Origin of the sequence: Shinella sp. BE166, assembly GCF_051201095.1 — a bacterium.
Lineage (GTDB): Bacteria > Pseudomonadota > Alphaproteobacteria > Rhizobiales > Rhizobiaceae > Shinella > Shinella lacus.
In genome coordinates, this window is record NZ_JBPEHL010000021.1 from 1 (window position 1) to 57,671 (window position 57,671).

The following is a 57,671-nucleotide window of genomic DNA, read 5'->3' on the forward strand; positions in this document are numbered from 1 at the left end:
AGGAAACCTTGGAGCGAGTTCGTCGGCCGCCAGAAGCGCCGCCGCTCTCGTTCGATGAGCGGGTTATAAGCCCACCTATACGAACACGTCAACAGGGCATGTGACATTTTTTTGAAAATTTCTTCGGAAAAGCATCTGGCCCTCTCACTTCCCCCGGATTTTCAGGGCTTTTGCGCCCACCGAACCGCAAACGGCAGCGCCTGCCCTCAGATTTTCACAATCCGCACGTCTTAAGGATTGTTAAGAACCCGCGTGATTTGACTCGCATGCCCTCCCGCGTGCATGGTCGCGCGCTGAAAACCATAACAAACGACACAGGGCGAAGCGCAATCGGCATGACCACTGACCGGAACATGATCCGATCCCTCGGCAACGAACCGCCGATCCTCGCCGACGGGCGCAAGGCGCCCGACCGTCGCGAAATTTCCCTGCGCTGGCTCTCCGGCACCTTTCTCACCGGCATCACCTCTTCCATCCTTATGGGTGTGGCTCTCTTTGCAGCCCTGGACGGCCGCCAGCAGCTTGCCATTCCGGCCGAAGCCTTCGCGGCTCTCGGCACGCCCAACCAGACGAGCAAGACCGGCGAAACGGCAAAACGCGGCGAACGCGTCATAGAGACGGCGATCGTCGCCAAACCCGCCGACAAGAAAATCATGGAAATCTCCACCATGATCCATGACGGCGAAAAGGAAGTCGTACGCCGCCAGCCCTTCGCGCATGTGAAGATGGCGCTCGCGGCAAACCACGCGACGAGCGAGGACTATCCGCGCTTCGATCCGCTGGCGATCTTCTCCACCAACGGTCGGGATGCCGCACCCGCCTCGCGCATGGGCACGATCTATGGTTCGGACGTCGAATCCGAAGTGGCATTGCAGACCGACGCCTTCCCGACCGGCGGCTCGGCGCTCGACTATGCCGACCAGATGTCGATAGAGGAAGTCGAGGAGAATGTTCGCACCAACGGTTCTGTGCTGACGGACGGCAGCTCGCAGGTCGCCTCGCTCTCCTATGTCGACCCGCAGCGCTTCGCCTCGGAAAGCACCGACCTCGACCTGTTGCAGGGGCTGACCGCCCGCGTCGTCGAGGAGAACATGAGCGTTTCGAACTTCGACACGCTGACACCCGACGATACAGAATATGCCGACGACGTCATCCCCGTGCGCCGCACGGCCGAGATCGACCAGATCATGACGGCGGCCGGTTACACCAAGGCGCAGGGCGACGACCTTTCCGCCTATCTCGAAAGCCAGCTCGGCAGCCGCGAGCTTGCCGAGGGCGACGTGCTGCGCATCTGCATTTCGCAGAAGGGCAAGGAAGCCAGCATCGTGCGCGCCAGCGTCTATTCGCGCGGCCGCCATGTAACGACCGCCGCACTCGATGACAGCGGCCGCTTCGTCAGCGGCGCCGAACCGCCGGTGCTCGATGCGGTGGCGACCGCCTTCGACGACGACGGCCGGCCGGCGATCATTGCCGGGCGCGATCTGCCGCGGGTCTATGACGGCATCTACCGCGCCGCCCTCTCCTACGGCATGGGCAAGGACATGACGACGGAAGTCATTCGCATCCTCGCCAGCAATGTCGATTTCCAGGCGCAGCTTCGTCCGACGGACTCGCTTGAAGCCTTCTTCTCCGTCACCGACGAGAAGGGCACGGCGACGGAAGAGTCGGAAATCCTCTTCCTCGACGCCAAGTTCGGCGACACGGAAACCCGCGTCTACCGCTTCCAGAACCCGGACGACGAATCCGTCGACTACTATGACGAGGCCGGCAAGAGCATCCGGCAGTTCCTGCTGCGCAATCCCGTTCCGAACGGCGTCTTCCGCTCCGGCTTCGGCATGCGGCGTCACCCGATCCTCGGTTTCTCGCGCATGCATACCGGCGTCGACTGGGCGGCACCGCGCGGCACGCCGATCATCGCGGCCGGCAACGGCGTGGTCGAAAAGGCCGGCTGGGATTCCGGCGGCTACGGCAACCAGACGCTGATCCGCCATGCCAACGGTTACGTTTCTTCCTACAATCACCAGAGCGCGATCGCCAAGGGCATCAAGCCGGGCGTGAAAGTGCGCCAGGGCCAGGTGATCGGCTTCGTCGGCACGACCGGCCTATCGACCGGCCCGCACCTGCACTACGAGCTGATCGTCAACGGCAACAAGGTGGATGCGCTGAAAATCCGCCTGCCCGGCGGCAAATCGCTGGAAGGCAAGGCGCTCGCGCAGTTCGAATTGGAGCGCAAGCGCATCGACGACCTGCTCGGCCGCGGCGACGACCCGACGGAAGTCGCCGAAACCCACTAAAACAGAAAGCGCGGGCCGAGACCCGCGCTTCGTTTTTTCCGAGATCGCTGATGCGCCTCAGGCGGCTTTGCTCACCGTCGCAACGCGCGGCGAGAAGAGCAGCCGGTCGGAACCGGCGGTCACCTTGACGGTCACACCGTCCGGGATATCGCCGGAGAGGATCTTCTCCGCCAGCGGATCCTGCAGGTGCTTCTGGATGGCCCGCTTCAGCGGACGCGCACCATAGACCGGATCGTAACCCTTCTCCGCCAGCCAGTGCACGGCCTCCTCGTCGAGGTCGAGCACGATCTTGCGGTCGACGAGCAGCTTGCGCAGACGCTCGAGCTGAATGGCGACGATCGCGCCCATTTCCGTCCGCCGCAGGCGGTGGAACAGGATGATCTCGTCGACGCGGTTCAGGAATTCCGGCCGGAATGCCATCTTCACGACATCCATCACCTGGTCGCGCACCGTGTCGCTATCCTCGTTCTCGCCGAGCGCCGTGAGATATTCGGCGCCGAGGTTCGAGGTCATGATGATCATCGTGTTGCGGAAGTCGACGGTGCGGCCCTGGCCATCGGTCAGGCGGCCGTCGTCGAGGACCTGCAGGAGCACGTTGAAGACATCCGGATGCGCCTTCTCGATTTCGTCGAACAGCACGACCTGGTAGGGCCGGCGGCGGACGGCTTCGGTCAAGGCACCGCCTTCCTCATAACCGACATAGCCGGGAGGCGCACCGATCAGCCGGGCCACGGAGTGTTTCTCCATATATTCCGACATGTCCATGCGCTGGATCGCCGTCTCGTCGTCGAAGAGGAAGCGGGCGAGCGCCTTGGTGAGCTCCGTCTTGCCCACGCCGGTCGGGCCTAAGAAGATGAACGAGCCGATCGGCCGGTTCGGATCCTGAAGCCCGGCGCGCGCACGGCGCACCGCGCGGGAAACCGCCTGCACGGCATCACCCTGGCCGACAACCCACTTGGCGAGATCGTCTTCCATGCGCAGCAGCTTGTCGCGCTCACCTTCCAGCATCTTGTCGACCGGAATGCCGGTCCAGCGGGAGACGATATGGGCGATGTTGTCGGCGGTCACGACCTCCTGCACCATCGGATCGACATCGCCGGCATCGCGGCCCTCGGCGTCTTCCAGCTCCTTTTCGAGCTTCGGAATGATGCCATAGGCAAGCTCGCCGGCGCGCTGGAACTCGCCCTTGCGCTGGGCAATGGCCAGTTCGTTGCGCAGCTCGTCAAGCTGGCCCTTCAGGTCGGCCGCGCGGCCGAGCTTCGACTTTTCCGCCTGCCAGCGCGCGGTCAGCGCGTCGGCCTGCTCTTCCAGAGCGGTGAGGTCGAGTTCGAGCTTTTCAAGCCGGTCCTGCGACGAGCGGTCGGTTTCCTTCTTCAAGGCCTCGCGCTCGATCTTGAGCTGGATGATGCGGCGGTCGAGTTCGTCGAGCTCTTCGGGCTTCGAATCGACCTGCATGCGCAGCCGCGAGGCGGCTTCGTCCATCAGGTCGATCGCCTTGTCCGGCAGGAAGCGATCCGAGATGTAGCGATTGGAGAGCGTCGCGGCGGCAACAAGGGCGGCATCGGCGATGCGGACCTTGTGGTGCTGCTCGTACTTCTCCTTCAGGCCGCGCAGGATCGAGATCGTGTCCTCGACGGTCGGCTCATCCACCATGACCGGCTGGAACCGGCGGGCAAGGGCAGCGTCCTTCTCGACATGCTTTCGGTATTCATCAAGCGTGGTGGCGCCGACGCAGTGCAATTCGCCACGGGCGAGCGCGGGCTTCAGCAGGTTGGAGGCGTCCATCGCCCCTTCCGCCTTGCCGGCACCGACCAGCGTGTGCATTTCGTCGATGAACAGGATGATCTCGCCATCTTCCGCCTGCACTTCGGCAAGCACGGCCTTCAGGCGCTCCTCGAATTCACCGCGATATTTCGCACCGGCGATCAGCGCGCCCATATCGAGCGCCATCAGCTTCTTCTCTTTCAGGCTCTCCGGCACGTCGCCGTTGACGATGCGCAAAGCCAGGCCTTCGGCGATCGCCGTCTTGCCGACGCCGGGTTCGCCGATGAGGACCGGATTGTTTTTCGTGCGGCGCGAGAGCACCTGAATCGTGCGGCGGATTTCGTCGTCGCGGCCGATCACCGGGTCGAGGCGGCCTTCGCGCGCATCGGCCGTCAGGTCACGGGCGAACTTCTTCAGCGAATCGAAACCCTGCTCGGCGCTTGCCGTATCGGCAGTGCGGCCCTTGCGGATGTCGTTGATCACCTGGTTGAGCTTGGTCGGCGTCACGCCGGCCTTCGCCAGGATTTCGGACGTCGCCGCGGATTTTTCGATGGCGAGCGCCAGCAAAAGGCGTTCGACGGTGACGAAGCTGTCGCCGGCCTTCTTGGCGGCGTCTTCGGCGGTCGAGAAGACCTTGGCGAGCGGCTGCGAAAGGTAGACCTGACCGTTGCCACCGGTGGTTTTCGGCTGCTTGGCGAGGGCGGCATCGTTGGCGGTCCGCGCATCGCGCGCGCTGCCGCCGGCCCGTTCGATGAGCGAGGCGGCCATGCCCTGCTCGTCGTCGAGCAGCACTTTCAGGACATGTTCTGCGGTAAACTGCGGATGGCCGTCCGCAAGCGCCTTCGTCTGGGCGGATTGCAGGAACCCGCGGACGCGTTCGGAGTATTTTTCAATATTCATCATCTGCCTCCAGTACTCGGCCGGCCCTTCAAGGCACCGGTCGACGATTAGGATAAGGCTCCCATCAAGGCGAACCTTTCATGCGTGCGGTGCTCCGGCCTTGCGCCGGGTCAACCGCCTGAGGGGAATATGGTGGAGGCATTTTGTGAATTAAAGGGAGCGCCGCAGCCCCGGGCCGAGATTTTTCCCAGGCGACCTTCCAAAACGCAAGAACCCGGCGCGAGGCCGGGTTCTTCGATGCTGGGCAGATGCCGTTATTCCGAAGCTTCGAGCGCCGGAGCGTCTTCGCCGGCAGGCTGTGCTTCGTCGCCGGCGGCTCCGGCTTCGCCACGACGCGGACGGCGCGGGCGCGGTGCGCTGCGGCGGCGTGCCGGAGCACGACCGGCGGGGGCAGCGGCTTCCTCTTCGAGCGAGACTTCAGCCGGCGTGCCTTCGATCACCGGCTGCGGGCCGGAACCGTCGATGACGGGCTGTTCGACCGGAACCACCACCACGGGGGCTGGGGCCGGTGCTGCGGCAACATGTGCCGGCTCGTCGACGGCCGTCGAATCGACTTCGTCCTGATCACGGTCGTAGCCGTCCCGGTCGTTGAAATCGTTCCGATCGGCATTGTCCGGGCGCTCGTCCCGCGGGAAGCGGTCCTGCATCTGCGCCTGAGCGGCGGCAATGATGCGATTGTAGTGCTCGGCATGCTGAAGATAGTTTTCCGCCATGACGCGGTCACCGGAGCTATGGGCGTCGCGGGCCAGCGCCGAGTATTTTTCAGCGATATGCTGGGCCGTGCCCCTGATCTTCACGTCCGGACCCGAACTGTCGTAGGTCCTCGTCAGGGGATTGCCACCCTTGCGGTGGTTGTTGTTGTTATTGTTGTTATTGCTGTTGTTATTATTGTTATTGTTGTTGTTACGCCCGCGGCCGCGCTTGTTTTGCTGTCCTGGCCTCATATGTCACTCACCTAACGTATCGTGTCTTGATGATCATGTGTCTGACGCCTGATCGGGACACGCCAGATCAAGCATCCTTACCCGCGGGCAAACCACGCCGGTCGGTGGTCCTGTCGCTGTAAGACGTCAAATTAACAGGTACCCGCACGGGGCAGTCTTCAACCCTAGCAACTCTTCGGAGAGAGCAACCCTCGCGATCGGATCATGCAGGAACGAATCTCTGTGCCATGACCTCTTGCCCAGTGCGTGCCCGCAACCTAGCCCGCTTCCTCTACGATTCCAAGCCTTTTCTTTGCGGTTGCGGAAATTGCTGCGCTTGCGCAACAAGATTTAAACAACCGCCGCTTTCGTGAAGAGGAGAACGCGGTCGTTGCCGCCGAAATCCCTGACCGCCTCGGTCCGCGCAAAACCGTTTTCGCGCATGATCGCGGTGACCTGATCCTTCTGGTCGTAACCGATTTCGTAAGCCACCAGGCCATTGTCCCGAAGATGATCGCCCGCCCCGGCTGCAATCGTGCGGTAGGCATCAAGCCCGTCGTCTCCGCCATCCAGCGCCAGGATCGGATCGTAGAGCCGGACTTCGTCGTCCAGCGTTCCGATCACGGAGCGGACGATATAGGGCGGATTTGACACAATGATGTCGAACGCCCCGGCCACGGCTGCAAACCAGTCGCTCTGGACCGCCTCGAAGCGGTCTGCGACCCCATTGATGTCGGCATTGCGCCGCGCCGTTTCAAGGGCGCCGGGCGAAAGATCGGTTCCGACACCCGTGGCGCCCGAAACGAGATCGAGCAGCGCAAGGCAGATCGCCCCCGTTCCCGTGCCGAGATCCAGGATGCGACAGCCGCCGGTCTCGGCAACCATGCGCGTCGCATGGGGCACCAGCGCGTCGACGAGCACTTCGGTATCCGGCCGCGGCTCCAGCGTTTCCGGCGAAAGCGTGAGATCGAGCCGCGAAAAGGCCCGGCGGCCGAGGATGCGGTGCACCGGCTCGCGCGCCACACGCCGCGCCAGCGCACGATCGATGGCCTCCTGCTGTGCGTCATCGAGCACCCTTGCGCCATCGGTGACGAAGGCGGTGGGCGACAGGTCGAACAGTCCGGCGATCAGCAGCCGCGCATCGAGCGCGCCATCCGCAAGACCCGCCTCCGAAAGCCGGCGCCGCGCCGTGGCCAGCGCCTCGGCGAGCGTGGCGCCGCTCATCGGCCCTGTTCGCCGAGCTGTGCCAGCTGGCCGGCCTGGTAATCGGCGACCAGCGCATCGACCACTTCGTCGATTTCGCCGATCATCATGCGGTCGAGCTTGTAGAGCGTTAGGTTGATGCGGTGGTCCGTCACGCGGCCTTGCGGGAAATTGTAGGTGCGGATGCGCTCGGACCGGTCGCCCGACCCGACCTGGCTCCTGCGGTCGGCGGAGCGTTCGCTGTCGGCGCGCTGGCGCTCCATGTCGTAGAGCCGCGAGCGCAGCACCTGCATGGCCTTGGCGCGGTTCTGGTGCTGCGACTTTTCCGAACTCGTCACGACGAGGCCGGTCGGAAGATGCGTGATGCGCACCGCCGAGTCCGTCGTGTTGACGTGCTGGCCGCCGGCACCCGACGAACGCATCGTGTCGATGCGGATGTCTTCCGGGCGCACCTCGATGTCGATCTCCTCCGCCTCCGGCAGCACTGCGACGGTCGCCGCCGAGGTGTGGATGCGCCCGCTCGCCTCCGTTTCCGGAACGCGCTGCACGCGGTGCACGCCCGATTCGAACTTCAGCTTGGCGAACACGCCGCGCCCGGTGATGGTGGCGATGATTTCCTTGAAGCCGCCCGCCTCGCCCTCGCTGGAGGAGAGCACCTCGACCTTCCAGCCATTGGCGGCGGCGTAACGCTCGTACATGCGAAACAGGTCGCCGGCGAAAAGCGCCGCCTCGGACCCGCCCGTACCGGCGCGGATTTCGAGGATCGCGCTCTTCTCGTCGGCCGCGTCCTTGGGGAGAAGCAGGATCTGCATCTCCTTTTCGAGGCCTTCGAGCCGCTCCTTCTGCTCCGGCAGCTCCATCTCCGCCAGATCGCGCATCTCGCGGTCAGTCGCCTTGTCGTTGAGCAGCACTTCAAGGTCGGCGATCTCGCCATTGACCTTCTGGTATTCGCGGATTTTCGTCACCACAGGCTGAAGCTCGGAATATTCCGAGGCGAGACGCACATAGGTCTCCGAATCCGGGCCCGCCGACATGCGCGCCTCGATCTCGCCGAAACGGCGTTCAAGGTCACGCATCTTTTCAACGGGAAGCTTCGCCACCGTTTAAACTCCAGTCAATTTCAAAGCGGAACGCCGTTTTCGGCCGCAAAGTCGGTGAGGATCTGGCGGATCGAGGCCGTCGGCTTCGTGTCGTCGAGTGCCGGCATCAGCACCGCCTCGAGTTTTGCCGCATCGAGCGAAAGCAGCATCGACTTCACCGGGCCAATCGCCGCCGGCGACATCGAGACGGAGCGGAAACCGATGCCGAGCAGCGCCATGGCGGAAATCGGCTTGCTCGCCATCTCGCCGCAGAGTGTCACCGAGGTCTCGTTGCGCTCGCCGGCCCGCACGATATCGCGCAGGATGCGCAGGAACGGACGCCCGAGCGTGTCGAAGCGATCGGAGACGCGGGCATTGCCGCGGTCGACCGCCATGGCGAACTGGAACAGGTCGTTCGAGCCGACCGAGACGAAATCGACCTCGGCCATCAGCTCGTCGAGCTGCCAGAGCAGTGCCGGTACTTCCAGCATCGCGCCGAATTGCAGCTTCTTCGGCAACTGCTCGCCGATCTTCGATTGGCGCTGGATCTCCTTCTGGAGAAGGTCGCGGACCTCCTTCAGCTCGGAGACTTCGGTGACCATCGGCAGCATCATGCGCAGGTCCGCACCCGCCGCCGCCCGCAACATGGCGCGAAGCTGCGTGCGCAGCAGGCCAGGCCGGTCGAGCGACAGGCGGATCGCCCGCCAGCCGAGCGCCGGATTTTCCTCTTCCGCCGCGCGGAAATAGGGCACGACCTTGTCGCCGCCGATATCGAGCGTGCGGAACGTCACCGGGCGCCCGCCAGCCTGCTTCAGCACGTTGCGATAGAACGCCTCCTGCTCCTCCGCCTTCGGCATGGTCGAGGCGATCATGAACTGGAGTTCGGTGCGGAACAGGCCGATGCCGGAGGCACCGGATTCGTTGAGATGCGGCAGATCGACCAGCAGGCCGGCATTCATCTGGAGATTGATGTGGCGGCCGTCCTTCGTCACCGGCTCGACGGCACGCAGCGCCCGGTACTGTTCCTGCCGGCGAGCCCGGAAGCGGACCTTCTCCTCGTAGGAACGCTGGAGATCCGCCAGCGGCCGCAGATGCACCCGTGCATCTTCGCCATCGACGATGATGGAATCGCCGTTTTCCGCAAGCGCCACCGCACCTGCCGCCTGGCCGACCACCGGAATGCCCATGGCGCGCGCGACGATCACCACATGGCTCGTCACCGCGCCTTCTTCGAGCACGAGGCCGCGCACGTTCTGGCGAGGATAATCGAGCAGTTCGGCGGCACCCATGGCACGCGCCACGACGATCGCATCGTTCGGGAAGCTGCTGGCCGACAGTTTCGCGCCGTAGCCCGTCAACTGCCGCAGCAGGCGGTTCGCCAGATCGTCGAAATCGTGCATGCGCTCGCGCAGATACGGGTCCGTCAGGCGGATCATGCGCGCCTTGGTCTCGCTCTGCACCCGCTCGACCGCCGCTTCCGCCGTCAGGCCATTGCGGATCGCCTCTTCGAGCTTTCTCACCCAGCCGCGGTCATGCGCGAACATGCGGTAGGTTTCCAGCACCTCACGGTGCTCGCCCTCCATCGACACTTCGCGGCGCGACAGCATGTCGTCGATCGAGATGCGCAGCGAGCCGAGCGCCTCGGCCAGACGGCCGAGTTCGTGCTCGGAATCTTCGTTCAACAGGTTGGTGACGACGATGCGCGGCTCGTGCAGCACGACATAGCCGAGGCCGATGCCTTCGCCGAAGCTCGAACCCTCGATCGCGACGGGGCGGGAGAGGTCGAGTTCGAGGCCGGGCTTGGTGAGCTTCTTCAGCTCCCCGGTCGCCACCATTTCCGCAATCACCATCGCCGTCGTTTCGAGCGCCTCCACCTCGTCCTCGCGGTAGGTGCGGCTCGCCTTGTTCTGCACGACAAGCACGCCGAGCGCCCTGCCGGTTCGCAAGATAGGAACGCCGAGGAAGGAGTGGTAGATCTCCTCGCCTGTTTCCGGCAGGTATGTGAAGGCGGGATGGGATTGCGCGTCGGAGAGGTTCAGGGGCCGCGCGGACGCAGCAATCGTGCCGACGAGGCCCTGGCCCATCTTGAGCTGGGCCAGGTGCACGGCACCGGGATTGAGACCTTCGGTCGCATAGAGTTCGAGCACGCCGTCGGAGCGCAGCACGTAAACGGAACACACCTCCGCGACCATGTTCTGCGCGATCTGGCGCACGATCTGGTCTAGGCGCTCCTGCGGCTCGAGCGGCTCCGCCATCAATTCGCGCAGCCGCTTGAGAAGAACGCGCGGACCCGCGGAGAGATCTCTCATCGCGTGGCGTCTCCTGAAAATGACGTTACCTCACCGACGCTTGGCTACGCCGGCGATCAGAAGATCGGCGCCGAGTCAGCCGGTCCTTACTTCTTATCGAGACCGTAAACGGAATGCAAAGTCCGAACAGCGAGTTCCGCATATGCACCGTCGATAAGAATGGAAATCTTGATCTCGGAGGTGGTGATCGCCTTGATGTTGATGCCCTTGTCGGCCAGCGCCCGGAAGGCGGAGGCGGCAACACCTGCGTGGCTGCGCATGCCGATGCCGATGACGGAGACCTTCACGAGGCCCGTTTCGTGCTGGATCACGTCGAAACCGACCTGTTCCTTGGCGCCTTCGAGCACCCGCAGCGCCTTCTCCATGTCGCCCGAGGGCACGGTGAAGGTCATGTCGGTCTTCGAGCCGTCCTCGGAAATGTTCTGGACGATCATGTCGACATTGATATGCGATTCGGCGAGCGGGCCGAAGATCGCGGCGGAAACGCCCGGCCGGTCGGCGACGCGGCGGAGCGAAATCTGCGCTTCATCCTTGGCATAGGCGATGCCGGTTACGACTTCCTGTTCCACGATCTCTTCCTCATCACAAATCAGCGTACCGGGTGGGTTCAGAAGATCGCCCATGCCCGGCGCATCGGGATCCTCGAAAGAGGAACGAACGAAGGTGCGCACCTTGTGCACCATGGCAAGCTCGACGGAGCGCACCTGCAGGACCTTGGCGCCGAGCGACGCCATTTCGAGCATTTCCTCGAAGGCGATCTTCTTCAGGCGCCGCGCCTTCGGCTCGATGCGCGGGTCGGTCGTGTAGACGCCATCGACGTCGGTATAGATATCGCAACGGTCCGCCTTGACGGCCGCGGCAATGGCGACGGCGGAGGTATCCGAGCCGCCGCGGCCGAGCGTGGCCACGCGGTTGTCCGGACCGAGGCCCTGGAAGCCGGCAACGACGGCCACCTGGCCCTCGCCCATGCGGCGGATCATTTCCGAACCCTCGATATCGAGGATGCGAGCGGCGCCATGCGCGTTGTCGGTCTTGATCGGGATCTGCCAGCCCTGCCAGGAGCGGGCGTCGATGCCCATCGACTGGAGCGCGATGGCGAGAAGGCCGGCGGTCACCAGTTCGCCGGAAGCGACGATCGCGTCATATTCGCGCGCGTCGTAGAAGGGCGAGTTGGCGCCCGTCACCTTCGGCATGCCCTGAACCCAGGCAACCAGCTCGTTGGTCTTGCCGGACATGGCGGAAACGACGACGGCGACCTCGTGGCCGGCATCGACCTCGCGTTTCACATGGCGGGCCACATTGTGGATACGGTCGAGGTCAGCGACGGACGTTCCGCCGAATTTCATCACGATGCGTGCCATGAGTGTGTACCGCTATTCCATATGTACGCGCGAGCGCGCGGGAGAAACCGCGGGGTCTCTTAGCGGAAGACCCCGCGGTGTGCAATGCATGGAATCCGGCAAACGGTACGCTCAGCCCTTGCGGCTGATGCGGTAGACGAAGGCGGGCGGCACATTGCGCAGCGTGCCGCCGACGCGGACGGCCGCAAGCCCGAGCCCGTCGAGCACGGCGCGCGGCACCGGGCAGCGCAGGCCATAGGTGAACTGGTAGAGCGCCGCCCCCTCGCCAAGCCGTTCAAACGTCCCGGCAAGGATCGCCCGCACCGTCTCCGACCGCATCGAGAGCAAGGGCAGGCCGCTGATGGCAGCGCCCGCAGTCTCCGGGCAGGACCGGGCGACATCCGTCGCATCGATGCAGGCGATCTTTGCCTTCGGGAAACGCTGCTGGAGCAGTGCGGCGAACTCGGCCCCCTTCTCGACGAGCAGGATGTCCTCTTCCGCGACCCCACGCCGCAGCAGGGCGCGTGTGAAAACGCCGGTGCCCGGCCCGAGTTCAATGACGCGGCCGGTCTCAGGCCCGATCTCGCGCACGATGAGATCCGCCAGCGCCTCGCCGGAGGGCGTGATCGACGCCACCCGCAGCGGATCGCGGATCCACTCGCGGAAGAAGTGGCAGCCGTCCATTGTCGTTGTGGTCATTGCATGCGCTCCGCGATCGTGGGGAATTTCAGGAGGGTCAGGTCTTCGGACAGTCGCCAGAATTTTGCGGCAAGAGTTGGGTCGGTCGCAGCGGCCAGCGGCTGAACCAGCGTCGGCGATCCACGCATTTCGCGAAAACCGTCCGGGCCGATGAACGCGCCGCCGTTCAGGCCCTCTGCGGTAGCCGCATAGAGCTGGTTGAGCGCGCCCTGCTCCGCAGTCTGCGCCATGAAGCGGTTGCCGATGCGCATGAACAGCCGCAGCACACCGGAGGTGGCGCTGGTCTGGAGATTGGTGTCGGCATAACCGGGATGGGCAAGCACGCTGATCACCGGCAGGCCGCCAGCCTTCAGCCGGCGGTCGAGCTCCAGCGCGAAGAGCACGTTGGCGAACTTCGATTGGGCATAGAAACCCATGCGGCTGTAGCTCTTCTCGCCCTTCAGGTCCTCGAAATGAATGCGGCCCCGGCGATGCAGATCGGAGCTCACGGTGACGACGCGGCTTCCCACCGCGGCGGAGAGAAGTGGCAGCAGGCGTAGCGTCAGCGCGAAATGGGCGAGATGATTGACGCCGAACTGGGTCTCGTGCCCCTGCCGCGTCACTCCGCGCGGCGGCATCATGACGCCGGCATTGTTGATCAGGAGATCGAGCGGCCGCCCTTCGGCAAGCAGCGCATCGGAAAAGGCCGCGACGTCGTCAAGGTCGGCGAGATCGAGACGCCGAAGCTCGATTGCAGCATCGGGAAGCTCGGCACGGAGGCGCGCCAGCGCCATCTGGCCCCTGCCCGCGTCGCGCGCCGTCATGATGACCTGCGCGCCCCTGCGGGCAAGCTCCCGTGCCGTCTGGAAGCCGAGGCCGCTATTCGCACCCGTGACGACGGCCAGGCGGCCCGTCTGGTCCGGCATCTGCGAAAGCGTCCACGCGTCCCCACTTGTCCCGCCCGCGGCGGTTGCCACACCGTCTGCACGCATTATGATACCTCGCATCGAATCTGAACAGTGTTTATATTGCACTACAGCATGATCTTTACACTGTAAAGATCACATTCGCGTGAGACCTGCAATGAACGAAAAGAACAACACCACCGAACGCGGCTATCACCACGGCCACCTGCGCGACGCGCTGATCCGCGCCGCCGACGAACTGCTCGCCGAACGCGGCCTCGAAGGCTTCACGTTGCGCGAAACGGCGCGCCGTGCCGGCGTCTCGCCCGCCGCCCCCTCGCATCATTTCGGCGGCACCGCCGGCCTGCTGACGGAAGTCGCAGCCCTCGGCTACCAGGAACTCGCCCGCCGCCTGATGGTCGCCGGTGAAAGCGGCACGGCCGCTGAACGCCTCAAGGCGCAGGGCGTCGCCTATGTCCGCTTCGCGCTCGATTTCCCGGGGCGCTTCCACCTGATGTTCCGCCACGACATGCTGCAGAAGGACCAGCCCTCGCTGGAGCAGGCGACGGGACAGGCCTGGGATGCGCTCGAAAGCACCGTGCTCGCCATCCGCGGACAGCCGGAGGGCGCCGAACTCGACGCGGAGGGCGAGGCCATGCTGATCGGCATCTGGTCGACGGCGCACGGTTTTGCCCATCTGACGCTCGACAAGAAACTCGCCCGCATCGACGACTGCGGCGGCAACGAAGCCGACATGCTGGAAAGCCTTTTCCCGGCGATCATCGATACGCTCTGGGTGAAAAAACTCGGCTGAAAGAGAAAAGGCCCGCGCGCCTTACGGCACGCGGGCAAAGGGATCGGATGATGAGTGCGGGCGGAAAAACCGCCCGCTACCGTTTTGTCTTATTTCTGCCAGCTCTTGACGAGTTCGTCATAGTTGACGGTCAGCGGCTTTTCCTTCTCGTTCTCGATCTTGAGCTGCGGAGCAATGTTGCCCTTTTCGACGGCATCCTTGTTCCAGTAGGCAAGATCGTGCTCTTCGGCGAGCTTCGGGCCGATATCGCCTTGGACGCCGGCGCGCTCGAGGCGTTCCAGCACCTTTTCCTGCTCGGCGCACAGCGAATCCATCGCTTCCTGCGCGGTCTTGGCACCCGACGACGCATCGCCGATCGCCTGCCACCACAACTGGGCCAGCTTCGGATAGTCCGGGATGTTCGTACCGGTCGGCGACCACTGCACGCGGGCCGGCGAACGGTAGAACTCGATCAGACCACCGAGCTTCGGTGCGCGTTCCGTAAACGACTTGTGGGCGATCGAGGATTCGCGGATGAGCGTCAGGCCGGTATGGCTCTTCTTGACGTCAACCGTCTTGGAGACGACGAACTGCGCATAGAGCCATGCGGCCTTGGCGCGGTCGTCCGGCGTGGACTTCAGAAGCGTCCAGGAGCCCACGTCCTGGTAACCGAGCTTCATGCCGTCCTTCCAGTAGACGCCGTGCGGGCTCGGAGCAAAACGCCACTTCGGCGTACCGTCCGCGTTCACGACCGGCAGGCCGTCCTTCACGAAGTCGGCGGTGAACGCCGTATAGGTGAACATCTGCTGGGCGACTTCGCCCTGCGACGGGACGGGGCCGGATTCCGAGAAGGTCATGCCCTGGGCGGAGGCCGGTGCATAGGCCTTCAGCCAGTCGAGATACTTCTGGATGGCGTAGACGGAAGCCGGGCCGTTGGTGTCGCCGCCGCGCGCAACGCACGAGCCGACCGGACGCGAGTTCTCGTCGACCTTGATGCCCCATTCGTCGACCGGAAGACCGTTCGGCAGGCCCTTGTCGCCGTTGCCGGCCATCGAGAGCCAGGCGTCGGTGAAGCGCCAGCCGAGCGACGGGTCCTTCTTGCCGTAGTCCATGTGGCCATAGACCTTCTTGCCGTCGATCTCGCGGCCGGTGAAGAACTCGGCAATGTCTTCGTAAGCCGACCAGTTGACCGGAACGCCGAGGTCGTAGCCGTACTTCGCCTTGAAGTCCGCCTGGTTCTTCGCGTCGTTGAACCAGTCGTAGCGGAACCAGTAGAGGTTCGCGAACTGCTGGTCGGGCAGCTGGTAGAGGTCGCCGTCCGGAGCCGTCGTGAACTTCAGGCCGATGAAGTCGTTAAGGTCGAGGTTCGGGTTGGTGACGTCCTTGCCTTCGTTGGCCATCCACTTGGTGAGCGAACGGGCCTGCTGGTAGCGCCAGTGCGTGCCGATCAGGTCGGAGTCGTTGACATAGGCGTCATAGACGTTTTCGCCCGACTGCATCTGGGTCTGCAGCTTTTCGACGACGTCGCCCTCGCCGATCAGGTCGTGGGTGATCTTGATGCCGGTGATCGCGGTGAAGGCCGGTGCAAGAACCTTCGATTCGTATTCATGCGTGGTGATCGTTTCGGAGACGACCTTGATTTCCATGCCGGCGAACGGCTTAGCGGCGTCGATGAACCACTGCATTTCCGCTTCCTGGCCAGCGCGGTCGAGCGAGGACAAATCGCCGATTTCCGCGTCCAGGAACTTCTTGGCAGCATCCATGTCCGCGAATGCGGAGCCGGTGAACGCCAGCAGCATGACTGCCGTCGTCGTCAGAAGTTGCTTTCGCATATTGATCCTCCCTTAGGGTTTTGCGATTGCATGCGTTGAAGGCCCCATAATTCTCCCCGGGGCCTCCCTTCCCGATTGCCTAGACGAAGCGGAACACGCCGATGGCGTAGACCACGGACAAGGCAAGAGCCCACCACAGGTTGGCGCCGACGAGGCCCAACCATGCGAGATGAATGAACGCGGAGCCGAGCAGCGACACGAACAGCCGGTCGCCGCGCGTCGTCTCGAAGCGCAGGATGCCGACCCGCGGATTGCCGCCGGGGCGGGCATATTCCCAGACGGCCATCAGCGCGATCAGCGTGAAGATCGTCAGGAAGAACATGGCGGTCGGAAACGACCAGGCCATCCAGCCGCCGGTGATCAGCGGCGCGAAGAAGTCGCGCTCGCCGTCCTTGACCGGAAGCCCCATGAACAGTGCTCCGGCGATAACGACGTAGAGGACGAGCACGGCGACGAGCGCCACGGGCCAGCGATTGTTGCGGTTTACGACAGCGGCCATCAGCCCCTCCCCCTCAGACCCGGCCAAGGGCAAAGCCCTTGGCGATGTAATTGCGGACGAAATAGATCACGAGCGCGCCGGGGATGATGGTGAGCACGCCCGCCGCCGCCAGCACGCCCCAGTCCATGCCGGACGCCGAGACCGTGCGCGTCATCGTTGCGGCGATCGGCTTGGCGTCCGTCGTCGTCAGCGTGCGGGCGATCAGAAGCTCGACCCAGGAGAACATAAAGCAGAAGAAGGCGGCGACACCGATGCCGGAGGCGATCAGCGGCACGAAGATCTTGGCGAAGAATTTCGGGAACGAGTAACCGTCGATATAGGCCGTCTCGTCGATTTCCTTCGGCACGCCCGACATGAAGCCTTCGAGGATCCAGACGGCGAGCGGCACGTTGAACAGGCAGTGCGCGATGGCGACGGCGATATGCGTGTCGATCAGGCCGAAGGCCGAATAGAGCTGGAAGAACGGCAGCGCGAAAACGGCCGGCGGCGCCATGCGATTGGTGAGCAGCCAGAAGAACAGGTGCTTGTCGCCGAGGAACCGGTAGCGCGAGAAGGCATAGGCCGCCGGCAGCGCCACGGACACCGAGATCAGCGTGTTCAGCACCACGTAGATGATCGAGTTGATATAGCCGGAATACCAGGCCGGATCGGTGAAGATCACGGTGTAGTTGCGAAGCGTCGGATTGACAGGCCAGAGCGAGAAGGCGCCGGTGATCTCCGCATTCGTCTTGAAGCTCATGTTGACGAGCCAGTAGATCGGCAGCATCAGGAAGACGATATAGAGCGTCGGCACGAGCCAGGAGAGGCTGCGCTTGCTGTTCGCGCCGGCCTTCACGCCGGTACGGGCCGCCGCGCTGGTCTGGATCGGGTTTGCAGTGGTTGCCTGTGAGGTCATGGTTTCCTCCCTCACGCCTGTTCGTCGCTGCTGGTCATGACCGTGTAGAAGATCCATGACAGCAGGAGGATGATCAGGAAGTAGATGATGGACATTGCCGCGGCCGGGCCGAGGTCGAACTGGCCGATCGCCATCTTGACGAGGTCGATCGACAGGAAGGTCGTCGAGTTGCCGGGGCCGCCGCCGGTGACGACGAAGGGCTCCGTATAGATCATGAAACTATCCATGAAGCGCAGCAGGAAGGCGATCAAAAGAACGCGCTTCATCTTCGGCAGCTGGATGTAGCGGAACACCGCCCAGCGCGAGGCGCCGTCGATCTTGGCCGCCTGGTAATAGGCCTCCGGGATCGACACGAGACCGGCATAGCAGAGCAGCACGACAAGGCTCGTCCAGTGCCAGACGTCCATGACGATCAGCGTCAGCCAGGCATCGAAGACGTTGTTGACGTAGTTGTAGCTGATGCCGAGCGCATCCAGCGTGCGGCCGAGGAGGCCGATATCGACGCGGCCGAAGACCTGCCAGATCGTGCCGACCACGTTCCACGGAATGAGCAGCGGCAGCGCCATCAGCACGAGGCAGACCGGCACGCCGAGCCCCTTCTTCGGCATGTTGAGCGCGATCAGGATGCCAAGCGGGATTTCGATCGCCAGGATAATGCCGGAAAACAGCAGGTTGCGCCCGAGCGCCTGCCAGAAACGATCGGATTCCAGCACGTCGGAGAACCAGCCGACGCCGTTCCAGAAGAACTGGTTGTTGCCGAACGTGTCCTGGACCGAATAGTTCACCACCGTCATCAGCGGGATCACCGCCGAGAAGGCGACGAGCAGCAGGACGGGCAGGACCATGAACCAGGCCTTGTTGTTCCAGGTCTTGTTCATCGTCAGCCCTCCCTGCCGATACGCCAGGAATCGGCGTAGATGTTGATGGCGGCCGGATCGAAGGTCACCCGCGGATCGGCGGGGATTTCCCCATCTTCCGGCACGACGATGGCGATCGGCTTGCCGGCGAATTCGGCGCGCACGATCTTCTGCCGGCCGATATCCTCGACCTTGCTGATCGAGACCGGCATGCCGTCGCGCGAAAGCGAGATGAATTCCGGGCGGATGCCGAGTTCGGTCTTCGCACCGACAGCGATCTGCGGCTTGTAGTCAAGCGTAAGCGTTTGCTCACCAATCTTGATGCTGCTGCCGTCGATGGAGGCCGGCAGCACATTCATGCCCGGCGAACCGATGAAATAGCCGACAAAGGTATGGCTCGGCTTCTCGAAAAGCTCGGCCGGCGTGCCGATCTGCACGATCTGGCCGTCATACATGACGACGACCTTGTCGGCGAAGGTCAGCGCCTCGGTCTGGTCGTGCGTGACATAGACCATGGTGAAACCGAACTGGCGGTGCAGCTTCTTCAACTGCGAGCGCAGCACCCATTTCATGTGCGGGTCGATGACGGTCAGCGGCTCGTCGAACAGGATGGCGTTGACGTCGTTGCGCACGAGGCCGCGGCCGAGCGAAATCTTCTGCTTCTGGTCTGCGGTCAAACCGCGCGCCGTCTTCTTCGCCCAATCCGAGAGATCGATCATTTCCAGGATTTCGCGCACGCGGCGGTCGACTTCCGGCTCGGCCACGCCGCGGTTGCGCAGCGGGAAGGCGAGATTGTCGTAGACCGTCATCGTGTCGTAGATCACCGGGAACTGGAAGACCTGCGCGATGTTGCGCTGCTGGGTCGACAGGTTCGTCACATCGTTGCCGTCGAACAGGATGCGGCCTTCGGACGGCTGCAGCAGGCCGGAAATGATGTTGAGCAGCGTGGTCTTGCCGCAGCCGGAGGGGCCCAGCAGCGCATAGGCGCCGCCGTCGTTCCACTCGTGGTGGACTTCCTTCAGCGAATAATCCGCTTCCGACTTCGGCTTTTCGCCGTAGGCGTGGCGGATGTGATCGAGGGTGATGCGTGCCATGGTTTCCTCCTCAGGCCGCCGCGGCCGCGGGCTCCGCGATCGCCCTGCCGTCCGTGCCGAAGGCCATCAGGTGGCGCGTGTCGACATGGACGGTGATGATCGCGTCCGGCTCGATGTCGTGGATGCCCGGCGAGAGCATGACCCAATGGCTGCCCTCGAACTGGATGTAGATGAAGCTCTCCGACCCGGCGATTTCCGAGATCGCGGTGCGCGCCTGGAGGCTCGCCGAGGCCGCATTCTGGCTGGAAAGCGAGAGGTGATGCGGATGGAAGGCGATCGTGCAGGGGCCGTCCGGCAACCCGGCAAGATGCGCCGGAACCGGCAGCACCGGCTTGCCGCCGACCTCGAAACTGCCGCCGTTCTTCAGCACCTGCATCGTGTTGAGCGGCGGATCGGCGAAGGTGCGGGCGGTGACGAGGTCGCGCGGCCGGCGATAGACATCGATCGTGCGACCGAACTGGGTGATGCTGCCTTGGGACAGCGTCGCCGTGTTGCCGCCGAGCAGCAGCGCTTCGGACGGTTCCGTCGTCGCATAGACGAAGATCGCGCCGGAGGCGGCAAAGATCTTCGGCAGTTCGAGGCGCAGTTCCTCGCGCAGCTTGTAGTCGAGGTTGGCGAGCGGCTCGTCGAGCAGCACGAGGCGGGCATTCTTGACGATGGCGCGGGCGAGCGCCGTGCGCTGCTGCTGGCCGCCGGAGAGATTGAGCGGCGTGCGGTCGAGATAGGGCGTCAGCTTCAGGAGCTCGGCGGCCTTCCTCACTTCGCGGTCGATCGTCGCCTTGTCCGCGCCCTTGATGCGCATCGGCGAGGCGATATTCTCGTAGACGGTCAGCGCGGGGTAATTGATGAACTGCTGGTAGACCATGGCGACGCCGCGATCCTGCACGCGCACGCCCGTCACGTCCTTGCCGTCGAACCAGACGGAACCGGCGGTCGGCTTGTCGAGGCCGGCCATCAGCCGCATCAGCGAGGTCTTGCCGGACAAAGTCGGGCCGAGCAGCACATTGAGCGAGCCGCGCTCGAGCACGAGGTTCGTCGGGTGGATATGCGTCTCCGCCCCCGACACCTTCGCGATGTTTCTGAGTTCAAGCATTCCTATCTCCGTCGTTCCTCCCAGCCACCGGATCAGGCGCTAGTGCGGGGCCGCCTCCGCGGCCGTCATATAGTCTTCCAGCGCAGCCGTTTCGTCGACTGTCAGATGCAATCCTCGTTTGGTCCGCCGCCACAGCACGTCCTCGGCATGCCGGGCCCATTCTTCCTTCATCAGCCAGCGCACTTCGCGTTCGTAGAGGTCGCTGCCGAAATGCCGTCCAAGATCGTCGATCGTCTTCACGCCCTCCAGCATGGCCGCGGCGCGCGTGCCGTAAAGCCGGACCAGACGCCGCGCGTGCACGCTGGCAAGAAAGGGAAAGCGCGATGAAAGCGCCTTCACCTCGGCATCGAAACCATCGACCTTGAAGTCTCCGCCCGGCAGCCGCGATTGGGCCGTCCAGCGGTCGCCCTTCACGCCGATCGCTTCCCCGATCTTCTCCAGCGCCGATTCGGCAAGACGCCGGTAGGTAGTGAGCTTGCCGCCAAAGATGTTGAGCAGCGGCGCCACGCCCTCGCCGCCCTCGACCTTCAGGACATAGTCGCGCGTCGCTTCCTGTGCCTTGCTGGCGCCGTCGTCGAAAAGCGGGCGCACGCCGGAATAGGTCCAGACGATGTCGTCACGCGTCACCGGCTCGGAAAAATATTCGCTTGCCGATTGGCAAAGATAGCCGATTTCCGCGTCGCTGATGCGAACATCTCGGGGATCGCCCTGATAGTCCCGGTCGGTCGTCCCGATCAGCGTGAACTCTTCCTGGTAGGGAATGGCGAAAATGATACGCCCGTCCGGGTTCTGGAAGAAGTATGCGCGCGGATCGGCGAATTTCTTCCTCACGACGATGTGACTGCCCTGGACGAGGCGGACATTGTGCACGTCGTTGCGGCCGAAGGACGAGGCGAGCACCTTGTCAACCCACGGCCCCGCCGCGTTGACCAGCATGCGGGCGCGAAAAATCTCGCGCGCACCGGTGTCGACATTCTCGGTCTCGACGTTCCAGTGGCCGTTTTCGCGGCGCGCGGTGACGACCTTGGTGCCGGTGCGGATATCGGCGCCGCGATTGGCGGCGTCGCGGGCGTTGAGCACGACGAGGCGCGCATCGTCCACCCAACCGTCGGAATATTCGAAAGCCTTGCGAAACAGCTTCTTGAGCGGGCCGCCGGCTGGATCCTTCGCAAGGTCCAGCGTGCGGGTCGCCGGCAGCAGCTTGCGGCCGCCGATATAGTCATAGAGAAACAGGCCGAGACGGATGAGCCAGGCCGGGCGCGGTCCGCCCGTCTGGAACGGCAGCACGAAGCGCATCGGCCAGATGACGTGTGGCGCCATGGCCCAGAGCACTTCGCGCTCCATCAGCGCTTCCCGCACCAGGCGAAATTCGTAATGTTCGAGATAGCGCAGGCCGCCATGGATGAGCTTGGTGGAAGCCGAGGAGGTGCCGGAGGCAAAATCCTTCATCTCGGCCAGCACCACCGAATAACCACGGCCCGCCGCATCACGCGCAATGCCGCAGCCGTTGATGCCGCCACCGATGACAAAAATATCGCGGATCACGTCGCCGTCCAAAGTCCCCTCCCATTTCGCATCGCACAAATTTTGCGCAGTTGCGAAAGCCAGTGGAGTTAAAACGAAAACATTCCGAATGTCAAACGAATGCAACACAAATGCGTTCGGGCAGCATCAACCCGGCGCGGACGTCTCGATCAGCCGCACGTCATGCTCCTGGCAAATGCCGCGAATGCCCTCGAAAGGACAGCTGTCGGTGATGAACGTATGGACCTGCGAGAGGTGGCCGATGCGCACCGGCGCGGTCCTTTCGAATTTCGTCGAATCCGAAACCAGGATGACATGGCGGGAATTGGCCATGATCGCCTGCGCCACCTTCACCTCGCGATAATCGAAGTCGAGCAGCGCGCCGTCCTCGTCGATCGCCGAGACGCCGATCACCGCATAGTCCACCTTGAACTGCCGGATGAAATCGACCGCTGCCTCGCCGACGATGCCGCCATCCGCACCCCGCACCACGCCGCCGGCAATCACCACCTCGATCGAGGGGTACACCCGCAAGCGATTGGCAACATTGATGTTATTGGTGATAACCATCAGCTCTTTGTGTTCGAGCAGCGCCTCGCCGACGGCTTCCGTCGTCGTGCCGATATTGATGAAGAGCGAGGAATTGTCGGGGATCATCGCGGCGGCGGCGCGGCCGATCGCCTGCTTTTCCGGGGCGGCAATCGAACGCCGCGCCTCGTATCTCACATTCTCGTTGCCGCTCGGAAACAGCGCGCCGCCATGGATGCGCGTCAAGGCCTTGCTGTCGCACAGATCGTTCAGGTCCTTGCGGATGGTCTGCGGCGTGACGGAGAATCGCGCCGCGAGATCCTCCACCAGCACCCGGCCCTGGGTTTTTGCGAGATCCAGAATCTCCGTCTGGCGCCCCGTCAGAAACATGAGCCCCTCCCTTGCTTTCGTTTGTTTTCATAATATGCAAAAACGAAAGCACATCAATTGATCCGTTCCGCCTTCTTGGAGCATGCCCTTATTTTTGTGATACTGGCAAACGGTTGAGCGGCGATAAGCGGAGGAGAACCCATGTTTCATCCAGCCTTGTTCAAGGGCGCAAATGTCGTCGTGACCGGCGCGGGGCGCGGCATCGGGTTGGAGATCGCCCGGCAGTTCCTCGATTGCGGCGCCCATGTGCTGCTGCATGGCGGACGCGCCGCGTCTGGCCCGCTGCCCGATTTCCTGGAGGCCGCGGTCGGTGAAGCCCGCGCCCATATCGTCTATGGCGACTTTCTGGAGGAAGGCGGCATCGGCGCGATCCTGCAGCGGGTGGACAGCCTGTTCCCGCATGTCGACGTGCTCATCAACAATGCCGGCACCATGGTCGGCCGTTTCCCGGCCGCGGACCTGACCGACGAGCAATATGAAACCGTCGTGCGCCTCAACCAGACGTCCGTCGTCGAGGTGACGCGCGCGCTGCTACGGGCGTTGCGCCGTGCGCCGCATGCCGCGATCGTCAACACGGTGTCGATCTCGGCGCTGACCGGCGGCAGTCCCGGCTCGGCGATCTATTCGGCGACCAAGGCCTTCGTCTCGACCTATTCCAAGGGCCTCGCGCGGGAACTGGCGCCCGACGGCATCCGCGTCAATTGCGTCTCGCCCGGCACGATCACCACGGATTTCCATTCCCGCTATTCATCCGCAGACAAGCTGGAGGCGACGCGCAAGACCATCCCCTTGCAGCGCCTCGGCACGGCGGAGGACTGCGCCCCCGCCTATCTCTTCCTCGCCTCGAATGCACTCTCCGGCTATATTACCGGCCAGGTGCTGGAGGTGAACGGCGGCCAGCTTATCTGCTAGGCATTAACGTCGACGACGACACGGCCCTTCACCTTGCCTTCCAGAATCTGATTGGCGAGGTCCGGCAGGTCGGAGAGCCGATGCTCGACGATCATGGCCTCCAGCTTGTCCATCGGCAGGTCGCTGGCGATGCGGTTCCAGGCGTCGACGCGCTGGTCGTAGGGCCGCATGACCGAATCGATGCCGAGCAGGCTGACGCCACGCAGCAGGAACGGGATGACGGTAAAGGACGGCACGGCAGCGCCGGCGGCAAGGCCGACCGAGGCGACGGCGCCGTCATATTTCATCTGCTTGAGCACGCGCCCCAGCATGTCGCCGCCGACCGCATCGATGGCGCCGGCCCAGCGCTCCGATTCGAGCGGCTTGCTGTTCGCCTCCGCAAGCTCGGCCCGGTCGACGATGGTTTCCGCGCCGAGGCTCTTCAGATAATCGGCGGTTTTCGGCCGGCCCGTCACGGCCGCGACCGAATAGCCGAGCCTGGCCAGCAGCGCGACGGCAACCGAGCCGACGCCGCCGGCAGCACCGGTCACCAGCACTTCCCCCTTCAGCGGCGAAAGCCCGGCCTCTTCCAGCGCGATAACGGACAGCATGGAGGTGAGCCCGGCCGTGCCGATCGCCATGGCCTGCCGCGTCGAGAGCTCTTCCGGCAGCGGCACCAGCCAGTCGGCCTTCACCTTGGCGCGTGTCGCATAACCGCCCCACCACATCTCGCCGACGCGCCAGCCGGTCAGCACCACCCGGTCGCCCGGCCGATAGCGCGGATCATCCGAGGCCTCGACCGTGCCGGCGAAATCGACGCCCGGCACATGCGGGAAGGTGCGCACCAGCCCGCCCTTGCCGTTGATGCACAGCCCGTCCTTGTAGTTGAGCGTCGAATATTCGACGGCGACCGTGACGTCGCCATCCGGAAGCCGCGAATCGTCCAGCTCCTGGATCGACGCGGAAACCGCGCCGTCGCCGGCCTTCTCGACTAACAGTGCTTGGAACGTCATGGCTTTCTCCTCGTGATCGCTTGCCTCGTCCCAGATATAGGGCGCGGGGCATTGGTGCCGCCACTGTTCTTTTGTATCAAGGGGAAGGAGGCCGGTTGCCGATGATAGACAAGCTCGAATATTTCATCGCGCTCGCCCGCGAAAAACATTTTGCGCGGGCGGCGGAAGAGCTCGGCATTTCGCAGCCGACGCTTTCGGCAGCGGTGCGCCAGCTGGAAGACCAGCTCGGCGTGATGCTCGTCGTGCGCGGCTCGCGCTTCCAGGGCCTGACACCGGAGGGCCAGCGGGTGCTCGAATGGGCGCGCCGCATCGTCGGCGACACCCGCACGATGCGCGAGGAAATGCGCGCCGCGCGAAAAGGCCTTTCCGGCCATATCCGCCTTGCCGCCATCCCCACCACGCTCGCCATGGTGCCGCGCATCACAGCGCCCTTCCAGGAAAAGCACCCGGACGTCACCTTCTCGATCCTGTCAACGACCTCGATCAAGATCCTCGGCCTGCTGGAGAACCTAGAGATCGACGCCGGCCTGACCTATCTCGAAAACGAGCCGCTCGGCCGCGTCACCAGCGTGCCGCTGCTGCACGAACATTACTGCCTCGTCACCGCCAAGGGCACCGCCTTCGCCGATCGCGAAACCGTGACCTGGCAGGACGCCGGCAGCGTTAGGCTTTGTCTATTGACCGCAGACATGCAGAACCGCCGCATCATCAACCGGCACTTCGCCGAAGCCGGCGTGACGGTCGAGCCCTCGCTGGAGGCCAACTCGATGATCGTGCTGTTCTCCCATGTGCGCACGGGACGCTGGGCCAGCATCATGCCAAGAAATGTTGCAAAATCATTTGGATTTCCTGAGGAAATAAGTATAGTTTCGCTTGTGGATCCCGAGCCGCACCATACGGTCGGCCTGGTCGCCACCCATCGCGAGCCCTTTACGCCGCTCGTCTCCGCCCTGCTGCACGAAGCGCGCGTGCTTGCCGAAAAAGGGATCGATTGATAGGAATTTTCTATCGATCAACGGCTTTGCTTTATTGACCCGCCGTCTCCCGACTGAGAAGCTGTAGGGATTATGCCGCGCAGATCGACAGGGTTCCGGTCTTCGCCGAACAGTTTCAATGGTATCGGCGCGCTGGAACCCCTGATTTCGTAGCGGTTCATTCGTGTCGGTTGGGAGGCCTGACCATGAATGTGCACGTGACCGGCAACGATGTAGGCGCGAGAACGCTGGCGATCGTCCGCGAATTGAAGGGGCTCGAAGGGCCGCTTCTGCCCATCCTGCACGAAATCCAGGCCGAGTTCGGCTATGTGCCGCAGGAAAGCCTGCCGGTTATCGCCGAGCAGTTGAACCTGTCGCGCGCCGAGGTGCACGGCGTCGTCACCTTCTACCACGACTACCGAGACCACCCGACGGGGCGCCATGTGCTGAAGCTCTGTCGCGCCGAGGCGTGTCAGTCGATGGGCGGGGACGAGATCGCCGAGCGCGTGAAATCGCTGCTCGGCATCGATTTTCACCAGACGACGCTGGACGGCGCGGTGACGCTGGAGCCCGTCTACTGTCTCGGGCTCTGTTCCTGCGCACCGGCCGCGATGTTCGACGGCGCGGTGCATGGACGGGTCGACGCCGAACTTGCAAAAGAACTCGTCGCGGAGGCACGCCGATGACCGTTCGCATCTACGTTCCCCGCGATGCCGCAGCCCTTGCGCTTGGCGCCGACCGCGTCGCCAAGGCACTTTCCCGCGAGGCGGAGACCCGCAAGCTCGACATCACGATCGTGCGCAACGGCTCGCGCGGCATGCATTGGCTGGAGCCGCTGGTCGAGGTCGAGACGGCGCAAGGCCGCATCGCCTATGGCCCGGTCAAACCGTCCGACATCGCCTCCCTGCTGGATGCCGGGCTCATCGAGGGCAAGGCGCACCCGCTCTGTCTTGGCGGAACGGAAGAGATTCCGTTCCTGAAGAACCAGACCCGCCTCACCTTCGCCCGCTGCGGCGTCATCGATCCCGTTTCGCTGGACCACTACAAGGCCCATGGCGGCCTGAAGGGTCTCGAAAACGCCATCGCAATGGCTCCCGCCGATGTCGTCAAGCAGGTCACCGACAGTGGTCTTCGCGGCCGCGGCGGCGCGGGTTTTCCGACCGGCATCAAGTGGAAGACCGTGCTGGATGCGCCCGGCGACAGAAAATACATCGTCTGCAACGCCGACGAAGGCGACAGCGGCACCTTCGCCGACCGCATGATCATGGAAGGCGACCCCTTCGTGCTGATCGAGGGCATGGCGATCGCCGGCCTTGCGACCGGCGCCACCAAGGGCTTCGTCTATATCCGCTCGGAATATCCGCAGGCGATCGATGCCATGAACGAGGCGGTCACCGTGGCGCGCGCCGCCGGCGTGCTCGGCCCCTCCGTGCTCGGCTCGGGAAAAGCCTTCGACATGGAAATCCGCGTCGGCGCGGGCGCCTATGTCTGCGGCGAGGAAACCGCGCTGCTCAACAGCCTGGAAGGCAAGCGCGGCATCGTGCGCGCCAAGCCGCCGCTGCCGGCATTGCAGGGTTTCATGGGCCGCCCGACGGTCGTCAACAACGTCATCTCGCTCGCCTCCGTGCCGATCATCATGGACAAGGGCGCTGATTTCTACCGCGATTTCGGCATGGGCCGCTCGCGCGGCACGATCCCGCTCCAGATCGCCGGCAACGTCAAGCACGGCGGCCTTTACGAGACCGCCTTCGGCCTGACGCTCGGCGAGATCATCGACGTCATCGGCGGTGGCACGGCCACCGGCCGTCCGGTACGCGCCGTGCAGGTCGGCGGCCCGCTCGGCGCCTATTTCCCGCGCGCGCTGTTCGATACGCCCTTCGACTACGAGGCCTTCGCCGCCAAGGACGGCCTCATCGGCCACGCCGGCATCACCGTCTTCGACGACACGGTCGACATGCTGAAGCAGGCCCGCTTCGCCATGGAGTTCTGCGCGGTCGAAAGCTGCGGCAAGTGCACGCCCTGTCGCATCGGCTCGACGCGCGGCGTCGAGACGGCCGATCGGATCGCCCAGGGCATCGAGCCGGAAAAGAACCGCGAACTGCTTGCCGACCTCTGCAACACGATGAAGTTCGGCTCGCTCTGCGCCCTCGGCGGCTTCACGCCCTATCCGGTGCTCAGCGCCATGAACCATTTCCCAGAGGACTTTTCGCCGGCACCGATGGTGGAGGCGGCGGAATGAGCGAGACGGAAAAGGTCAAAGGCCCGGCCTCCTACTTTCCCTCGATCGAGAAGAAATACGGCCAGCCGATCGAACATTGGAAGACCATCATCCGCGCGCAGGATGGCAAGGCGCATATGCAGATCGTGGCGCTCCTGAAGGAAACGCACGGTCTGGGCCACGGCCATGCCAACGCGCTTGTTGCGGCGACGCTCGCCGATACGAAGTCCTAGAACAGAACCAAGTCGCCCGGGCACCGCCCGCGGCGCAAAAATTGATCCGGAGGTTCCCATGTCCCTCGTTCCCGAAATCGACTACGGCACGCCCGCCTCCCGCGCGGAAAAGATGGTGACGCTCACCATCGACGGGAACGAGATCACCGTGCCCGAGGGCACCTCCATCATGCGCGCCTCCATGGAGGCCGGCATCCAGGTGCCGAAACTCTGCGCTACCGACATGGTGGACGCCTTCGGCTCCTGCCGCCTCTGTCTGGTCGAGATCGAGGGCCGCAACGGCACGCCCGCATCCTGCACGACGCCGGTGGCGCCGGGCCTCGTGGTCCATACCCAGACGAGCCGGCTGAAGACCATCCGCAAGGGCGTGATGGAGCTCTACATTTCCGACCACCCGCTCGACTGTCTCACCTGTGCGGCAAACGGCGACTGCGAATTGCAGGACATGGCCGGCGCCGTCGGCTTGCGCGACGTGCGCTACGGCTATGAGGGCGACAACCATGTCAAGGTGCGCAGCAACGGTGAGACGAACGCCCGCTGGATGCCGAAGGACGAATCGAACCCCTATTTCACCTATGACCCATCGAAATGCATCGTCTGTTCGCGCTGCGTGCGCGCCTGCGAAGAGGTGCAGGGCACCTTCGCGCTGACGATCGAAGGCCGCGGTTTCGACAGCCGCGTTTCGCCCGGCATGCACGAGCATTTCATCGATTCGGAATGCGTCTCCTGCGGCGCCTGCGTGCAGGCCTGCCCGACGGCAACGCTCACCGAAAAATCGGTCATCGCCATCGGCCAGCCGGAACATTCCCTCGTCACGACTTGCGCCTATTGCGGCGTCGGCTGCTCCTTCAAGGCGGAAATGCGCGGCGAAGAGCTGGTGCGCATGGTGCCCTGGAAGGACGGCCAGGCCAACCGCGGCCATTCCTGCGTCAAGGGCCGCTTCGCTTATGGCTATTCGACCCACCGCGACCGCATCCTCAACCCGATGGTCCGCGAGAAGATTTCGGACCCGTGGCGCGAAGTGACCTGGGAAGAGGCCTATGCCCATGTCGCCGCCGAATTCCGCCGCATCCAGTACCAGTATGGCCGTGATTCGATCGGCGGCATTACCTCGTCGCGCTGTACGAACGAAGAGACCTATCTGGTCCAGAAACTGATACGCGCCGGCTTTGGCAACAACAATGTCGATACCTGCGCCCGCGTCTGCCATTCGCCGACCGGCTACGGCCTCGGCCAGGCCTTCGGCACCTCCGCCGGCACGCAGAATTTCGATTCGGTCGAGCACACCGATGTCGTCATCGTCATCGGCGCCAACCCGACGGACGGCCACCCGGTCTTCGCCTCGCGCCTCAAGAAGCGCTTGCGCCAGGGCGCCAAGCTGATCGTCATCGATCCGCGCCGCACCGAGCTCGTCTCCTCGCCGCATATCAAGGCATCCCATCACCTGCCGCTGAAACCCGGCACCAACGTCGCCGTCGTCACCGCACTCGCCCATGTCATCGTGACGGAAGGCCTCTACGACGAAAAATTCATCCGCGAGCGCTGCGACTGGTCGGAATTCGAGGACTGGGCGTCCTTCGTCGCCGAACCGCGCCACAGCCCGGAGGCGATCGAGCCCTTCAGCGGCGTGCCGGCGGAAGAGCTGCGCGGCGCCGCCCGGCTCTTTGCCACCGGCGGCAACGGTTCGATCTATTACGGCCTCGGCGTCACCGAGCACAGCCAGGGCTCGACGACCGTCATGGCCATCGCCAACCTCGCCATGGCGACCGGCAATATCGGCCGCCCCGGCGTCGGCGTGAACCCGCTGCGTGGCCAGAACAACGTGCAGGGCTCCTGCGACATGGGCTCCTTCCCGCACGAACTGCCGGGCTACCGCCACATCTCGGACGATGCGACCCGCGACATCTTCGAAAAGCTCTGGGGCGTGAAGCTCAACAACGAGCCGGGCCTGCGCATCCCCAACATGCTGGACGCCGCCGTCGAGGGCACGTTCAAGGGCATCTACATCCAGGGCGAGGACATCCTCCAGTCCGACCCGGACACCAAGCATGTCTCGGCTGGCCTCGCCGCCATGGAATGCGTCGTCGTGCAGGATCTCTTCCTCAACGAGACGGCCAACTACGCCCACGTCTTCCTGCCGGGCTCGACCTTCCTGGAAAAGGACGGCACCTTCACCAATGCCGAGCGCCGCATCAACCGCGTGCGCCGCGTCATGACGCCGAAGAACGGCTATGCGGACTGGGAGGTCACCCAGAACCTCGCCCAGGCGATGGGCCTCAACTGGAACTACACCCATCCGTCCGAGATCATGGACGAGATTGCGGCGACGACGCCGAGCTTCGCGCTCGTCTCCTACGACTATCTCGAAAAGGTCGGCTCGGTGCAGTGGCCCTGCAACGAGAAGAACCCGCAGGGCTCGCCGATCATGCACATCAACGGCTTCGTGCGCGGCAAAGGTAAGTTCATACGCACGGAATATGTCGCGACGGACGAAAAGACCGGCCCGCGCTTCCCGCTGCTTCTCACCACCGGCCGCATCCTCAGCCAGTACAATGTCGGCGCCCAGACGCGGCGCACGGAAAACGTCGTCTGGCACGAGGAGGACCGGCTGGAAATCCATCCGCACGACGCGGAAAACCGCGGTATCCGCGACGGCGACTGGGTGCGCCTTGCCAGCCGCGCCGGCGAGACGACGCTGCGCGCGCTCGTCACCGACCGCGTGGCGCCGGGCGTCGTCTACACGACCTTCCACCACCCGACGACGCAGGCGAACGTCATCACCACCGATTTCTCGGACTGGGCGACCAATTGTCCGGAGTATAAGGTGACGGCCGTGCAAATCTCGCCGTCGAACGGTCCGTCCGACTGGCAGATCGAATATGACGAGCTCGCCCGCCAGTCGCGCCGGATCAGCGGCAAGCTGGAGGCAGCAGAATAGGATCGCGCGTGCCGGACTTTTCCACGTCGACCAAGGTTCCGGAGACCGCCCGCCGCAACGGGCGGCTCGCGCCGGGTGACCGCTTCGTGCCGGAGGAAACCCCGGTCGCCTTCTCCTATGCCGGCTCGACCCATGCCGTGATGATGGCGAGCCCGGCCGATCTGGAAGATTTCGCCATCGGCTTCAGCCTGACGGAAGGCATCATCAGCGATCCCTCCGAGATCGAGACCATCGAGGTGGTGGCGGAAGACAAGGGCATTGACGTGCAGGTGCAGCTGGCCGATCCGCAGAACGACGCGCTGACCGCCCGCCGCCGCCACATGGCCGGCCCTGTGGGCTGTGGCCTGTGCGGCATCGAATCGATCGAGCAGGCCGTGCGCGTGACGCCCTCCGTGCGTTCGTCGACGCTTACGCTCACCGAAGACGAGGTGGCGGACGCCGTTCGTCTGCTAAACGGCCAGCAGCCGTTGCATATGGTGACGCGCGCCGTGCATGGCGCAGGTTTCTACGTGCCGGGCACCGGCCTCATCGCAGTGCGCGAAGATGTCGGCCGGCACAATGCACTCGACAAGCTTGTTGGCGCCGCGCGCCGCGCCGGGCATGTGGGCAGCGCCGGTGCCGTCGTCGTGACGAGCCGCGTTTCCGTCGAGATGGTGCAGAAGACGGCGATCATCGGCAGCCCCTTCATCATCGCTATTTCCGCACCCACCGCGCTCGCCATCCGCACGGCGGAGGATGCCGGGATGACGCTGATCGCGCTGGTGCGCGGCGAGGAATTCGAGATTTTCACCGGTGCGGAGCGCATCGTGTCCGGCGCGGAACGGCGCCTGGGCAACGGTTAGGAGCCAAACATGTCGGAAGGCAGCAAAATCCCGAGAATGGCGAACCAGATCGCCACCTTCTTCCACTCGCAGCCCGCAAGCGAGGGGCCGAACGGTGTGGCGACCCACATCAACAAGTTCTGGGAGCCCCGCATGCGCCGGCAGCTTTTCGATATCGTCGACAATCACGGCGGCGAAGGGCTGGACAGCCTCGTCCTGCAAGCCGTGCCGCTGATCCACCGTCCGCCGCCGGCCGAAGTGCCGCCGGCGCGCGAAAACAGCGCGCCACCCGCACCCTGAGACCACCCCCCGTGAAACGCCAACGGCCGGCATTGCTGCCGGCCGTTTTTTCATGCCGCGATGCGCGCTTAGAACTCTTCCCAGTTCTCCGCTGCCTGCGCCGAGGAGCCACGCGGCGCCCGCAGGGTGCGCGCCACGGCATGAAGCTGCGATACGGGTGCCGGCGACGGCGCCCGCTGGGCCGGCTGGGCATTGCCGGCAAGCTTGAAGCGGCGGATGAGGGTGTGCAGCGCGTCTGCCTCGCGCGCCATGGCGTGGCTCGCCGCCGTGCTTTCTTCCACCATCGCCGCATTCTGCTGCGTCGCCTGATCCATGGAATTGACCGACTGGTTGATCTCGCGAAGCCCGGTGGATTGTTCGCGCGAGGCCTCGACGATCGCCGCCACGTTGGAGTGGACATCCTGCACCTGGCCGAGGATTTCCTGCAAGGCGCGCCCGGTCTCGTCGACCAGTGCCACGCCGCTCTTCACCTGCTCGCCGGAAGTGGTGATCAGCGCCTTGATGTCCTTGGCGGCACTGGCCGAGCGCTGCGCGAGTTCGCGCACTTCCTGCGCCACGACGGCAAAACCCTTGCCTGCCTCGCCCGCCCGCGCCGCTTCCACGCCGGCATTGAGCGCCAGGAGGTTGGTCTGGAAGGCGATATCGTCGATGACGCCGATGATGTTGGAGATTTCGCGGGAGGACTGCTCGATCTGCCCCATCGCCCCGATCGCCTTCTTGACGACCTCGCCGGATTTTTCAGCACCCGACCGGGTCCTGGCGACGAGCGTCCCGGCCTCGTCGGCCCGGCGGCTCGAATCGGCGACCGTCGTGGTGATTTCATCAAGCGCCGCGGCGGTTTCCTCCACGGAGGCCGCCTGCTGCTCGGTGCGCCTGGCGAGGTCGTCCGCGGCCGAGCGAATCTCCTGCGCACCCGAGGCAATGGCGTTGGCGTTGGTCTCGACCGTGCGCATCGCGTCATGCAGGCCGGCGACCGCTTCGTTGAAATCCTTGCGCACCGCTTCCATCGAGGGAACGAAGGCCTTGGTGAGATTTTGCGTCAGGTCGCCATCCGCCAGCGCCTTCAGCGCGCCGCCGAGCATATTGATCGCCGACATGCGTTCGGTCACGTCGGTGGCGAACTTGACGACCTTGTAGACCCGGCCGGTGAGGTCGCGGATCGGATTATAGGCCGCCTGGATCCAGATTTCCCGCCCACCCTTGCCGTAGCGCACGAATTCGTTGGAGATGAACTGCCCGTCGGCGAGGTTCTTCCAGAAGTCCGCATAGGCCTGCGTCTGCACATAGGCGGGATCACAGAACATGCGGTGATGCTTGCCGCGGATTTCCGAAAGATCGTAGCCGAGCCCGGCGCAGAAATTCTCGTTGGCATAGAGGATTTCGCCGGTCGGCGTGAATTCGATGACGGCCTGCGAGCGCGAGATCGCGTCCAGCTTGCTGGCATCCTCCGAGGCGCGCATCTTCGCCTCGGTGATGTCGGTGGCGAACTTGACGACCTTGTAGGGTTTGCCGCGGCGCAGGATCGGATTGTACGAGGCCTGGATCCAGATCTCGCTGCCATCCTTGCGCAGGCGCTTGTAGCTGCTCGAATCATATTCGCCGCGTCCGAGCCGCGCCCAGAACTGGCGGTACTCCTCGCTCGCCGCATAACCGGCTTCGCAGAAGATGCGGTGGTGCTTGCCGACGATGTCCTTCAGGTCATAACCGAGCGCCCGGCAGAAATTCTCGTTGGCGGACAGAATAGTGCCGGTGAGATCGAACTGGATCACAGCCTGCGAACGCGACAGCGCGTCGAATATTTGGCCCGCATCCATGGACTTCGCGAATGAAAGCATGACCTGTCCCTCTGTGCGATCGTCAAGACTTGCCGGATGGCGCGTGTCGATCGTCGGTTGTTGACGTTCCTGCACGGAGCACCTTGGCGACCGTGCATGATCTGCGGTGAATACATCTTCGCGGGAGGCGTCATGCCGGACCGAAGAAATGTTCCTCTACAATCAAAGATGGCGAAACAGACTTAAGATTTGATGAAAATCGAGCGGCGACTTTTTGGATCTGTTATATAACAATAACTTACAGATAGTCGCGAAAACGAGGTATTCACGTTACGTCAGGCAAGCGACTACCTGACGATTCTCGAATTCACTCGAAAGTTGCGTTTTTAAGTAGACAATAAAAAACCGCCGTGCAAACGCACGGCGGTTCCGGCATGTGGTGAATCGTGAGGGCGATCAGGCCGCCATGTCTTCCACGTCGCGCTCCTTGAACATGCGCGACAGGTTGAGGAAGCAGATCATGCCGTTCTCATGGGCGATGATGCCCTCGGCATAGGCCTTGTCGAAGGAGGTCGTCACTTCCGGCACGGGCTGGATCTGCTCGCTACGGATGGTGAGGATGTCGGACACCCGGTCGACGACGAGGCCGACGACCATGCTGTGCACTTCGGCCACCACGATGGCGCTGCGCTCGTTGGCTTCCGTGCTCTTCATGCCGAGCTTGTGGGCGAGGTCGATGATCGGGATCACCGTGCCGCGCAGGTTCATCACGCCGATGACGTCCGGCGGCGAATGCGGGATCGGCGTGGACGGCGCCCAGCCGCGGATTTCGCGGATCGTGGTCGTCTTCACGCAGAATTCCTGATCATGCAGGCGGAATGCAATGATTTCGAGCGTGTCACCGGCAAAGCCAGTCGTCTTGATGGAGGTCATCGGGATCTTTCCAGTTGGATCTGCCCAGTTTGGTCTGCTTCGTGATCCGATCCTATGCATGCCCTGGTTAAAATCTTTCAAACGCCCGCCATTTGTCGTGCCGAAAATGTGGAAAGCCCCGCGTCGCCGCAGGGCCTTCGATCTTTCCCGCCTGCCGCCGTCAGGTGCGCAGCACGGCCTCGAACTGTTCGAGCGCCCAATCCACCTGGTCGCCGCTAATAACGAGCGGCGGCGCGATGCGGATCGTGTCGCCATGGGTATCCTTGGCGAGGATGCCGCGCTCCTTCAGCGCCTCGCAATATTTGCGCGCTCCGCCGGCGGCAGGGTCGAGCTCCACGGCCAGCATCAGGCCGCGGCCGCGCACGTCCTTGATGATATTGGAGCGGATGCCCTTGAGGCCTTCCTGGAAGCGGTCGCCCATGCGATGCGAATTGCCGATCATGTCCTCCTCGACCAGCACTTTCAGCGCGGCGCGTGCAATGGCGCAGGCCAGCGGATTGCCGCCGAAGGTCGAGCCGTGCTGGCCCGGCTGCAGCACGCCGAGCACTTCGCTGTTCGAGAGCACCGCCGAAACCGGATAGAAACCACCGGACAGCGCCTTGCCGACCAGCGTCACATCCGCCTCGATGCCCTCGTGCTCCTCGGCAAGCAGCTTGCCGGTGCGACCGAGACCGGTCTGGATCTCGTCGAGGATTAGCGTGATGCCGTGCTTCGTGCAAAGTTCGCGAACCGCCGGAAGATAGCCGGTCGGCGGAATGATCACGCCTGCCTCGCCCTGGATCGGCTCGATGAGGAAGGCGACGGTGTTTTCGGTGATCGCCGCGCGAAAGGCATCGAGATCGCCGAAGGGCACATGCCGGAAACCCGGCGCGAAGGGGCCGAAGCCGGTGCGCGCATCCGGATCCGTCGAAAAGCCGACGATGCCCATGGTGCGGCCATGGAAATTGTTGGAGCACACGACGATCTCGGCGCGCCCCTCCGGCACGCCCTTCACCTCGTAGCCCCACTTGCGCACCGCCTTCACCGCGGTCTCCACGGCTTCCGCTCCGGAATTCATCGGCAGCACCTTGTGCGAACCGGTGAGTGCCGCGATCTCCTCGTAGAAATGCGCGAGCTGGTCGTTGCGGAAGGCGCGCGAGGTGAGCGTCAGCTTCTGCGCCTGCTCGACCATCGCCGCCAGGATTTTCGGATGGCAATGGCCCTGGTTGACCGCCGAATAGGCCGAAAGGCAGTCGAGATAGCGGTTGCCGTCGATATCCCAGACAAACACGCCCTCACCACGCGACAGCACGACGTCGAGCGGCTTGTAGTTATGGGCGCCGAGACGGTACTCGGTTTCGATCAGGCTTTCGGTCGACGGCGTCATAAGTCCTCCGGGATTCAGGCGCTGCGGGTCGGCCGGTCGAGAATGCGGCGCCCGAAGAGGCTTGCGGTCAGTTCGACGAGGATGCGCGCACTCTTGCCGCGGTCGTCAAGGAACGGGTTCAGCTCGACGACGTCGAGCGAGGAGACGAGGCCGCTGTCGCAGAGCATTTCCATGATGAGATGCGCCTCGCGGAAGGTCGCGCCGCCCGGCACCGTGGTGCCGACGCCCGGCGCCAGTTCCGGATCGAGGAAATCGACGTCGAGGCTGACATGCAGCAGGCCATTTGCCGCTTTGATGCGGGCGATGATGTCGTGCATGATATGCGCCATGCCCGTCTCGTCGATCGAGCGCATGTCGTAGACATTGACGCCGTGCTCGGCGATCTCTTCGCGCTCGCGCGCATCCACGGAGCGGATGCCGACCTGGAAGACATTCTTCGGATCGACCATCGGGCGGCCCGCTTCGAGGATTGGCGCAAACTCGGCCTCGCCGCAGAAAAAGGCGACCGGCATGCCATGCATGTTGCCCGAGGGCGAGCTTGCCGGCGAGTTGAAGTCCGCATGCGCATCGAGCCAGAGCACGAAGAGCGGGCGGCCGACATCGGCGGCATAACGCGCCATGCCGGAGACGGAGCCCATCGACAGCGCGTGGTCGCCGCCGAGAATAAGCGGGAACTTTCCGCCGCGCGCCGCGTCATAGACCGCCGTGTCGAGCGCGCGGGTGAAGGCCGCGACGATCTGCAGGTTGTTCGCCTTCGGATGATTGGCGAGGTCGCGCGCCGGCAGCGGGCGCAGGTCGCCTTCGTCCGTCACCGTGTGCCCGAGTTCGGTCAGGGTCGTGTCGACGCCCGCGATGCGCAGCGCCGTCGGTCCCATCGCCGCGCCGCGGCGGCCGGAGCCTTCTTCGAGTGGTGCGCCGATCAGCGCGATGTGCTTGTCATTTTCAGCCATGGTTTCCCCGCAGGTGCGTGAGGGCCGGTACGCCCGGTTTTGCCCGATTATTACCCCTCACGCTGTTGGCAAAAAGAGGGAAAACTGACAAATAGGCGGCTCATTTCAGCATTTTGCAAAGCACCGGGCAACACAATGGTAAGTCTCGACGACCTCGACCACGCGCTGATCAGTGCGCTGCGCCACAATGCCCGCACGCCGGTCTCCTCGCTTGCCGCTGCGACAGGCGCCTCGCGGGCGACGGTGGCAGCGCGCATCGAGCGGCTCGTCTCATCGGGAACGATCGCCGCCTTCACCATCCGCACGGGCGCGGAGCTGACCGGAAGCGGCGTGCGCACCATCGTCATGATCGAGGTGCATGGCAAGATGGCCGACCGCGTGGCCGCCCAGCTTCGCGGCCTGCCGCAGGTGCGCGCGCTGCACTCGACGAACGGCCGCTGGGATTTCATCGCCGAACTCGAAGACCGCGACCTCGGCACCTTCGACGAAACACTCCACCGCATCCGCCTCATCGACGGCATCACGGTGACCGAGACGAATATCCTGCTGAAGACGACGAAGAACGCGCTGGCGTAAGCCGGTTCACCTGTTGCCCTACCCTCCACGTCATCCTCGGGCTTGACCCGAGGATCCATGCGACAAATTCAACGCGTGCGGTGATGCGTGGCTCCTCGGGTCAAGCCCGAGGATGACGTTCAGGGTGAGGCGAAGTGCGAGAGCCGATCGGCCTCAGTATTCCTTCTCGTAAAAGATACCCGCACCCGCGCTACCGCCGCTGCCCGCTTCGCCGCGCAGCTTGAGGCCACGGCCGACATCGAGGTTGATCACGGCCTTGGCGCCGTTGGTTTCCGGGTCCTGCTTCAGCTCGATATAGGTTCGCTCGTTCAGGTATTTGCCGGCAGAGACGGCCGCCCGGCCCTCGGCATCGGTCGTGATGTCGAGGTCGTCGACGCCGAGCTTGCTGCGCAGGCTGTCGAGCAGGCCGGTCGAGCTGCCGCCGGCAAGCTGGCTTGCGGCGGAGGCGAGCTGCGCGATCTGCACTGCCGACAGGTTCGACATCGAGCGGTTGAAGATGAGCTGCGCCAGGATTTCGTCCTGCGGCAGCGAGGGCGAGGAGGCGAAGGTGACCGTCGGGTTGTTGGCCTGGCCTGCGACCGTGACAGTGATTTCCGTGGTGCCGGCCGTGCTTGCGGCGACCAGATTGACCGTCGGCACGAGGCCGCCGGCAAAGCCGATATGCGCGCTGGTAAAATCGAGGCGGCGCGTCAGGATCTCCATGCGCCCGCGCCGAAGCTCGAAGCCGCCGGAGACGACGGGCGATGACGAGGTGCCGGTGATCTTCAGGCTGCCGCCGAGCTCCGCATTGATGCCGCGTCCCCGCACGAAAAGCTGGCCCGGCGCCTCGATGGTCAGATCGAGCGCGATGCCGCGCGAGGCGCCATCGCCGCCGCCGCCCTGGTCGCGCTGGACATCCGCCGTCATACGCTTGACGTCGGCCGGCGCGTTGCGGTGCTTGATGGCGATTTCGGAGAGCGAGGCCGGCAGTTTCTGCGGAATGGTGACGTTCGCCTTGTTGATGCGCACCTTGCCGCCGAGCGAGAGGGCGGCAACCGGCCCCTTCAGCGTCAGGTCGCCTGCGACGTTCGCCGTCACCAGCGTGCCGTCGACATAGGTAATGTCGCCGAGCTTCACCGTGACGTCCACCGGGAAGCCGCTTGCCGGATCGATGCCGACGCGGCCGCTCGCCGAAAGCTGGCCACCGCTCGCAAGCTTGCCGGAGACGGTCTCGATCACCGCCTGGCGCCCATCCATGGTGACGCGGATCGTCAGGTTCTCCACCGCGAGGTTGCGGCGCACATCGACAAGGCGCGCGCCGCCTGCCGTGATGCTGCCGGTGACCGATGGCGCCGCCGCCGTGCCGCCGATCGAAACGTCGACATTGGCATTGCCGGTGAGCACGAAACCCTGCGCGGAGAGCTGCCCCTGCAACAGACCGAACGGCACCGTGCCGTTGAATTTCAGCCCGAGCGGCGTGGCACCACCGATGCCGACCGTGCCGCCGCCGCGGAAGGAAAGACCACCGGCGCCGGAGAGCACCGTGTCGAGCCGCACCTGATTATTGGCAAAGGCGCCCTTGGCATTGATGCTGAGCACGCCGATGCCAGCCCCGCGGGTCTGGCTCGTCTGCGCCCCGCTCCAGTCGAGCGCATAGTCGACGACGGGGGCCGCCGCCTTGCCCTTGACCGTCACCGTGCCGCTGATCGCGCCCTCGGCACCGAGACCGGCGGCGAAATTGTTGACGAGGTCGGCCGGCAGCGCATTAAGGCGAAGCGCCAGATCGAGCGTCTCGCCCGCCCGGCCGGAGACCGCGACGGAGCCCCGGCCCGCCTGGATCGTGAGGCCGTCGAGCGTCGCCACGCCATTGGTGACGCCGATCATCGTCGGCTTGGCGAGCTTCAGCGCGATGCGCCGCGGTGCCGCTTCAAAGGCCTGCAAGGCGACGTCGAGGCCGCCGTCTCGCTGGAGGACCTGGCCCTTCGTCACGAGCGGCGCGCCATCGAGCCGGCCCGCGAGATCGAAATTGGTCGCTTGCCCTTCACGCGAAAAATCGAGGCGCAACGCGTCGAGCCGGTTCTCGCCGGAAGCGATCCGCTCGGCGCGCACCGTGCCGGTGATCGCGGCGGTGGCGAGGTCGGCGATGGTGAGATCGACAGCCGGCTTGGTGATGCTCACCGCGTCGCGCCGGATGGCGGAACCGGAGGCCTGCACCGTCGCGGATGTCTTGCCGTTGGTCGTGGCGATTTCCACCTGGCCGGTGAGGTCGCCGGCTGCCTGCTGGCCGGCCATGGCGGCGAGCAGGCCGAGATCCGGGAAGTCGAAGCGGATGGTGCCATCCGGCATGAAATTCTCGGCAAGTGCCAGCGATCCCTTCAGCGTGTTCGGGCCGATTTCCGCCTCCAGCACCGGCACCGAGATGCGCCCGCCTTCCGACGTAATGCTGGAGCGCACGTTGATCGGCTGCCCGTCGAGCGCACCGGTCGCCGTCAATTCGCCGGATGGGCTGTCGGCGACAGCTTTGCCGGTGAGCGTCACGACGAGATCGCTGAGCGTGCGGCCGGAGAGCGTCGCGCCGCTCGATGTGACCTTGGCCGAAACGTCGAGCCCCTGCACCGGTCCGGTCGCAGAAAGCTCGAAGGCCGCCTCGCCCGCGGCATCCGCGAGCAGCTTGCCGAGGTTGAGCACCTTGCCGGTCAGTGCGGCGTCGAGATTGCCGCCGCCGAGCGACACCGTGCCCGCCGTCTCCAGCGTGCCGGATTTGACCTGAAGGCCGGAAACCTGAACGGCGCCGTCGCTTGCGAGCTGCACCCGTCCTTCCATCGCGATCGTCGTGTCGAACTTGCCGGACAGCGCCGGCGGCAGCACGGCGGGCAGCGCGAAGAGCCGGAAGTTGACATCCGCCTCTCGGCTTTCGAGGCCGTAGCGGCCCGAGAGCGTGCCGCCGATGCTGGCGCTTTCGAGCGTCGCGGGGTCGAAGGCGATCTCGCCTGGCGATACGTTCAGCGTGGCGACGAGCTTGGCCGGCCCCTTCACCATGCGGTCCAGATCGGCATTGGCGAAGGCCGTCGCACCGGTTTCCAGCGTCACATCCACGCGGCCGGACTGGCTCGCCACGTTGAAGGCATCGCTCTTGGCCGAAAGGCGGACGTTTTCCACCCGGCCGGCCGGTAGCTCGGCGGAAACGACCGTCGCATCCACCTGGAGCGCCGCAGCACTCGCCTCGCCGGTCAGCGAAATATCGGCGCCGTCGATCAGCACGCGCGCATCGCCTCCGGCGAGCGGCCAGCGGAAATCGATCGGCCCGTCCCGGCCGGCCAGTTTCACGTCGAGGTCGTTTGCGCCCTTGGCGCTGACGGTGCCCGATGCGCCGAGCGTCATCGCGCCGGTCGAAATCGCGCCCTTCTCGATGCGCAGCATGTCCGAGCCGTCGAAGGCGGCGACGACGTCGATGCCCGTTTCGCCGGCAAAGAGCGGGCGAAGCTGCGGCGGCATCAGCGCGTCGAACGTGCCGCCGCCGCTGAGCGCGATCGTGTGCAGCCCGTTTGCCGAGAGGTCGTGGCGCCCGTCGACGCGCAGCATCTCTGTGCCGTCGAGGGCCGCGGAGAGGCGGCCGGTCCATTCGGATAGCGGCCCATCACCGGTCAAGCGGATCGCGACCGCGGGATCGTTCGGCAGCTTCAGCAGTGCCGCCAGCAGCCCGCCCTTCGGTTCGGCGACATCCGCTTCCAGGCGAAGCTGGTTGTCGGCCGGGTTGAAGACGATGTCCGCATTGACCCGGGCATCGGGCCGCGCCTGTTCCGAGGCGGAAAGCTTGACCGCGACGCTTTCGGCCGTGGCATCACCGCTGCCCGACAGGACGATGCGCTGGTCGCGGCCCGCGACCGTGCCCGATACGAAAAGCTCCGGAACCTCCAGCGCATCGACATGCACCTCCACCGGCAGCGTGAACGGCGTATCGGATTTTTCCGCGTCCGGCTTGGGCTCCGGCAGGCGCAGCAGGGAGACGGAGGAGGCGGAGACGCGCTCGGCATCGAAGCTGAAGAACAGCAGCTCCCACGGCGACCAGTCGACGGCAAGGTCGCGGATTTCCGCATAGGTGCCCTTGTCGTCGCCAATGGTGATCGTGCCGGCCCGCAGCTTGCCGGTGAGCAGGCCGGACGGTTCGCTGATCGAGATGACCTGCCCGCTCGCAGCCGCGATCTTCTCCACCTGCGAAACCGCAAAACGCGCGCCCGCATCGGTAAAACCGACAAATCCGAGCGCCGCGACAAGAACAACCAGCACAAGCACGAGAGCGTAGCCGATATATCGAAGCGTGGCGCGGAGAATTCGGGACAGCCTGTTCATGCATCATCCATTTCGCGTGCGGGGAGCGCAAACATTCGCTCCTCAACGTCTTGAATCCAAATCGCGCAATCGATCAAGAGCCTAGACGAAAATTGGGGCGACAGTCAGAAGGACTGGCCGATACCGGCATAAACCCCGAAAGAGGTTCCGCCCGGATATTTCTTGAGCGGCACCGCGACATCGAGCCGGAGCGGCCCGAACGGCGTCGCGTAGCGCAGGCCGATGCCGGCACCCGCCCGGATATCGTTGAAATCCGGCACCTCGTCCGTCGAGACCGTGCCGACATCGAGGAAGGGCACGACGCCGATCGTCTCGGTGACGCCAATGCGCGCCTCCGCCGAGGCCGCCACGTAGGAGCGGCCACCGAGCAGCTTGTTGCGGCTGTCGCGCGGCGAAATCTCCTGGTAGCCGTAGCCGCGCACCGTGCCACCGCCGCCCAGGAAGAAGCGCCGCGTCGCCGGAATGTCGGACAGTTCGTCACCGCCGATGATCGTGCCGGCCGCGATTTTTCCGGCGAGCACGAAGCGTTTTTCCTCGCCGAGCGCCTGGTAGCCGGTGATCGCGCCTTCGAAGCTGGAGAAGAAGGTGCCGCGCTCGATCTCGTAGCTCGGCTTCGCGCTGAGCATCGCCCGATAGCCTTCCGTCGGGTTCAGCTTGTCGTCGCGCGTGTCGCGCACATATTCGATCGGAATGGCGACGGTGAGATAGTTGTTCTTGCCGAAGGCGTCGTCGACGTCGCTCCACATGACCTCGCCACCGCCGCTCACCGTGTCCGTATCGGAAAGCTCGATCGCGACGCCGGCCGCCCCCGTGATCGTGAAGGCCCGGTAGGCATCCGGATCGACGATCGAGGCCTTCACGCTGGCATTGAAGGTGGTCGCCGGCCCGAAAGCGCCGGGCTTGGAAAACAGGATGGCGCTCGAATAATCGAGATTGCCGACATCCTTGGTCTCGCCGATCCGGTTGATCGCCCCTTCCACGCGCAGCGATTCCGCCTCGCCGAACAGGTTGCGATGGCCCCAATAACCTTGCAGGCCCAGACCGTCGGTATTGGAAACCTGTGCTCCGACGCCGAAATAGCGGTGCTTGCCCTCGGAGACCTCGATGGTCATCGGCAGCGAACCATCCGGCGCAAGCTTGTCGGCCTCGCGGATCGTGACGCTGGAGAAGACGCCGAGCGTGCGCAGCCGTTCGGCAGCCTTGGTCAGCGCCTCCGGCGAATAGGGCTGACCGGCATTGATGCGCGAATAGCGCTGAACGAAACCCGGATCGACCGTCTTGGTGCCGGTCACGCCGACCTCGCCGACAGGCGCCACCGGCCCGCCTTCGGCGGCGATCACGACGTCGACGGTCTGCGTCTTGTGGTCGGCCGTGGCGTTGCGTTCCGTCAGCTTGGCGAGCGGCCGGCCTTCCGCCTTCAGGTCGACGACCATCTTCTCGCCGGCCTTCAGGATGATGGTGGAATCGGCCCGGGCACCGGGCACCAGCCCGTAATCCTCTGGATTGCGCCCCTCGGCATCGCCGGAAAAGACGACGTCGCCGAAGGTGAAGACCGGGCCGGGCTCGACGCTGATCGTCACCGGGATGGCGCCGCTCGTGTTGAATTCCGGATTGGGCGGCAGGGAATCGAGGTCCTGTCCGTCGATGGTGACCTTCACCACGCCGCCGTAGCGGGCGTTTTCATAGAGCGCGGCGAGGATGCGGTCGCGGTCGTCGCGCGCCTTGATGACGAGGCCGAGATCGCCGGAAACAGGCGTGCCTTCGTCCTGCTTGAGGCGCGCCGTGTTCTCGATCGCCTCTTTCAGATCGCTGTCGTCCGTGCCCGGCTCAAGCGTCAGCGTGTAGTTGACGGGATCGATGACGGCGGTGGTTTCTTCCTCGTCCTCGAAGAACTTCATGCCGAAGATCTCGAAGGCCGAGGCCGGCCCGACGGAAAGCGGGCCGCAGAACAACGCGGCAGCAACCGCGAGCGCGGTGCCAGCTCTCAGAAACGCAAAACTCTTTTCCGGCCGGTTCACTTTATCCCGCATCCGCAGTTATCCGTCGCCTTTACTCCTTGGGGTGCGGGGCAAACGGCGGACCGGCAGCTTCCGTCACAAACTTCGGGCGCTCTGGTTCATCCAGAGCTTTCAGGCAGGAAAAGACCCTAACGCGTTAGGTTTTCCGTAATGTTAACGGTGGTTTTACACGGATGGAAACAAGATTTGAAGCACCGCAGCGGTGATTTTACGTCACACTCGCAAAAGCAAAAGCCCCGGAGACACTCCGGGGCTTCGTATAGGTTGCATGAATTGGGGTATTAGTAACCCGACGGGCACCGGTCGATATAGCGGCGGCCGTAGCGGTCACGGTAGTAGCACTGGCCCGGCTGCTCGGAAACGCTGCCGATGACAGCACCCGAAACGCCGCCGATAGCAGCACCCACGGCAGCACCGCGGACGTCACCCGTGACGGCGCCACCGATGATCGCGCCGGAGACGGCGCCGATACCCGCACCCTTTTCCGTCTGCGTGCAGCTGGCGACGGCGAGGCCGACCAGAACGAGCGCAATGACTTTCTTCATGAAGATCTTCTCCAAAGTTGAGTGGCGGCCGCGTTTGCCGGGTCCGCCTATCCCCTTCTACTCAGACACATACCGGGGCCGTCATCGACGGTTGGTCTGTCCGGGATCGAAAATATACTCGGAAATCGGGAAGTCCATGCCATTCAACTATTTTTTTGAGCGGCGAATAAATATCGTTTCCATTTCGTTTGGTAAGCCCGCGCCTATCGGCGGTCACGAGAAATTTCGCCTGCGCCCCAAAGTAGCGGTTGATCGGCGCCGCAAAAAGTCAAATGATATGACTGTTGAGGCCGCGTCGAGTGCGGCCTCAGGCTGCCGGAATGCAATGCGCGCGAATGAAAGATTGCTGGTGTCGTCTGATCCCAGGCCCGCGTCGCGAGACGCCCGCTGCATGTAACGTCGGATCGATCGGCCCCAGCGGACAATGAACCGCCAGGGAGGAACGAATGGCGAAAGTGGCAATGACCGTCAATGGCCGGAAGGTGAGCAAGGAGTGCGAGGACCGCACGCTGCTTGTGCACTTCATCCGAGACAATCTAAGCCTCACCGGAACCCATGTCGGCTGCGATACCTCCCAGTGCGGGGCCTGCGTCGTGCACATGGACGGCAAGGCCGTGAAAAGCTGTTCCATCCTCGCGGCCCAGGCTGCGGGGTCCACTATCCTCACCATCGAGGGCCTTGCCGCCAACGGCGAGCTTCACCCCGTCCAGGCCGCCTTCAAGGCCAATCACGGCCTGCAATGCGGCTTCTGTACGCCCGGCATGGTGATGACCGCGGTCGACATGATCAACCGCTACGGGGCTAATCTCGACGAGAAGACGGTGCGCGAGAACCTCGAAGGCAATATCTGTCGATGCACCGGCTACCATAACATCGTGAAAGCCATCCTTGCCGCCGCCGAAGAGATGGGCGCGGCAGGCCGGCAGGCTGCGGAATAGGCAACGGGCACTGGGCAGTCGCCAATAGAGACCCCTAATGCCTATTGGCTGACGCCTGCTGCCTCCATTCTCTGGAGGAGATGAAGATGGGTGTCGAAGGTATCGGCGCGCGCGTCGCGCGAAAGGAAGACAAGCGGTTCCTGATGGGCCAGGGCCGCTATACGGACGACATGTCCGTGCCGGGCATGCGCTATGCCGCATTCGTGCGCTCGCCGCACGCGCATGCGAAGATCAGGAGCCTCGATACGTCTGCGGCCGAGGAGATGCCGGGCGTCATCGCGGTCTTGAACGGCAAGCAGATGCTGGACGACGGCATCGGCAACCTGATCTGCGGCTGGATGATCCATTCCAAGGATGGTTCGCCGATGAAGATGGGCGCCTGGCGGCCGATCGCGCATGACACCGTGCGTTATGTCGGTGACGCCGTCGCCGTGGTGGTGGCCGACACGATGGGCGAGGCGCGCGACGCGGCCGAAGCCGTCGTCGTCGATTACGACGTGCTGTCCGCCGTCACCGATGCGGTGAGAGCGCTCGAAGCCGGCCAGCCGCAACTGCATCCGGAAGCGCCCGGCAACCTCATCTACGACTGGCAGATCGGCGACGGTGACGCCACCGACGCGGCGATCGCTTCCGCCGCCCATGTCACCGAAATGAAGATCATCAACAACCGCCTCGCGCCGAACCCGATGGAACCGCGCGCAGCGCTCGGCATCTACGATTCCGCCGAGGACCACTATACCTGCTACACGACGAGCCAGAACCCGCATGTCGCCCGCCTCGTCATGAGCGCCTTCTACAATGTCGCGCCGGAAAACAAGCTGCGCGTCATCGCTCCCGATGTGGGCGGCGGCTTCGGCTCGAAGATCTATATCTACCCCGAAGAGATCGTCTGTCTCTGGGCGTCCAAGCGCTCCGGCGTGCCGGTGAAGTGGACATGCGACCGCACCGAAGCCTTCCTGACGGACGCTCACGGCCGCGACCATGTCTCGACGGTCAAGATGGCCTTCGATGCGAACAACCGCATCACGGCGCTGAAAGTCGACACGATCGCCAATTTCGGCGCCTATATGTCGCTCTTCTCCTCCGCCGTGCCGACTTATCTCTATGCGACCCTGCTCTCGGGCCAATACGCCATCCCGGCCATCCACGCCAATGTACGTGCCGTCTACACCAACACCGTCGCCGTCGATGCCTATCGCGGCGCCGGGCGCCCGGAAGCGACCTACCTGCTCGAACGCACCATGGAGACGGCGGCGCGCGAACTCGGCGTCTCGCCGGCCGAACTGCGCCGCGCCAACTTCATCCGCACCTTCCCCTACCAGACGCCGGTCATCATGAACTACGACGCCGGCGACTACGAAGCCTCGCTGGAAGCCGCCATGCAGGCCGCCGACTGGAACGGTTTTCCCGCCCGCAAGGCGGAAGCCGCCGGCCGCGGCATGAAGCGCGGCATCGGCATGAGCTGCTATATCGAGGCCTGCGGCATCGCGCCGTCGGCCGCGGTCGGCTCGCTCGGCGCCGGCGTGGGCCTCTGGGAATCGGCGGAGGTGCGCGTCAACGCCGTCGGCACGATCGAAGTGCTGACCGGCTCGCACAGCCACGGCCAGGGCCATGAGACGACCTTCGCCCAGCTCGTCGCCGACCGTTTCGGCGTGCCGATCGACAGCGTCTCCATCGTGCACGGCGATACCGACAAGGTGCAGATGGGCATGGGCACCTATGGTTCGCGCTCCGGCGCCGTCGGCATGTCCGCTATCGTGAAAGCACTCGACAAGGTGGAGGCGAAGGCGAAAAAGATCGCGGCCCACCTGATGGAGGCCGACGAGAGCGACATCGTCATCGAGAACGGCGCGCTGAAAGTCGCCGGCACCGACAAGACCGTGCCGTGGTTCCAGATGGCGCTCGCCGCCTATACCGCCCACAACCTGCCCTCCGGCATGGAACCGGGCCTGAAGGAAGGCGCCTTCTACGATCCGGCAAACTTCACCTTCCCGGCCGGCTGCTACATCGCGGAGGTCGAGGTCGATCCGGAGACCGGCAAGACGAAGATCGTGCAGTTCGTCGCCGCCGACGATTTCGGCAACATCATCAACCCCATGATCGTCGAGGGCCAGGTGCATGGCGGCATCGCGCAGGGCATCGGCCAGGCGCTGCTCGAAGGCGTGCACTACGATCCCGACACGGGCCAGCTCCTGACGGCAAGCTACATGGACTACACCATGCCGCGCGCCGACGACCTGCCCTCCTTCAACGTCTCGCACCAGGTCACGCCCTGCCCGAACAATCCGCTCGGCATCAAGGGCTGCGGCGAGGCGGGCGCCATCGGCTCTCCGCCGGCACTGATGAACGCCATCACCGACGCCATCGGCAACAACGACCTCACCATGCCCGCAACGCCCCAGAAGGTCTGGGCGGCTGCGCGGCTTGCCGCCAACTGACGGAGGGAACCATGTACGCCACGAATTACCATCGCGCGTCCTCGATCACCGACGCCGTCAAGCTGCAGTCCTCCTCCGACGAGGCGAAATACGTCTCTGGCGGCATGACGCTGATCCCCACCATGAAGCAGCGGCTGGCGGCCCCGTCCGATCTCGTCGATCTCCGCCATATCGCCGAAATGAAGGGCATCTCCGTCAACGGCAGCCGGGTCCGGATCGGCGCCGGCACGACGCATGCCGAGGTCGCGACCTCGGCGGAGCTGAAGGCGGCCTGCCCGGCGATCTGCCACCTCGCCTCCCATATCGGCGATCCGCATGTGCGGCATATGGGCACGATCGGCGGCTCGATCGCCAACAACGACCCCGCCGCCGACTACCCCTCCGCCATGCTGGCGCTGGGCGCGACGATTGTCACCAATGCCCGCGAAATCCCCGCCGACGACTTCTTCACCGGCCTCTTCGAGACGGCGCTGCAAGACGGCGAGATCGTCGTCGCGGTCACCTTCGACGCGCCGGCAAGGGCCGCCTATTCCAAATTCCCCAACCCGGCCTCGCGTTATGCGATGGCCGGCGTCTTCGTGGCGAAACGGGCGGATGGCGGCGTGCGGGTGGCGGTGACGGGGGCCGGCTCCAACGGCGTGTTCCGCCATGCCGGCCTGGAGGATGCGCTTGCCGCCAACTGGTCGGCGGATGCCGCCGCCGGCGTCGCGGTGGATGCCTCAGACCTGCTTTCCGACATCCACGGAAGCGCGGAATACCGGGCTAATCTGGTGAAAGTCATGGCCAAGCGCGCGGTCGCCGCCGCCTGACCCCTCGAAAAAGTTGAAACTGTTCGATTAAAAGGACGGTTGAGGCCGTCCTTTTTTCATGCAGACTTGACATGCATCAACAGGAAATGGCCTTTGGGCGCTTAAGATACATTGGAATGGTTCAAAGGTGGCGCAATTTGCCGCAGCGCTGATCGTTGCAGCGGAACGGCGCCGGGTGTAGCCGATTGAACGACAGCCAACGATGACGGTGTCCGGTAATTAGTGTCCGGGCGATTGCCGGACTGGAGACTCTGGATGGACTTCGAGACCTACTTCAAGAACGAGCTTGGCGGCCTGCATCAGGAAGGCCGCTACCGCGTTTTCGCCGACCTGGAGCGCCAGAAGGGCAACTTCCCGAAGGCGACGCGCCACACGGCAGGCGGCCCGCAAGACGTCACGGTCTGGTGTTCGAACGACTATCTCGGCATGGGCCAGCACCCGACCGTCACCGAGGCGATGAAGAACGCCATCGACCAGTGTGGTGCTGGTGCCGGCGGCACCCGCAACATTTCCGGCACCAACCACCACCATGTCCTGCTGGAGCGCGAACTCGCCGACCTGCACGGCAAGGAATCGGCCCTGCTCTTCACCTCGGGCTATGTGTCCAACTGGGCAGCGCTCGGCACGCTCTGTTCGAAGATTCCCGGCATCATCTGTTTTTCCGATGCCGGCAACCACGCGTCGATGATCGAAGGCATCCGCCACTCGAAATGCGAGCGCGTGATCTGGAAGCACAACGACCTCAAGGACCTCGAAGCCAAGCTCGCTAGCGCCGACCCGCGTGCGCCAAAAATGATCGCCTTCGAATCGGTCTACTCGATGGATGGCGACATCGCCCCCATCAAGGAAATCTGCGACCTTGCCGACAAATACGGCGCGATGACCTATCTCGACGAAGTCCACGCCGTCGGCATGTACGGCCCGCGCGGCGGCGGCATTGCCGAACGCGAAGGCCTGATGCATCGCCTCACCCTCATCGAGGGCACCCTCGGCAAGGCCTTCGGCGTGATGGGCGGCTATATCGCCGGCTCGGCGGCACTCTGCGATTTCGTGCGCTCGTTTGCCTCCGGCTTCATCTTCACGACCTCCCTGCCGCCGGCGATCGCCGCCGGTGCATGCGCCGCCATCCGCCACCTCAAGGTCAGCCAGGTCGAACGCTTCGCCCACCAGGAGCGCGTGCGGCGCCTGCGCTCGGCGCTGGACCGCGCCGGCATCCCGCACATGCCGAACCCCAGCCACATCGTGCCGGTGATGGTGGGCGATGCCGCCAAGTGCAAATGGATCTCGGACCTGCTGCTCGACAATTTCGGCATCTACGTCCAGCCGATCAACTACCCGACCGTGCCGAAGAAGACCGAGCGCCTGCGCATCACGCCGACGCCGCTGCACACGGATGCCGATATCGACCATCTCGTCGGCGCCCTGCATTCGCTCTGGTCGCGCTGCGCGCTCGCACGCGCCGTCGCTTAAACGAAATTAAGCGAGACCTATCCGATGAGCCCGGCGGCCACCCGCCGGGCTTCTTCGTCTGCGGCGAAGACGTCGTCCATCGACGTGGCCTGCGGCAGGTGGCTGAGCCTGTCCATCACCTGCTCGGCAATATCGGCCATCGCGAGAAACCCGATGCGCCCGCCGACGAAAGCATGAAACGCCACCTCCTCGGCAGCATTCATCACGCCCCCCTGCAAACCGCCGCGCTCCAGCGCCGTGCGGGCAAGCCTGAGCGCCGGGAAACGCACCTCGTCCGGCGCCTCGAAATCGAGCCGCGAGAGCTTTGCGAAATCCAGCCGGTCGACATTGAGCGCCGAGCGCTGCGGATAGGTCAGCGCATACCCGATCGCCGTGCGCATATCGGGCGAACCGAGCTGCGCCAGCACCGAGCCGTCGACATAACCGACCATGGAATGAATGATCGACTGCGGGTGCACCACGACCTCGATCTGGTCCGGCCGCACATCGAAGAGATGTTTCGCCTCGATCATTTCCAGCGCCTTGTTGAACATCGAGGCGCTGCCGATCGAGATTTTCAGCCCCATCGACCAGTTGGGATGGGCGCGGGCGATATCCGCCGTCACGCCCGCCATCTGCTCCCGGCTCCAGGTGCGGAACGGCCCGCCGGAGGCCGTCAGCACGATGCGCTCCACGGCATGGCGCTGGTCATCCTCCAGGGCCTGGAAGATCGCGCTGTGCTCGCTATCGACGGGAATGAGCCGCCCGCCGCCCTCGGCAACCGCCTGGACGAAGAGATCCCCGGCCGAGACGAGGCATTCCTTGTTGGCGAGCGCGATATCCGCACCCCGCTTCGCCGCCGCCAGCGTCGGCGCCAGGCCCGCGGTGCCAACGATCGCCGCCATCACCCAGTCCGCGTCGCCTGAAGCCGCGTCCATCAGCGCCGCACGCCCGGCGGCCGCCTCGATGCCACTGCCGGAAAGCGCATTCTTCAGGTCCGCATAACGACCCTCGTCCGCGGTCACGACCAGCCGCGCGCCGCAATCCTTCGCCTGCGCGGCGAGCAGGTCGACGTTGCCGTTGCCGGTCAGCGCCACGACCTCGTAGCGTTCGCGCCCGCCGAGCTGGCGCACGACGTCGAGCGTGCTGGTGCCGATGGAACCTGTGGAGCCGAGAATGGTGATGCGGCGTTTCTGCCGCTGGTCAGGAGCCATGGTGAATTCCGCGTTTTTCTTGTTTTCTACAAATGGCTCTACAGGCGAAAGACGCCTGCAACAAGTCATCGAAATGCTGTAAAGCGAAGGCTTGGTTCGTCTTGTGGAACCCGCGGCTTGACCTTTTCGCCCGGTCGGCCATAACGTCCCGGCAAAGCGGTCTTCCGCCCTGACGCGATTGGAGAAATCTGTGCACCGACGCCTGAGAGTATGGACCCTCGCCTGCCTCGCCTTTCTGGCGGCAGTTCCGGCCTATGCCGACGAGCCGGTCCCGGGTGGTCTCGGCGGCACCTGGCTTGCCGAGGATATCGGCGGCAACGGCGTGATCGACGATTTGCAGACGACGCTGGAGATCAAGCCGGATGGCAACTATGGCGGCAATGGCGGCTGCAACACCTATCGCGGCAAGCTGAAGGTGCAGAACGGCAACATCGCCTTCGCCCCCGCCGCCGCGACCCGCAAGATGTGCGCGCCCGCCATCATGGACCAGGAACAGAAGTTCTTCGACGCGCTCGGCACGGTCACCTCGTGGAAGCTCGAAAACGGCATCCTGCACTTGACCGGCAAGGAAGGCGCACCGCCGATCCGGCTTGCCGCGCTCAAGAACAACACCGACATCGTCATCCGCCTTCCCGGGCCGGAACAGAACGTGGCGCGCGAGACGCTGAACTACCAGTGCGACGCCGACCAGCGCGTCGTCGTCGAATATATCAATGTCGGCTCCAATTCGCTCGCGGTCCTGCGGATCGCCGAAGAGACGGTCATCGCCGCCAATGTCATGGCCGCCTCCGGCGCCAAATATGCCGGCGGCCGCTACGAGTGGTGGACCAAGGGCGACGAGGCGACGCTCTACGACCTGACCAGGGGCGAGAACGCACCGGGCGTCACCTGCAAGAAGACCGGCTGAGCCGGCGCGACATCTTGGTCTTTACGCAATTCCGAACGCAAAACCGCTTCACACTTTTGCTGGAATTGCTCTGAGAAGGAACACCGCATGCCCACGTTCCAGGTCGGACAAAAGGTCGTCTGCATCAACGACCGCTTCAAGAACGTCTCGATCGACCAGGGCATCCGCAAGGGCCAGATCTACACCGTGCGCTGGGCCGGCCACTACCGCCACTATGTCGACGGCGATTTTTACGGCATCAAGCTGATGGAGCTCTACCGCGGCAAGGACGACGGCCCGGAAGGCTACGGCGCCGACGACATGCCCTTCCGCGCCACCCGCTTCCGCCCGCTCGTCAGCGACCGCATCCGCAACATGCTCGGCATCAAGGCGCCCACGCCAAAGGTCGTCGCCAAACCCTCCCTCGTCCCCTCCATCCGCCCCAAGCCCCGCGTGGTGACCCCGGAGCGCGAAAAGGAAGACGTCTGAGGGTGCGAACAGGGCAGAACAATAGAGGCCCGATGCGCCCCGTCACGATCATCCTCACCCTCACCTTGCTCGCCGCCTGCACAACCAACCACCCCGCAAACTGCGTCGTCACGCCGACGGACCTCGTCGAGTGCAACGCGAAATGAAGGCTTGGCTGCGTCTCAAAAAATGAGCGCAGTTGATCGCCGATTTGTGTATTACTCTTTCCCTGAATAGGGGTCGGCAATTTGCCGTTAGAGGGTTCCTCCGCAGCGCTTTCACGCGAAACAGGGGGCCGAGAACTGCACGAGGGGCTGGGGCGGTTTCATGGCACTGATCATGGGCGGAATTTCGCTTGTCAACACGCAGGTGGATGACGTGGAGCTCGAGTCATCCGTTACCGGCCTGAGCGATGGCGGTTGGGTGGTGACCTGGATCGCGTACGATCTGGCGGGCACGCAAAGCGAAGTCCTGCAACAGGCCTTCAATGCGAATGGAACCCGCAGAGGCGTTGAAACGCGCATAGATGCCCTGTCGGCCGACCTGGAACTCTCCCCATCCGTGACTGCGCTCGCCGATGGTGGGTGGGTCGTGAGCTTTTCGACCTTTGACGGCACGACGGAACAGGTCCTCCAGCAGCGGTTTGACGCCAATGGCAACACGGTCGGGCCGCTGGCGGACATCAGTCCGGGCCTCGTGGGCGACGACGAATACGAACAAAGCACCACCGCCCTGCCGGACGGCGGTTGGATCGTCACCTGGACATTGGAGACATCGGGCGGCGACACGAGCATCTACCAGCAGCGCTTCGATCTGAATGGCGTCTCCACCGGGCTGACACAGCTTTCCAGCAGCACCGGCGACCTTATCAGTGTCCAGCCAAGCGTGGCGACGCTTGCCGATGGCGGCTGGGTGACCGTGTGGACTATCTACGACTTTTTCAACGATTCGTTCGAATTGCACATTCGCACCTTCGACGCGGACGGCACGCCGAGAGACTCGGAAACGCTGACCAGCGCGAATTACGACGACTACGGCATACTTGACCCGATCGTCACCACTCTGGCGGACGGCGGCTGGGTGGTAACCTGGACGTCCGAATATCAGGATGGGGACAGTCTGGGCATCTATCAACAGGCCTTCAACGCCGACGGTTCGATGCGAGGCGTTGAAAGCCGGGTCAACACCACGACGTTCGACGCACAAGCCCTGCAGACTGCGGCGTCCCTTCCCGGCGGCGGCTGGGTGGTTGCCTGGGCTGACAGCTCCGGCGAAATCTTCCAGCAAGTGTTCGATCGATTGGGAAGGCCCGTGGGCCGGGAAACCCTGGTAAGCGGTGCCGACTTTGCCTTGGGATATCCTTCCATCGCCGTTCTTGACGATGGCAGCTGGGTCATCAGCTGGTCGGGCAACAGCGCTGAAGACGATATCGGCATATTTCAGCGCAAGTTTACGCTTGAGACCGTGACGCGCCCCCATGATCCGCCAACGACAAAGGGCACGGACGGCGCCGACCAGCTTTTCGGCACCAATGGCCGCGACATCGTCGATGGCGGAAAGGGCGACGACACCATTTTCGCCCGAGGCGGCAACGACACCGTCTTCGGCGGGCAAGACGACGACACGATCGGCGGCGGAGATGGGAACGACGATCTCCAGGGCGGAGACGGCAAGGACGCACTCTTTGGGGGCAAAGGCAACGACACCCTGCTCGGAGGCACCGGGGAGGACAAGCTCTATGGCGGGGACGGCAACGACAGCCTGAACGGCGGAGACGGCGACGACCAGGTCTATGGCGGCAAGGGTTCCGACACCTTCTTCGGCGGCAAAGGCCACGATACGATGGGCGGCGGAGACGGCGCCGATACGCTGCGCGGCGAAGCAGGCAACGATACGCTCTATGGCGGCGCCGGGAACGATCGCCTGGAGGGTGGCGCGGGAGCGGACAACCTGTTCGGCGGCCTCGGCGCCGATATCCTTGCCGGCGGCGCGGGCCGCGATGTCCTGACCGGCGGCAAAGGCGCGGACGTGTTCCTGTTTACCGCCAAGGGCGATTCCGGCACCGATGCCAGGACCCGCGACACGATCACGGATTTCAGCGCGAAGGGCGGCGACAAGATCGACCTCAGCAAGATCGCCCTCGACAATGGCAGCGGGACAACCCCGTTCTTCAAATTCCTCGGCCAGGGCGACTTCACCGGCAAGGCCGGCGAACTGCGCTATGAAATCGCCGACGGCAAGACGACGGTTTTCAGCGACATCGACGGCGACGGAACCGCCGATTTCTCCATCCTCCTCGACGGAAAGATCAATCTCAAGGCGACCGACTTCATCCTCTGACGACGTTTTGGATCATCTTCGGAAGAAGTGGTGATCCCGGCGCGATTCGAACGCGCGACCCCCAGATTAGGAATCTGGTGCTCTATCCTGCTGAGCTACGGGACCACTGACTGCACCCATACAAAAGCCGGGCCTTTTAGCCAAGTGGTTTTCAGGCGGAAAGCCGGCTTTCGGCGAGCTTGACCCAATAGGTTACCCCATGCGGGATGGCGTCGTCGTTGAAGTCGTAGGCCGGGTGGTGCAGGCCGGCGGTGTCGCCGTTGCCGATGAAGATGAAGGCGCCGGGGCGGGATAGCAGCATGTAGGAAAAATCCTCGCCGCCCATCATCGGGTTGAGCGCCGGGTCGACCGCAGCCTCGCCTGCAATGTCGCGCGCCACAGCGACGGCATGACCGGTCTCGTCCGGATGGTTGACCGTGACGGGATAGTTGCGGTGGTAGCCGACGGTGATCTCCGCGCCGTGCGCCGCGGCAAGGCCGCCGCAGATCTGGCGGATGCGGGCTTCCGCTTCCTCGCGCATCTTGGGGTCCAGCGTGCGCACCGTGCCGGCGAGCTGTGCCTGCTCGGGAATGACATTGTGCGCAAAGCCGGCATTGAACTTGGTGACGGAGACGACGAGCGAGGCGATCGGATCGGCGACGCGCGAGACGATCGTCTGGAGCGCGCCCACCACCTGCGAACCGATGACGATGGGGTCGACCGTCTTGTGCGGCAGCGCGGCATGGCCGCCGCGGCCCTTGACCGTGATGGTGAATTCGTCGGTCGCCGCCATGATCGCGCCAGGCCGCGTGCCGAAGGAGCCGACCGGCATGCCCGGAAGATTGTGCATGCCGTAGACCTCGGCAATGCCGAAACGCTCCATCATGCCGTCCTTGACCATCTCGTTGCCGCCGCCGCCGCCTTCTTCGGCCGGCTGGAAGATGACTGCGACATTGCCGGAGAAATTGCGCGTCTCCGCCAGATACTTTGCCGCGCCGAGCAGCATGGCGGTGTGGCCGTCATGCCCGCAGGCATGCATCTTGCCCCTTGTGGTGGACGCCCAGGGCTTGCCGGTCGCCTCCTCGATCGGCAACGCATCCATGTCGGCGCGAAGCCCGATCGTGCGTCCCTCGCCCTTGCCGCGGATGAGTCCGACGACGCCGGTGCGGCCGATGCCGGTCACGATTTCGTCAACGCCGAACGAACGCAGCTTCTCGGCGACGAAGGCCGCCGTCTTCTCCACCGCGAAGAGAATTTCCGGCTCCTTGTGGATGTGGCGGCGCCATTCAGCGATTTCGTCCTGCATTTCTGCGGCGCGGTTGAGAATGGGCATGCGATCATCCTGTCTTGTTCGGCCGGAAAATTGGCCATCTCTACTCGATGGCTTTGCCATCACGGTGCCATATAGGTTAAATAGGGCGACGGTTCGAGACAACTCCCGATTTCGAGGACAGACCCTTGCAGATGAACGGACGAACGACGCGCCGGAGCGCACGGCTTTTGGGCTCCAGCCTGCTGCTCGCAGCCACCCTTTTGGCAACCACCGCCGCGGCCAACCCGCGCATGCTGGTGGACGTCAACACGCTGAAAGTCATCGAGCACGAGGACGCCTTCCAGCGCTGGTATCCCGCTTCCCTCACCAAGCTCATGACGGCCTACACGGTGTTCCGCGCCATCAAGGCCGGCGAGGTGACGCTGGAAAGCACGGTCACCATGACCAAGAACGCCGCCGCCGAACCGCCGAGCAAGATGTATTACAAGCCCGGCCAGAAGATGACGCTCGACAGCGCGCTGAAGATCATCCTCGTCAAGTCGGCCAACGACGTCGCCGTGGCGATCGGCGAATCGGTCGGCGGCTCGGAACAGGGTTTCGTCGCCCGCATGAATGCGGAAGCCGCGCGCATCGGCATGAGCTCCTCGCATTTCATCAATCCGCACGGCCTGCCCGGCAAGGGCCAGTATACGACGGCGCGCGACCTCGCGGTGCTCGCCGTTACGCTGAAGCGCGAATTCCCGCAATATGCCTCCTATTTCGCGCTGGAGGGCTTTACCACCGGCAAAAAGCAATATCCGAATTTCAACATGCTGATCGGCCGCTTCGATGGCGCCGACGGCATGAAGACCGGCTTCATCTGTGCGTCGGGCTTCAACCAGGTGTCCTCCGCCACCCGCAACGGCCGAAGCGTCGTTTCCGTGGTGCTCGGCTCCGACAGCCTTGGTGCGCGCGCCGATATTTCGGCCGGCATGCTGGAGAAGGGGCTGACGATGCGGGCCGGCAACGTGCCGACGCTCGGCCAGCTCCGTCCCTATGGCGAGACGCGCGACACCGTGGCCGACATTTCCGAGGACATCTGCTCGAAACATGCCGCC

At 64.2% G+C, this 57,671-nt stretch carries 45 protein-coding genes and 1 tRNA gene (1 of these 46 running past the window's edge); 19 read left to right on the forward strand and 27 right to left on the reverse strand.

What is annotated here, in order from left to right:
* The first annotated feature begins 335 nt into the window (after nucleotides 1-335).
* Nucleotides 336-2,294: a M23 family metallopeptidase gene (locus tag J2Y63_RS30955; RefSeq protein WP_256121271.1), complete on the forward strand. Its 1,959-nt coding sequence runs from the start codon at nucleotides 336-338 to the stop codon at nucleotides 2,292-2,294.
* 57 nt (nucleotides 2,295-2,351) lie between these two features.
* Here the strand turns inward: J2Y63_RS30955 and clpB are convergent, their stop codons facing one another.
* From clpB to J2Y63_RS30995, 8 genes are all read right to left on the reverse strand, one after another.
* Entirely contained in the window at nucleotides 2,352-4,958 is a 2,607-nt protein-coding gene (clpB, locus tag J2Y63_RS30960; RefSeq protein ID WP_435269165.1) for an ATP-dependent chaperone ClpB, read from the reverse strand.
* 254 nt (nucleotides 4,959-5,212) lie between these two features.
* Nucleotides 5,213-5,902 carry a DUF4167 domain-containing protein gene (locus J2Y63_RS30965; RefSeq protein WP_435269166.1) on the reverse strand — a complete coding sequence of 230 codons (690 nt, stop codon included), beginning with the start codon at nucleotides 5,900-5,902 and terminating at the stop codon, nucleotides 5,213-5,215.
* A 330-nt stretch (nucleotides 5,903-6,232) separates the two neighbouring features.
* Nucleotides 6,233-7,105: a peptide chain release factor N(5)-glutamine methyltransferase gene (gene prmC / locus J2Y63_RS30970; RefSeq protein WP_435269167.1), complete on the reverse strand. Its 873-nt coding sequence runs from the start codon at nucleotides 7,103-7,105 to the stop codon at nucleotides 6,233-6,235.
* Complete coding sequence (prfA, locus tag J2Y63_RS30975; protein ID WP_435269168.1) at nucleotides 7,102-8,184, reverse strand: peptide chain release factor 1; 1,083 nt, start codon at nucleotides 8,182-8,184, stop codon at nucleotides 7,102-7,104. Before prfA ends, prmC begins: the two co-directional genes overlap by 4 nt.
* Nucleotides 8,185-8,204: 20 nt before the next feature.
* Entirely contained in the window at nucleotides 8,205-10,472 is a 2,268-nt protein-coding gene (gene ptsP, locus J2Y63_RS30980; protein WP_256121276.1) for a phosphoenolpyruvate--protein phosphotransferase, read from the reverse strand.
* Between the two features lie 86 nt (nucleotides 10,473-10,558).
* A complete protein-coding gene (locus J2Y63_RS30985) occupies nucleotides 10,559-11,833 on the reverse strand; it encodes an aspartate kinase (RefSeq protein WP_256121277.1) in 1,275 nt (424 codons plus the stop codon).
* A gap of 111 nt (nucleotides 11,834-11,944) precedes the next feature.
* Entirely contained in the window at nucleotides 11,945-12,511 is a 567-nt protein-coding gene (locus tag J2Y63_RS30990; protein ID WP_435269169.1) for a class I SAM-dependent methyltransferase, read from the reverse strand.
* Complete coding sequence (locus J2Y63_RS30995; RefSeq protein WP_435269170.1) at nucleotides 12,508-13,497, reverse strand: oxidoreductase; 990 nt, start codon at nucleotides 13,495-13,497, stop codon at nucleotides 12,508-12,510. Before J2Y63_RS30995 ends, J2Y63_RS30990 begins: the two co-directional genes overlap by 4 nt.
* A 76-nt stretch (nucleotides 13,498-13,573) precedes the next feature.
* Between J2Y63_RS30995 and J2Y63_RS31000 the strand changes: the two genes are divergently transcribed.
* Nucleotides 13,574-14,209 carry a TetR/AcrR family transcriptional regulator gene (locus J2Y63_RS31000; protein WP_435269171.1) on the forward strand — a complete coding sequence of 212 codons (636 nt, stop codon included), beginning with the start codon at nucleotides 13,574-13,576 and terminating at the stop codon, nucleotides 14,207-14,209.
* An 89-nt stretch (nucleotides 14,210-14,298) separates the two neighbouring features.
* Here J2Y63_RS31000 and J2Y63_RS31005 read toward each other — a convergent pair whose 3' ends face one another.
* The 8 genes from J2Y63_RS31005 to J2Y63_RS31040 form a co-directional block, all read right to left on the reverse strand.
* On the reverse strand, nucleotides 14,299-16,020 hold the full coding sequence (locus J2Y63_RS31005; protein WP_256121281.1) for an ABC transporter substrate-binding protein: 1,722 nt from the start codon (nucleotides 16,018-16,020) through the stop codon (nucleotides 14,299-14,301).
* 79 nt (nucleotides 16,021-16,099) lie between these two features.
* Nucleotides 16,100-16,519: a DUF2160 domain-containing protein gene (locus J2Y63_RS31010; protein ID WP_435269172.1), complete on the reverse strand. Its 420-nt coding sequence runs from the start codon at nucleotides 16,517-16,519 to the stop codon at nucleotides 16,100-16,102.
* A 13-nt stretch (nucleotides 16,520-16,532) separates the two neighbouring features.
* Nucleotides 16,533-17,414, reverse strand: coding sequence for a carbohydrate ABC transporter permease (locus J2Y63_RS31015; protein WP_435269173.1), 882 nt, complete (start codon nucleotides 17,412-17,414; stop codon nucleotides 16,533-16,535).
* Between the two features lie 11 nt (nucleotides 17,415-17,425).
* Nucleotides 17,426-18,292, reverse strand: a complete 867-nt coding sequence (locus tag J2Y63_RS31020) for a carbohydrate ABC transporter permease (RefSeq protein ID WP_319324703.1) — start codon at nucleotides 18,290-18,292, stop codon at nucleotides 17,426-17,428.
* Between the two features lie 2 nt (nucleotides 18,293-18,294).
* The gene (locus tag J2Y63_RS31025) at nucleotides 18,295-19,365 is read right to left on the reverse strand and encodes an ABC transporter ATP-binding protein (RefSeq protein ID WP_435269174.1); all 1,071 of its coding nucleotides are present in this window, start codon (nucleotides 19,363-19,365) and stop codon (nucleotides 18,295-18,297) included.
* A gap of 10 nt (nucleotides 19,366-19,375) precedes the next feature.
* Complete coding sequence (locus J2Y63_RS31030; protein WP_435269175.1) at nucleotides 19,376-20,458, reverse strand: ABC transporter ATP-binding protein; 1,083 nt, start codon at nucleotides 20,456-20,458, stop codon at nucleotides 19,376-19,378.
* Nucleotides 20,459-20,497: 39 nt separating this feature from the next.
* The gene (glpD, locus tag J2Y63_RS31035; RefSeq protein ID WP_435269176.1) at nucleotides 20,498-22,015 is read right to left on the reverse strand and encodes a glycerol-3-phosphate dehydrogenase; all 1,518 of its coding nucleotides are present in this window, start codon (nucleotides 22,013-22,015) and stop codon (nucleotides 20,498-20,500) included.
* Nucleotides 22,016-22,129: 114 nt separating this feature from the next.
* The gene (locus J2Y63_RS31040; RefSeq protein WP_435269177.1) at nucleotides 22,130-22,900 is read right to left on the reverse strand and encodes a DeoR/GlpR family DNA-binding transcription regulator; all 771 of its coding nucleotides are present in this window, start codon (nucleotides 22,898-22,900) and stop codon (nucleotides 22,130-22,132) included.
* A 141-nt stretch (nucleotides 22,901-23,041) separates the two neighbouring features.
* Between J2Y63_RS31040 and J2Y63_RS31045 the strand changes: the two genes are divergently transcribed.
* Nucleotides 23,042-23,812 carry an SDR family NAD(P)-dependent oxidoreductase gene (locus J2Y63_RS31045; RefSeq protein WP_256121289.1) on the forward strand — a complete coding sequence of 257 codons (771 nt, stop codon included), beginning with the start codon at nucleotides 23,042-23,044 and terminating at the stop codon, nucleotides 23,810-23,812.
* Here the strand turns inward: J2Y63_RS31045 and acuI are convergent.
* Nucleotides 23,809-24,804 carry an acrylyl-CoA reductase (NADPH) gene (acuI, locus tag J2Y63_RS31050; protein WP_435269178.1) on the reverse strand — a complete coding sequence of 332 codons (996 nt, stop codon included), beginning with the start codon at nucleotides 24,802-24,804 and terminating at the stop codon, nucleotides 23,809-23,811. The two genes, J2Y63_RS31045 and acuI, sit on opposite strands and share 4 nt — an antisense overlap.
* 101 nt (nucleotides 24,805-24,905) lie before the next feature.
* On the opposite strand from acuI, the gene J2Y63_RS31055 reads away from it, so the two are divergent.
* The 7 genes from J2Y63_RS31055 to J2Y63_RS31085 all read left to right on the forward strand — a co-directional run bounded on the left by J2Y63_RS31055 (nucleotide 24,906) and on the right by J2Y63_RS31085 (nucleotide 32,288).
* Nucleotides 24,906-25,799 carry a LysR family transcriptional regulator gene (locus J2Y63_RS31055; protein WP_256121291.1) on the forward strand — a complete coding sequence of 298 codons (894 nt, stop codon included), beginning with the start codon at nucleotides 24,906-24,908 and terminating at the stop codon, nucleotides 25,797-25,799.
* Between the two features lie 185 nt (nucleotides 25,800-25,984).
* Nucleotides 25,985-26,464 (forward strand): formate dehydrogenase subunit gamma, encoded by a 480-nt coding sequence (locus J2Y63_RS31060; protein WP_435269179.1) that lies wholly within the window; start codon nucleotides 25,985-25,987, stop codon nucleotides 26,462-26,464.
* The gene (locus J2Y63_RS31065; protein ID WP_435269180.1) at nucleotides 26,461-28,017 is read left to right on the forward strand and encodes a formate dehydrogenase beta subunit; all 1,557 of its coding nucleotides are present in this window, start codon (nucleotides 26,461-26,463) and stop codon (nucleotides 28,015-28,017) included. Before J2Y63_RS31060 ends, J2Y63_RS31065 begins: the two co-directional genes overlap by 4 nt.
* The gene (locus J2Y63_RS31070) at nucleotides 28,014-28,229 is read left to right on the forward strand and encodes a DUF4287 domain-containing protein (protein WP_435269181.1); all 216 of its coding nucleotides are present in this window, start codon (nucleotides 28,014-28,016) and stop codon (nucleotides 28,227-28,229) included. The genes J2Y63_RS31065 and J2Y63_RS31070 overlap by 4 nt, the downstream gene beginning before the upstream one ends.
* A gap of 58 nt (nucleotides 28,230-28,287) precedes the next feature.
* The gene (gene fdhF / locus J2Y63_RS31075) at nucleotides 28,288-31,167 is read left to right on the forward strand and encodes a formate dehydrogenase subunit alpha (RefSeq protein WP_435269182.1); all 2,880 of its coding nucleotides are present in this window, start codon (nucleotides 28,288-28,290) and stop codon (nucleotides 31,165-31,167) included.
* A gap of 8 nt (nucleotides 31,168-31,175) precedes the next feature.
* On the forward strand, nucleotides 31,176-32,009 hold the full coding sequence (gene fdhD, locus J2Y63_RS31080; protein ID WP_435269183.1) for a formate dehydrogenase accessory sulfurtransferase FdhD: 834 nt from the start codon (nucleotides 31,176-31,178) through the stop codon (nucleotides 32,007-32,009).
* 9 nt (nucleotides 32,010-32,018) lie between these two features.
* On the forward strand, nucleotides 32,019-32,288 hold the full coding sequence (locus tag J2Y63_RS31085) for a formate dehydrogenase subunit delta (RefSeq protein WP_256121297.1): 270 nt from the start codon (nucleotides 32,019-32,021) through the stop codon (nucleotides 32,286-32,288).
* A 68-nt stretch (nucleotides 32,289-32,356) separates the two neighbouring features.
* On the opposite strand, the gene J2Y63_RS31090 is transcribed toward J2Y63_RS31085, so the two are convergent.
* The 4 genes from J2Y63_RS31090 to rocF form a co-directional block, all read right to left on the reverse strand.
* Entirely contained in the window at nucleotides 32,357-34,123 is a 1,767-nt protein-coding gene (locus tag J2Y63_RS31090) for a methyl-accepting chemotaxis protein (RefSeq protein ID WP_435269184.1), read from the reverse strand.
* Nucleotides 34,124-34,519: 396 nt separating this feature from the next.
* Nucleotides 34,520-34,996, reverse strand: a complete 477-nt coding sequence (locus J2Y63_RS31095) for a chemotaxis protein CheW (protein ID WP_256121299.1) — start codon at nucleotides 34,994-34,996, stop codon at nucleotides 34,520-34,522.
* A gap of 160 nt (nucleotides 34,997-35,156) precedes the next feature.
* Entirely contained in the window at nucleotides 35,157-36,362 is a 1,206-nt protein-coding gene (gene rocD, locus J2Y63_RS31100; RefSeq protein ID WP_435269185.1) for an ornithine--oxo-acid transaminase, read from the reverse strand.
* Between the two features lie 14 nt (nucleotides 36,363-36,376).
* Nucleotides 36,377-37,312 (reverse strand): arginase, encoded by a 936-nt coding sequence (gene rocF / locus J2Y63_RS31105; protein ID WP_435269186.1) that lies wholly within the window; start codon nucleotides 37,310-37,312, stop codon nucleotides 36,377-36,379.
* A 135-nt stretch (nucleotides 37,313-37,447) separates the two neighbouring features.
* On the opposite strand from rocF, the gene J2Y63_RS31110 reads away from it, so the two are divergent.
* Nucleotides 37,448-37,888, forward strand: a complete 441-nt coding sequence (locus J2Y63_RS31110; protein ID WP_435269187.1) for an Lrp/AsnC family transcriptional regulator — start codon at nucleotides 37,448-37,450, stop codon at nucleotides 37,886-37,888.
* A gap of 153 nt (nucleotides 37,889-38,041) precedes the next feature.
* On the opposite strand, the gene J2Y63_RS31115 is transcribed toward J2Y63_RS31110, so the two are convergent.
* From J2Y63_RS31115 to J2Y63_RS31125, 3 genes are all read right to left on the reverse strand, one after another.
* Nucleotides 38,042-42,217 carry a translocation/assembly module TamB domain-containing protein gene (locus J2Y63_RS31115; protein ID WP_435269188.1) on the reverse strand — a complete coding sequence of 1,392 codons (4,176 nt, stop codon included), beginning with the start codon at nucleotides 42,215-42,217 and terminating at the stop codon, nucleotides 38,042-38,044.
* 104 nt (nucleotides 42,218-42,321) lie between these two features.
* On the reverse strand, nucleotides 42,322-44,247 hold the full coding sequence (locus J2Y63_RS31120; protein ID WP_435269189.1) for an autotransporter assembly complex protein TamA: 1,926 nt from the start codon (nucleotides 44,245-44,247) through the stop codon (nucleotides 42,322-42,324).
* 269 nt (nucleotides 44,248-44,516) lie between these two features.
* Nucleotides 44,517-44,780, reverse strand: coding sequence for a YMGG-like glycine zipper-containing protein (locus J2Y63_RS31125; protein WP_256121305.1), 264 nt, complete (start codon nucleotides 44,778-44,780; stop codon nucleotides 44,517-44,519).
* Between the two features lie 446 nt (nucleotides 44,781-45,226).
* Between J2Y63_RS31125 and J2Y63_RS31130 the strand changes: the two genes are divergently transcribed.
* The 4 genes from J2Y63_RS31130 (at nucleotide 45,227) to hemA (ending at nucleotide 50,435) form a co-directional block, all read left to right on the forward strand.
* The gene (locus J2Y63_RS31130) at nucleotides 45,227-45,718 is read left to right on the forward strand and encodes a (2Fe-2S)-binding protein (RefSeq protein ID WP_435269190.1); all 492 of its coding nucleotides are present in this window, start codon (nucleotides 45,227-45,229) and stop codon (nucleotides 45,716-45,718) included.
* 86 nt (nucleotides 45,719-45,804) lie between these two features.
* Nucleotides 45,805-48,156, forward strand: a complete 2,352-nt coding sequence (locus tag J2Y63_RS31135) for a xanthine dehydrogenase family protein molybdopterin-binding subunit (RefSeq protein ID WP_435269191.1) — start codon at nucleotides 45,805-45,807, stop codon at nucleotides 48,154-48,156.
* An 11-nt stretch (nucleotides 48,157-48,167) separates the two neighbouring features.
* The gene (locus J2Y63_RS31140) at nucleotides 48,168-48,965 is read left to right on the forward strand and encodes an FAD binding domain-containing protein (RefSeq protein WP_435269192.1); all 798 of its coding nucleotides are present in this window, start codon (nucleotides 48,168-48,170) and stop codon (nucleotides 48,963-48,965) included.
* 255 nt (nucleotides 48,966-49,220) lie between these two features.
* Nucleotides 49,221-50,435: a 5-aminolevulinate synthase gene (gene hemA, locus J2Y63_RS31145; RefSeq protein WP_435269193.1), complete on the forward strand. Its 1,215-nt coding sequence runs from the start codon at nucleotides 49,221-49,223 to the stop codon at nucleotides 50,433-50,435.
* A gap of 17 nt (nucleotides 50,436-50,452) precedes the next feature.
* Here hemA and dxr read toward each other — a convergent pair whose 3' ends face one another.
* Complete coding sequence (gene dxr, locus J2Y63_RS31150; protein WP_435269194.1) at nucleotides 50,453-51,628, reverse strand: 1-deoxy-D-xylulose-5-phosphate reductoisomerase; 1,176 nt, start codon at nucleotides 51,626-51,628, stop codon at nucleotides 50,453-50,455.
* Nucleotides 51,629-51,818: 190 nt separating this feature from the next.
* Between dxr and J2Y63_RS31155 the strand changes: the two genes are divergently transcribed.
* From J2Y63_RS31155 to J2Y63_RS31165, 3 genes are all read left to right on the forward strand, one after another.
* Nucleotides 51,819-52,535 carry an META domain-containing protein gene (locus J2Y63_RS31155; protein ID WP_435269195.1) on the forward strand — a complete coding sequence of 239 codons (717 nt, stop codon included), beginning with the start codon at nucleotides 51,819-51,821 and terminating at the stop codon, nucleotides 52,533-52,535.
* An 87-nt stretch (nucleotides 52,536-52,622) separates the two neighbouring features.
* Complete coding sequence (locus J2Y63_RS31160) at nucleotides 52,623-53,003, forward strand: CAP-Gly domain protein (protein ID WP_256121312.1); 381 nt, start codon at nucleotides 52,623-52,625, stop codon at nucleotides 53,001-53,003.
* Between the two features lie 306 nt (nucleotides 53,004-53,309).
* Nucleotides 53,310-55,322, forward strand: a complete 2,013-nt coding sequence (locus J2Y63_RS31165; protein WP_435269196.1) for a calcium-binding protein — start codon at nucleotides 53,310-53,312, stop codon at nucleotides 55,320-55,322.
* A 28-nt stretch (nucleotides 55,323-55,350) separates the two neighbouring features.
* On the opposite strand, the gene J2Y63_RS31170 is transcribed toward J2Y63_RS31165, so the two are convergent.
* Both J2Y63_RS31170 and J2Y63_RS31175 read right to left on the reverse strand, forming a co-directional pair.
* Nucleotides 55,351-55,427 (reverse strand) — tRNA-Arg (locus J2Y63_RS31170).
* Between the two features lie 46 nt (nucleotides 55,428-55,473).
* A complete protein-coding gene (locus tag J2Y63_RS31175; protein WP_435269197.1) occupies nucleotides 55,474-56,634 on the reverse strand; it encodes a M20 aminoacylase family protein in 1,161 nt (386 codons plus the stop codon).
* A 131-nt stretch (nucleotides 56,635-56,765) separates the two neighbouring features.
* Between J2Y63_RS31175 and J2Y63_RS31180 the strand changes: the two genes are divergently transcribed.
* Nucleotides 56,766-57,671, forward strand: the 5' portion of a protein-coding gene (locus J2Y63_RS31180; protein WP_435269198.1) for a D-alanyl-D-alanine carboxypeptidase family protein. It continues 207 nt past the right edge of the window; only the first 906 of its 1,113 coding nucleotides appear in the window; it begins with the start codon at nucleotides 56,766-56,768; the stop codon falls past the right edge of the window.

Bases quoted from the DNA above. Each gene is read 5' to 3' on its own strand.
- J2Y63_RS31055 (WP_256121291.1), top strand. From the start codon at position 24,906: ATGATAGACAAGCTCGAATATTTCATCGCGCTCGCCCGCGAAAAACAT.
- J2Y63_RS31070 (WP_435269181.1), top strand. From the start codon at position 28,014: ATGAGCGAGACGGAAAAGGTCAAAGGCCCGGCCTCCTACTTTCCCTCG.
- J2Y63_RS30965 (WP_435269166.1), bottom strand. From the start codon at position 5,902: ATGAGGCCAGGACAGCAAAACAAGCGCGGCCGCGGGCGTAACAACAAC.
- J2Y63_RS31085 (WP_256121297.1), top strand. From the start codon at position 32,019: ATGTCGGAAGGCAGCAAAATCCCGAGAATGGCGAACCAGATCGCCACC.
- J2Y63_RS31030 (WP_435269175.1), bottom strand. From the start codon at position 20,458: ATGCTTGAACTCAGAAACATCGCGAAGGTGTCGGGGGCGGAGACGCAT.
- J2Y63_RS31130 (WP_435269190.1), top strand. From the start codon at position 45,227: ATGGCGAAAGTGGCAATGACCGTCAATGGCCGGAAGGTGAGCAAGGAG.
- prmC (WP_435269167.1), bottom strand. From the start codon at position 7,105: ATGAGCGGCGCCACGCTCGCCGAGGCGCTGGCCACGGCGCGGCGCCGG.
- J2Y63_RS31045 (WP_256121289.1), top strand. From the start codon at position 23,042: ATGTTTCATCCAGCCTTGTTCAAGGGCGCAAATGTCGTCGTGACCGGC.
- J2Y63_RS31010 (WP_435269172.1), bottom strand. From the start codon at position 16,519: ATGGCCGCTGTCGTAAACCGCAACAATCGCTGGCCCGTGGCGCTCGTC.
- acuI (WP_435269178.1), bottom strand. From the start codon at position 24,804: ATGACGTTCCAAGCACTGTTAGTCGAGAAGGCCGGCGACGGCGCGGTT.
- J2Y63_RS31025 (WP_435269174.1), bottom strand. From the start codon at position 19,365: ATGGCACGCATCACCCTCGATCACATCCGCCACGCCTACGGCGAAAAG.
- J2Y63_RS31160 (WP_256121312.1), top strand. From the start codon at position 52,623: ATGCCCACGTTCCAGGTCGGACAAAAGGTCGTCTGCATCAACGACCGC.
- J2Y63_RS31135 (WP_435269191.1), top strand. From the start codon at position 45,805: ATGGGTGTCGAAGGTATCGGCGCGCGCGTCGCGCGAAAGGAAGACAAG.
- J2Y63_RS31005 (WP_256121281.1), bottom strand. From the start codon at position 16,020: ATGCGAAAGCAACTTCTGACGACGACGGCAGTCATGCTGCTGGCGTTC.
- J2Y63_RS31090 (WP_435269184.1), bottom strand. From the start codon at position 34,123: ATGCTTTCATTCGCGAAGTCCATGGATGCGGGCCAAATATTCGACGCG.
- fdhF (WP_435269182.1), top strand. From the start codon at position 28,288: ATGTCCCTCGTTCCCGAAATCGACTACGGCACGCCCGCCTCCCGCGCG.
- rocD (WP_435269185.1), bottom strand. From the start codon at position 36,362: ATGACGCCGTCGACCGAAAGCCTGATCGAAACCGAGTACCGTCTCGGC.
- J2Y63_RS31125 (WP_256121305.1), bottom strand. From the start codon at position 44,780: ATGAAGAAAGTCATTGCGCTCGTTCTGGTCGGCCTCGCCGTCGCCAGC.
- J2Y63_RS31120 (WP_435269189.1), bottom strand. From the start codon at position 44,247: ATGCGGGATAAAGTGAACCGGCCGGAAAAGAGTTTTGCGTTTCTGAGA.
- J2Y63_RS31110 (WP_435269187.1), top strand. From the start codon at position 37,448: ATGGTAAGTCTCGACGACCTCGACCACGCGCTGATCAGTGCGCTGCGC.
- J2Y63_RS31175 (WP_435269197.1), bottom strand. From the start codon at position 56,634: ATGCCCATTCTCAACCGCGCCGCAGAAATGCAGGACGAAATCGCTGAA.
- J2Y63_RS30985 (WP_256121277.1), bottom strand. From the start codon at position 11,833: ATGGCACGCATCGTGATGAAATTCGGCGGAACGTCCGTCGCTGACCTC.
- dxr (WP_435269194.1), bottom strand. From the start codon at position 51,628: ATGGCTCCTGACCAGCGGCAGAAACGCCGCATCACCATTCTCGGCTCC.
- rocF (WP_435269186.1), bottom strand. From the start codon at position 37,312: ATGGCTGAAAATGACAAGCACATCGCGCTGATCGGCGCACCACTCGAA.
- J2Y63_RS31040 (WP_435269177.1), bottom strand. From the start codon at position 22,900: ATGTTTCTGACGGGGCGCCAGACGGAGATTCTGGATCTCGCAAAAACC.
- hemA (WP_435269193.1), top strand. From the start codon at position 49,221: ATGGACTTCGAGACCTACTTCAAGAACGAGCTTGGCGGCCTGCATCAG.
- J2Y63_RS31115 (WP_435269188.1), bottom strand. From the start codon at position 42,217: ATGAACAGGCTGTCCCGAATTCTCCGCGCCACGCTTCGATATATCGGC.
- J2Y63_RS31000 (WP_435269171.1), top strand. From the start codon at position 13,574: ATGAACGAAAAGAACAACACCACCGAACGCGGCTATCACCACGGCCAC.
- J2Y63_RS30955 (WP_256121271.1), top strand. From the start codon at position 336: ATGACCACTGACCGGAACATGATCCGATCCCTCGGCAACGAACCGCCG.
- J2Y63_RS31140 (WP_435269192.1), top strand. From the start codon at position 48,168: ATGTACGCCACGAATTACCATCGCGCGTCCTCGATCACCGACGCCGTC.
- J2Y63_RS30990 (WP_435269169.1), bottom strand. From the start codon at position 12,511: ATGACCACAACGACAATGGACGGCTGCCACTTCTTCCGCGAGTGGATC.
- J2Y63_RS31020 (WP_319324703.1), bottom strand. From the start codon at position 18,292: ATGAACAAGACCTGGAACAACAAGGCCTGGTTCATGGTCCTGCCCGTC.
- J2Y63_RS31060 (WP_435269179.1), top strand. From the start codon at position 25,985: ATGAATGTGCACGTGACCGGCAACGATGTAGGCGCGAGAACGCTGGCG.
- J2Y63_RS31015 (WP_435269173.1), bottom strand. From the start codon at position 17,414: ATGACCTCACAGGCAACCACTGCAAACCCGATCCAGACCAGCGCGGCG.
- J2Y63_RS31065 (WP_435269180.1), top strand. From the start codon at position 26,461: ATGACCGTTCGCATCTACGTTCCCCGCGATGCCGCAGCCCTTGCGCTT.
- clpB (WP_435269165.1), bottom strand. From the start codon at position 4,958: ATGAATATTGAAAAATACTCCGAACGCGTCCGCGGGTTCCTGCAATCC.
- J2Y63_RS31095 (WP_256121299.1), bottom strand. From the start codon at position 34,996: ATGACCTCCATCAAGACGACTGGCTTTGCCGGTGACACGCTCGAAATC.
- J2Y63_RS30995 (WP_435269170.1), bottom strand. From the start codon at position 13,497: ATGCGAGGTATCATAATGCGTGCAGACGGTGTGGCAACCGCCGCGGGC.
- ptsP (WP_256121276.1), bottom strand. From the start codon at position 10,472: ATGAGAGATCTCTCCGCGGGTCCGCGCGTTCTTCTCAAGCGGCTGCGC.
- J2Y63_RS31165 (WP_435269196.1), top strand. From the start codon at position 53,310: ATGGCACTGATCATGGGCGGAATTTCGCTTGTCAACACGCAGGTGGAT.